Here is a 56291-nt window from a genome sequence, read left to right as displayed (position 1 = left end):
GGGCCGGTGTAGAGGTCGACGAGCATGTCGAGGACGGCGCGGGTGCGGAGGGCGCCGGTGCGGGGGAGGGCGTCGGCGCGCTCGCGCAGCGTGCGCAGCCATTCGTCGGCGACGTGCTCGATGGCGGCGGTGAACAGGTCCTCGCGGGTGGGGAAGTGGTGCTGGGCGGCGCCGCGCGTGACGCCGGCGCGCTCGGCGACGACGGAGACGGTGCTGCCGGCCCAGCCGTGTTCGGCGAGGCAGGAGACTGCGGCTTCGAGGAGGCGACGGCGGGTGGCGCGGCTGCGGTCCTGCTGCGGGGCGCGGGGGGTCACGCGTGGCGTCACAGGGCCCATGGCGGGTCCCGGCGTTCGAGGAGGGCCCGGATGGCGGTGGCGGCTTCGGGGGAGGCGAAGAGGCGGGCGGACTGCTCGACGGCCGCGTCGGTGTCGCGTGCGAAGGCCCGCAGCACGGCGGCCGTGGTGAGCCGCTTGGACTCGGCCAGGCCCTGCGGTGACGCGGCGCGCAGGCCGTCCAGGATGCCGGGCAGGGCCGTGTCGGGGGCGGTGACCAGGCCGATCCGGACGGCCTCGGCGGGGCCGAACCTCTCGCCGGTGAGGTAGTAGCGGGCGGCGGCTCGCGGGTCGAGGCGGGGGAGTACGGGCAGCGAGATGACGGCGGGTGCCAGGCCGAGGCGGGACTCGGTGAAGGCGAAGGTGGCCTCGGGCCCGGCGACGGTGATGTCGCAGGCGGCCAGCAGGCCGAGGCCTCCGGCCCGTACGTGGCCGGTGGTGTGGGCGATGACGGGTTTCGGCAACTCGACGATGCCGCGCAGCAGTTCCGCGAGTCGCCGGGCGGCGGCGGGCGAGGGGGGATCCTTGAGGTCCGCTCCGGCGCAGAAGGTGCCGCCGGTGTGGGTGAGGAGCACCGCGCGTGCCTCCGGTGCCTTCGCGGCCCGGGCCAGTTCGTCGGACAGCTCGGCGACGAGCTGCGCGGAGAGGGCGTTGCGGTTGTGCGGTGAGTCCAGGGTGAGGGTGGTGATGCCCCGGTCGTGCGTGGTCGGTACGAGTGTCATCGATCTCCTCGGCCTCGGGCCCCTTCGGGCCCCTTCGGGCCCCTTCGGGCCTCTCGGGCCTCGTCGGGCCTTCTTGGGTCTGTCAGTACGACTTGGGCAGGCCCAGCGAGTGGTGCGAGACGAAGTTGAGGATCATCTCGCGGCTCACCGGGGCGATCCGGCCGACCCGGGACGCGGTGAGCAGCGACGCGAGCCCGTACTCGGTGGTAAGCCCGTTGCCGCCGAGCGTGTGCACCGCCTGGTCGACGGCCTTGGCCCCGGCCTCGGCGGCCGCGTACTTGGCCATGTTGGCGGCTTCGCCTGCGGCCATGTCATCCCCGGAGTCGTAGAGGAAGGCCGCCTTGCGCAGCATCAACCGGGCGAGTTCGAGCTCGATGTGCGCCTGGGCGAGGGGATGGGCGATGGCCTGGTGGGAGCCGATGGGGGCCTGCCAGACCTGGCGTGTGCGGGCGTAGCCGACGGCGGTGGACAGGGCGTAGCGGCCCATGCCGATGGAGAAGGCGGCGGTCATGACGCGTTCGGGATTGAGCCCGGCGAAGAGCTGCAGCAGCCCGGCGTCCTCGTCGCCGACGAGGGCGTCGGCGGGGAGCCGGACGTCGTCGAGGAAGAGCTGGAACTGCTTCTCGGGCGCGGCGAGTTCCATGTCGATCCGCCGGTACTCGAAGCCGGGGGTGTCGCGGGGGACGATGAACAGGCAGGGCTTGAGCTTGCCGGTGCGCGCGTCCTCGGTGCGGCCGACGATGAGCGTGGCGTCGCAGACGTCCACGCCCGAGATGAAGACCTTGCGGCCGGTGAGCAGCCAGTCCGAGCCGTCCCGGCGGGCGACGGTGGTGAGCCGGTGGGAGTTGGAGCCCGCCTCGGGCTCGGTGATCCCGAATGCCATGCGGGCGGTGCCGTCGGAGAGGCCGGGCAGCCAGCGCTGCTTCTGCTCCGGCGTGCCGAAGCGGGCGATCACCGTGCCGCAGATGGCGGGGGAGACGACCATGAGCAGCAGCGGGCACCCGGCCGTCCCCAATTCCTCCAGCACGATGGACAGTTCGGTGAGCCCGCCGCCCCCTCCGCCGTACGACTCCGGCAGGTTCACGCCGAGGTAGCCCAGCGCGCCCGCCTCCTGCCAGAGCTTCTCGGCGTCATAGCCCCGCCCGTGGCGGCGGCCCAGCTCGCCGACCGCCTCGCGCAGGGCCCGGCGCTCCTCGGTCTCCAGCAGAGCGTTCTCCAAGCCGGCGGTCATGACGGCACCTCTTCCTCGACGACTTCGACGACTTCTACGTCTTCCTGTACGACTACGACGGCCAGTACGGCGCCGACCTCCACCTGTTGGCCGACCTCGGCATGCAGCGCGGCGAGCACCCCGGCCGCGGGCGCGGCCACCCGGTGCTCCATCTTCATCGCCTCCAGCCACAGCAGCGGCTGCCCCGCCTCCACCCGGTCCCCGGCCTTGGCGAACCCCAGCCGCACCACGGTGCCGGGCATCGGCGCCAGCAGCGACCCCGGCTCCGTACGCGTCTGGGGCGCCGGGAAGCGGGGCAGCACGGTGAGCGCCACCGCCCCGAGCGGGGAGTCGACGTGCACCCGGTCGCCGTACGTCGCCACCTCGAACGCCCGCCGTACGCCCGCCACTTCGAGCACCACCGCGTCCGGGGCCGCCCGCAGCAGACCCACGTCAGGGTGCCCCTCGGCCACGAGCCCGGCACGCGTCAGGCGGTAGCGGACCTCGTGCACGGCCCCGTCCGGCTCGGCGCGGTAGCTCTTGTTCTGCGGCTGGGACGGGACATTGCGCCAGCCGCCGAGCGGATGCCGGTCGGCGGCACCGGCGAGGGCGGCGGCGAGGGCGGCCAGACGTACGGCGTCCGGTTCGGCCGGCACCGGAACGATGCGCTCAAGGAACGCGGTGGAGAGCCGGCCGGCGGCGAAGTCCGGGTGCCGCAGGACCTGCACCAGCAGGTCGCGGTTGGTCACCGGGCCGTGGACATGGGCCCGTTCCAGCCCCCGGGCCAGCAGGCGCAGGGCCTCGGCGCGGGTGGGCGCGTGGGCGATCACCTTGGCGAGCATCGGGTCGTAGTGCGGGCCGACGGTGTCGCCGTCCCCGTACGCGGCGTCGACGCGGAGCTCCGGGCCCACCCGCAGCCGGTGCAGCACCCCCGTCTGCGGCTGCCAGTCCCGCGCGGGATCCTCGGCGTACAGGCGGGCCTCGACCGCGTGGCCGCCGGGCGCGGGCGGCTCGGGCGCCAGCCGCTCGCCCTCCGCGACCCGGATCTGGAGGGCGACCAGGTCGAGGCCGAAGACGCACTCGGTGACCGGATGCTCCACCTGCAGCCGGGTGTTCATCTCCAGGAAGTACGGCCGCCCGTCCGGGGCGACCAGGAACTCGACCGTGCCCGCGCCCGTGTAGCCGATCGCCCGTGAGGCGGCCTCCGCGGCCTCGTGGAGCGTGCGCCGCAGGTCGTCGCCGATGCCGGGGGCCGGGGTCTCCTCGATGACCTTCTGGTGGCGGCGCTGGACGGAGCAGTCGCGCTCGCCGAGGATCCAGACCGTGCCGTGGGCGTCGGCGAGCACCTGCACCTCGATGTGCCGGCCGTCCTCCACATACGGCTCCAGGAACACCTCGCCGTCCCCGAAGGCCGACGCGGCCTCCGCGCGCGCCGCGGCGAGTGCCTCCTCCAGGGCGGCCGCGTCGCGGACGACGCGCATGCCGCGCCCGCCGCCGCCCGCCGCCGCCTTGACCAGCACGGGGAACTCGCCGGGAGCGGCCTCCAGCACCGGCACCCCGGCCGCCGCCATCAGCCCCTTGGCGCGCGTCTTGGACCCCATGGCCTCGATGGCCTCCGCCGCCGGCCCGATCCAGGTCAGCCCGGCGGCGGTCACGGCGCGCGCGAAGTCCGCGTTCTCGGACAGGAAGCCGTAGCCGGGGTGGACGGCGTCCGCGCCCGCCGTGACGGCGGCCTTCACGATCAGGCCGGCACGCAGATACGTGTCGGCGGGCGCGCTGCCCGGCCCCGGCAGGCGTACCCCCGTATCGGCCTCCCGTACGTGCGCCGCCTCGGCGTCGGCCTCGGAGAAGACGGCGACCGTGGCGATGCCCAGCGCGCGGCAGGTACGGAAGACGCGGCGCGCGATCTCACCACGGTTGGCCACGAGCACAGCAGAGATCACCGAAGGTCCCCTCACATCACATCTCACAACTCACATCCGGAAGACGCCGAAGCCGCCCCGCGCGCCCTCGACCGGGGCGCTGTGGACGGCCGACAGGCACAGGCCGAGCACGGTGCGGGTGTCGCGCGGGTCGATGACCCCGTCGTCGTACAGCCGCCCCGAAAGGAACATCGGCAGCGACTCGGACTCGATCTGCTGCTCGACCATCGCGCGCAGCGCGGCGTCCGCCTCCTCGTCGTACGCCTGCCCCCGCGCCTCCGCCGACTGCCGGGCGACGATCGACAGCACACCGGCGAGCTGCGCCGGACCCATGACGGCCGACTTGGCGCTGGGCCAGGCGAACAGGAAGCGCGGCTCGAAGGCGCGGCCGCACATGCCGTAGTGCCCGGCACCGTAACTCGCGCCCATCAGGACGGAGATGTGCGGGACGCGGGAGTTGGAGACCGCGTTGACCATCATCGCGCCGTGCTTGATGATCCCGGCCTGCTCGTATTCCCTGCCGACCATGTAGCCGGTGGTGTTGTGCAGGAACAGCAGTGGGATGTCGCGCTGGTTGGCGAGCTGGATGAACTGGGCGGCCTTCTGCGACTCGGCGCTGAAGAGCACCCCCTGCGCATTGGCCAGGATGCCGACCGGATAGCCGTGCACCTGCGCCCATCCGGTGGCCAGGCTCGGCCCGTACAGCGGCTTGAACTCGTCGAAGTCCGAGCCGTCGGCGATCCGCGCGATGACCTCGCGCGGGTCGAAGGGGGTCCTGAGGTCCTCCGGGACGATGCCGAGCAGTCCGTCCTCGTCCAGCAGCGGCGGATCGTACGAGGCCGCGGGCGCCGGGCCCTGCTTGGTCCACCTCAGCCGGGCGACGACGCGGCGGGCGAGGCGGAGCGCGTCCGGCTCGTCGAGGGCGAAGTAGTCGGCGAGGCCGGAGATCCGGGCGTGCATGTCGGCGCCGCCGAGCGACTCGTCGTCGGACTCCTCGCCGGTGGCCATCTTCACCAGCGGCGGACCGCCCAGGAAGACCTTGGAGCGCTCCTTGACCATGATGACGTGGTCGGACATCCCCGGTACGTACGCCCCGCCCGCCGTCGAATTGCCGAACACGACGGCGACGGTGGGGATTCCGGCCGCCGACAGCCGGGTGAGATCCCGGAAGAGCGCGCCGCCCGGGATGAAGATCTCCTTCTGGCTCGGCAGATCCGCGCCGCCGGACTCCACGAGATTGACGACGGGCAGGCGGTTGGCGAAGGCGATCTCGTTCGCGCGCAGCGCCTTCTTCAGCGTCCACGGATTGCTGGCGCCGCCGCGCACGGTCGGGTCATTGGCCGTGATCACGCACTCCGTGCCCTCGATCACCCCGATGCCGGTGACCATCGAGGCGCCGACCGGGTAGGCGCTGCCCCAGGCCGCGAGCGGCGACAGCTCCAGGAACGGGGTGTCCGGGTCGACCAGCAGCTCGATCCGCTCCCGGGCGAGCAGCTTGCCGCGCGCCCGGTGGCGTTCCACGTACTTCGGGCCGCCTCCGGCGATGGCCTTGGCGTGCTCGGCGTCGATCTCGGCCAGGCGGGCCAGCATCGAATCCCGGTTCGCTCCGCCCAGCGGATCGATCGGTACGTAGGTCGGATGATTGGCCACGGGCGACAGTCTTCTTCCCCGCCCGGCAGAAAACAAGCACGTGTGCATGTTTTAGTGGGACGCAGCTCTGCGGCCAGGGTCTGCCGGGTGGCGGCCTCACGGGCGATACCCCGAGGGCCCACACGAGACGGTGATACTTGTCGTGGTCGTAGCCCCGGTCATTTCATTAGGGGTTCCAAGTCCCGTTCCTGACCTGCCGTTCCACCCGGACGGCCACCAGGAGGCTCGCGAAGGCCGGAAACGCCCCGTACCACGCCGCTCCGCCGGTATCGGCCGCCCAGGTCCCTGCCGCCATCGCGACGATCGCAGCGGTGGGCAGAGCCCAGCGGGCGACGAGGTGCCTCGGAGGAACCGCTCGTCCGGCTCGTCCGTTCCGTGCTGCCTGTCCTGCCATCGGTCATCGCCCCTTCGGTCGGCGTGTTCCCGCCTACCGGTCAGGACAGCATGGGAGCGCAGGGCGCGGCAGATCACTCACCCAGTGCACAGGTGCGTTCACCCGGCGCACGAGAGCACGCGCCGTGGTTCACGCGGGCGGCGACTTCTCGCCGGCACCGGCGAGTCCTGGCAGTTGCGCGCAGACCTTCTTCAACTCGGTGACGACGTCGCGGATGAAGGGAGTGCGTTGCTTGAGCGTCGTCACGCACACGTCGTGGGTGAGCGGGACGTGGTTGTGCATGATCGGTACCCACTTGAAGTACTGACCGCCCGTGCCGCCGAACTCGTACCCCTCCTTGAAGACCAGTGCCACGTCGGAGGGGACGACGACGACCCGGTCGTCGTGCCCGTGCGCGAGCCGGTCGGCGCGCATGCGCAGGATGTGCGTGGCGGTCTCGTATGACTCCGCGGCTATCTGGAGCGCACCCAGTCCGTGGTCGATGACCGCCTGTTCGAGCAGCTTGCGCGAGCGCAGTTCCAGCGGTGGGGCCATCAGGCGGTAGTGCGGGAGTTCGGTCAGCGGCATGAAGTCGCCCGCGTACGACTGGTCCACCTTGGCCTCCAGCCGGGCCGAGTAGAGCACGTCCGACTGCAGATCAGGGAAGTCCGACGAAGCGGGATGGCCGACGACCAACTGGTACACGCCGTGCCGCAGCGGCACCAGCGCGTGCTGCACGAACGCCGCGTCCCCGCGGTGCCGTTGCCGCAGCGGGAACGTCTCCAACTCCGCGCCGTCCTTGCGCATGACGCTTTCCAGGCGCGCCACATAGTGCAGATGGTGGGGGAGGTGTGCGAGAACCGGGACCGGGGATCGTGTGCTGCTCCGCTCGCTCCGGACCTGTTCGTAGACCGCCAGGACGGTCTCCGCGTGTCGCAGGCACAGGGTGCCGGTCTCCGTGAGCCGGGACGTCCTGCCCCGTCCCTCGAACAACGGCCCTGCGGCGTACCACCCTTCGAGCTTCTGAATCACGTCGCCGATCGCCTGCGAGGTCAGCTTCTCGTTGTGGACCTCCTCCAGCCGACGACGCGCCTCCTCGTGGGTGCCGACTTTCGCCCGGGTGAAAAAGACCGTGTACTCCCACTCGCCGGGCGCGCCGTCACGTATCTGCTCTCTCCCCGCCATGGATCCCAAGGTAAGCGAGATTTGGCTCCCAAGCGCTGGTTTCGTTCGCACCTGGGAGTTCTCCGCCACCGAAAGCCGGGCTTTCATTCCCCAGGAAAGACGCTGCTTCACAGGCCGTCATGCCTGGTCAGAGGGGAGTACAAACAAAGGATCGGGTTCGCAGCCATGCGACGGCTGCGAACCCGGGTTCCAGCACCCTGCGCCCATGACTGGAGACGAAGTGCTGCCTTCCGAAGGTACTGCCAATGAACGGTGGGGACCAGCGGTCCCCTGTATCCGGTACGACCCGGCCACCGGCCGGATCCTGCTGGACCTGCCCCGGCCCAACATGCTGACCGCCGTGTTCTTCGCCAACCTGGCCAATCTGGCGAACGCGGTGCTGCGCTACTACCACCTCAGCACAGCGCCCGCCGCTCGCTGGGTCTACGCGGCCTGCGTACTGCTGGCCCTGATGGCCGGTCAGCTCGCCAGGGGCATGTCGAGGAACGACGACGAGGAGAGCGCTGCCGCCCCGTCCGAGCGCGGGAACGCCGCGAGGAGCCAGCGGACCGACCCCCTCTCCCGGCTGTTCAGCGTCCTGCTCGGCACCGGCACCTCAGTGGTGAACATCGTCAACGGCACCGCGCCGTCGGCCCTGTTGGTCGCCACCGGTGTCATGTGCTCCTTGAGCCTGTACAGCGAGACGGTGGGCTGGGGAGACGGTGCGCGGATCGTGATACCCGTCAAGCGGCGCGGCGGCCAGCTCAACTACAAGCCCCTCCCGTTGCCCAGTGCTCACAGCGGTGTGCTGTTCTTCGGCATGGCGGCCCTGCTCCACGGGGTGCTGGGCCACTTCGGGCTGAGCCTCAGCCCGGCCGCGCCGTGGGCGTATTTCGGATGCGCCGCCCTGGCACTGCTCGCCGGCGAGTTCATCAAGGCGCCGGTGGACGACGACCGCGCCCGCGCGGACAAGCAGACGACCAGGACCCGGATCCCCCGGGGGATCAGCGCCTTCATCGGCACCGGTGCGACGGCCATGAACGTGGGCAATGGCACCACACCCGCCGTCGCGCTCGGCGTCGCGCTCGCGCTGACCTTCATGAGCGTCACCGGCGAGGTGCTGTTCCAGCTTCTCCAGCACGACCGCCCCCAAGTCCCCGCCGTCTCCCCCTCGCCCTCCCTGCGCAAGCAGGGAACCGGCCTTGCCTGAGCCCTGACAGGCCCACCCACCAAGGAGCCGTACGATGATCAAGTCCCCCAACCTGCCGGGCTATCTCGACTACCGCCCGGACGGCCGGTACCTGCGCGTCTGGTGCGCGTGGTGCGTGGAGTGGCATTGCTGCCGGGCCGGTGATCTGCGTCCCGCGCACATCACTCACACCGTGGGCCAGTGCTACGCCCCCGACAGCCCCTACCGGGCGGGCTACGGCATCACCGTCAGCCTGGCGCCGTTCGACGCCGTCGTGCGCAGCGTACGGGAGGCCACGGCGGCCGACCGCAAGGCCATCGTGGCGGGCCGGATCGACCCGGCGATCGCCGCACTGCGCGCGCAGCGTCCCCGGGAAGAGCTGATGCTCTGACCCCCCTGAGTGGAGGGGGTCAGAGCATCAGCTCAGATCGGGCATCAGGACGCGGCGCGTGCCGCCCGGCGGGCCAGCAGCGCCTCGCGCCGCTCGTCGAACTTGACCGCCTGCGCGTTGAGTTCGCCCATGAAGAAGCCCAGCTCCTCCTGTGCCTTTGTCCCGTCCGGGCCCAGCCCGGTGAACTCCAGCACCTTCAGGTGGCGCAGCACCGGCATCAGCACGTCGTCGTGGTGGATCCGCAGGTTGTAGATCCCGCCGATCGCGATCCGCGCCGCCGACCGCTCGAAGCCCGGCATACCGTGACCCGGCATGCGGAAGCCGACGACCACATCGCGGATGGCCTGCATCGCCTGGTTGGGGGCGAGCTCCAGGGCCGCTCCCAGCAGGTTGCGGTAGAAGACCATGTGCAGGTTCTCGTCGGTGGCGATCCGCGCCAGCATCCGGTCGCAGATCGGGTCGCCCGACTCCTTGCCCGTGTTGCGGTGCGAGATGCGCGTCGCCAGCTCCTGGAAGGCGACGTACGCCACCGAGTGCAGCATGCTGTGCGAGTTGTCGGACTCGAAGCCCTCCGACATGTGCGTCATCCGGAACCGCTCCAGCTCCACCGGGTCCACGGCGCGGGTGGTCAGCAGGTAGTCGCGCATGGCGATGGCGTGCCGGCCCTCCTCCGCCGTCCAGCGGTGCACCCAGGTGCCCCAGGCGCCGTCGCGGCCGAACATGGTCGCGATCTCGTGGTGGTAGCTGGGCAGGTTGTCCTCGGTCAGCAGGTTGACGATCAGCGATATCCGGCCGATCTCCGTGACCTTCGACTGCTCCGGTGACCAGGCCTCGCCGCCCATGACGCCGTCGAAGTTACGTCCGTCGCTCCACGGTACGTACTCGTGCGGCATCCATTCCTTCGCGACGCCGATGTGCCGGTTCAGCTCCTTCTCGACAACCTCTTCGAGGGCGTACAGAAGCTTCGTGTCACTCCATGTGTCCGACTCGGTGCGCTGGGACGGGGTGATGGTCACGTTGTGCTCGCTCCTGACGACTAGCTGACACGCACCTACGGATGCGTAGGTTACGCCACCGTAGGTTAAGACGACTCGAAAAGGCAACCGTCGGCCACCCGGCTACGCGTAAAGCTCGCGAAGCCGGACGGACAGGCACGTTACGCACCCCTCCAGCTTCTCGAACTCGCTGATGTCCACAACGACCGGCTCGTACCCAAGGTCCCCGAAAAGCGCCGCGCTTTTCGGGGCGCTCGCGGCCAGGAGCAACCGCCCGCCCCCGAGCAGCACCACATGCGCCCCCGCCTCCTCCGGCACCGGCAGGAAGCGGGGGAAGGCCGCCGGGTCATCCACCAGCGGCGGAAAGCCGATGACGGTTCCGTCCGGCAGCGCCGTGACCGCCGATTTCAGATGCAGCACCTTGCTGACCGGAACGGCCACGACCGTTGCCCCCAGCGGCTCGAAAGCGGAGCGCAGCTGCCGTACGCCCTCCGCGTTCGTGCGCCCGCCACGGCCGACGTACACCGTGTCGCCGACCTTCAGGATGTCGCCGCCTTCGAGCGTGCCGGGCTCGCGCACCCGGTTGACGGACAGGCCGAGGGCCGTGACGGCGGCCTCCGCGCCCGCCGTCTCGCCCAGGCGCGGATCCGCACCGGGGCGGGCGATGAGGGCGACATTGCGGAAGACGACCATCGTGTCCTCGACGAAGACGCCGTCGGGGCAGTCGTCGGCCGGAGCGACCTCGACCGTCTCCCAGCCGTCGGCGCGCAGCACGGCCACGTAGGCCTCCCACTGCCGCAGGGCGAGATCGAAGTCGACCGGGGAGCGGTCGATGTGGGTGACGAGCCCCTCGGACAGGCGCGGGCTGGGGCGGCGGACCAGGGCTTTGCGGCTGGACATGGGACTGAACATGGGACTGGGCATGGGAAGAGTCACTCCCGACGGCGACGGTAGGATCGGCGCTCTGATGAGTAGCGCCACGCTTGTTGCCAAGGATCTTGCCGCAGGACACGGGGACCGTGTCCTCTTCGCCGGCCTCGACATCGTCGTCGCCCCCGGCGACGTCATCGGCCTCGTCGGCCCCAACGGAGCGGGCAAGTCCACGCTGCTGCGCCTGCTGGCCGGCCTGGACACCCCGGAGGAGGGCCTGCTGCGGCTCAGCCCGCCCACCGCCGCCGTCGGCCATCTCCCTCAGGAGCCCGAGCGCCGCGACGGCGAGACCGTGCGGGCCTTCCTCGCCCGGCGTACCGGAGTGGACGCCGCCCAGCAGGCCCTCGACGCCGCCACCCAGGGCCTGATGGACGAGACCCCCGGCGCCGACGACGCGTACGCCGAGAGCCTGGAGCGCTGGCTCGCCCTCGGCGGCGCCGACCTGGACGAGCGCGCCGAGGAGGTCGCCGCCTCGCTCGGCCTGACCATCGGCCTCGACCAGCCGATGACCGCCCTGTCCGGCGGCCAGGCGGCCCGCGCGGGCCTGGCCTCGCTGCTGCTCAGCCGTTACGACGTCTTCCTCCTGGACGAGCCGACCAACGACCTCGACCTGGACGGCCTGGAGCGCCTCGAAGCCTTCGTCAAGGGCCTCAAGGCCGGCACGGTCGTCGTCAGCCACGACCGCGAGTTCCTGACCCGGACCGTCACCAAGGTCGTCGAACTCGACCTCGCGCAGCAGCAGGTGAACATCTACGGCGGTGGCTACGCCGCCTACCTGGAGGAGCGCGAGGTGGCCCGCCGCCACGCGCGCGAGGAGTACGACGAGTACGCCGACACCCGCGCCTCCCTCGAATCCCGCGCGCGCATGCAGCGCGGCTGGATGGAACACGGCGTGCGCAACGCGCGCCGCAAGGCCACAGACAACGACAAGTTGAGCCGCAAGACCCGCGCCGAATCCACCGAGAAGCAGGCCTCCAAGGCCCGCCAGACCCAGCGGATGATCGAACGCCTCGATGTCGTCGAGGAACCCCGCAAGGAGTGGGAGCTGCGCATGGAGATCGCCGCCGCGCCCCGCTCGGGCGCGGTCGTGGCCACTCTGCACGGCGCCGAGGTCAGGCGCGGCGACTTCCGCCTGGGCCCGGTCGACCTCCAGATCGACTGGGCCGACCGGGTCGCCATCACCGGCGCCAACGGCTCCGGCAAGTCCACCCTCCTCGCCGCCCTCCTCGGCCGCGCCGAGCTGACGGCCGGCAGCGCGACGCTCGGCCCCGGCGTCGTCGTCGGCGAGGTGGACCAGGCCCGCAAGCTGTTCTACGGCGGCGAGGCACTCCTCGACGCCTTCGGGGCCGAGGTCCCGGACGTCCCGCCCGCCGACGTACGCACCCTGCTCGCCAAGTTCGGCCTCAAGGCCGTCCACGTCCTGCGCCCCGCCGCCACCCTCTCGCCCGGCGAGCGCACCCGCGCCGCCCTGGCGCTCCTCCAGGCGCGCGGCGTCAACCTGCTGGTCCTGGACGAGCCGACCAACCACCTCGACCTGCCCGCCATCGAGCAGCTGGAGTCCGCACTCGCGACCTACAACGGCACGCTGCTGCTCGTCACCCACGACCGGCGCATGCTGGACGCGGTGGAGACCACCCGCCGCCTCGTGGTGGACGGCGGGCGGGTCAGCGAGAGCCGGGCCTAGGCCAGGGCCTAGGACAGGGTGCCGGCCCCGGAGCGTGACAGCTCGTCGGCGAGGTGGCGCACGACGGCCATGTCGCTGAAGGGGAACAGCTCCTCGCCGATGACCTGGTGCGGCTCGCTGCCCCTGCCGGCGACGAGGACAACGTCGTCCGGGCCCGCGGCGGCCAGCGCGAAGCGGATGGCCTCGCTGCGGTCGGCGATGCGCTCGTACGGGGTGCCGCTCAGGGCGACGCCCGGGGTGATCTCGTCCAGGATCGCGTCGGGGTCCTCGGTGCGCGGGTTGTCGGAGGTGAGGACGCACAGGTCGGATAGCCGTCCGGCGATCTCTCCCATGGCGGCGCGCTTGGTGGTGTCGCGGTCCCCGCCGCAGCCGAAGACGGTGATGACCCGGGCGGTCGCGAAGCCGCCGATGGCGGTCAGGACCTTCTCCAGCGAGTCCGGCGAGTGGGCGTAGTCCACGATCACCGAGGTGCCGAGCGCGGTGGTGTGGCCCTCGAACCTGCCCGGGACCGGCGGCATCAGCCGCAGGGCCGCGATGACCGCGCCCAGGTCGTGGCCCAGGGTGTGGCAGGCGGCGATCGTGGCGAGGGCGTTGGACACCGAGAACCGCCCGGGGACGGGGATGGCAGCCGGGTACGCACGCCCCCGGTGGTGCACGGTGAAGCGGCTGCCGGTGGCGTCCCCGCGCAGGTCGCCCGCCCGGTAGTCCGCCTCGGTGTCCAGGGCGTATGTGGTGACTGCCCCCGGCATCAGCGCCTGGATCGTGGCGCTCACCGGGTCGTCGGCGTTGACGACGGCGCGGCGGCACAGGCCCTGGAAGAGCCGGAGCTTGGCGTTGCGGTAGCTCTCCATCGTGCCGTGGTCGTCGAGGTGGTCCTGGGTCAGGTTGGTGAAGACCCCGACGTCGATGTGGGCATCGTCGACCCGGTGGGTCAGCAGCGCCATCGAGGTGGCCTCCAGGACGACGCCGGCCGCCCCGCGGTCCCGCATGTACCCCAGCAGGTACTGGAGATCCGGCGATTCCGGCGTGGTCAGGACCGAGGGCGGCATCGGCACCATCTCGTCGCCGATGCGGCTGCCGGAGGTGCCGATGACCCCGAACCGCGCGCCCTCGGCGATCCGTAGGACCGACTCGACCATGTACGACACCGACGTCTTCCCGTTGGTGCCGGTGACCGCCATCACGTCCATGGCGCGGCCCGGCTCGCCGTAGTAGCGGGCCGCGATCGCCGAGGCCGTCACCCGCACATCCGGTACGCGCACGACGCAGACCTCGCCGTCCGGTACGCGTACGTCGTCCGCGCCCTCCACCAGGACCGCCGCCGCTCCGAAATCCACGGCGCGCTGGATGGCCTCGGGGCCGCCCTCACGATGGCCGGGCACGGCGATGTAGAGCGCGCCTGGGATCATCCGGTGGGCGTCGAAGTGCATTCCCGCGCTGATCCGGGTACTGGTGTCGCCCTGGAGAACCTGGTGGGCGTGCCCGTCCAGAAGTTCGGTGAGATTCAAAGCTGTCCCCTCGAAGGCGGCACTCCGGTACGCCGATGAGGGCAGGCCGGAAGGCCGCGGTGATGACCATGGACCTGGCTGGCTGTCCGGTACCTGGAGGCAGGCACCCGACTGTCGGGGATCGCGCATGACGTACAGAAATCCGAGCGCGGCAGAATTCGGCTCGGCGGCTCGATGCGCTGCGAGTCTACGCCCGTCGACCCATGTCACCCCACGGTCCGGCGTGGCCGGAGTAGAGTGGTGGTTGCTGAGAGCACTTCGTACGCTGGCTGCCATGCCGGCGTCGTTCTTGGGGTTCGACGACGCCGGGCGCGTGCGAACGGGCCCGGGGACAGGTGCACGCCATGGGCGTGATCACAGAGCCGACGGTCACCGACCGCGCGGCCTCCCCCACAGCGACGAAGCGCGATTCCTCACAACGCCTGCTCGCCCGCGATGCCCGCCGTATGTGACATGCCGTCGCAGTCGCTCACCCCACCGCGGAAACCGCAGAACGCAGAATGAGAGTCACCATGAATCAGGATCGATCGCTGCCCGCCCCCGGCCTCGCCGAGGTCCGCGTCACCACCGCGTCCCCGGACGTGGCGCAACTGATCGCGCAGGCGTTGCGCAGCTGGTTCTCCAGCACGGAGCAGCGCAGTTACCCGGCCGGCGAGAGCGGCAGCGGCACCCGGCTCGTCCTCACCGTGGACACCACCGCCGTCCCCGAGGCACCGACCTCCTTCCAGCCCTGGCTGGTCTCCGCCGGCGGGAGCGGCTCTTGACCGGCGCCCTGCCCACGAGACTGGAGCTGCTGCCCGTCGGCACCGGCCCGCACCGCCTGGACGGCGCCTGGTGGCCCCGTTCCCACTCCCTCGTCAACGAGCTGCCCGGCCTGCTGGCCGCGCTGGAGGAACGCTGGCCCCGTATCACCAGAGTCACGGTCAGCCGCTCCATGTGGCGCACCGGCCCCGGCCTGCTGCACCTCGGCGACCACACGGTGCACATCACCCGCTCCGACGTCGCCCACAGCCCCAGCGCCATCTGCCTGCTCTCGTACGGTGTCGGCCGCTGCGACCTGCTGGTCGTCGCGCCGGGCGCGTCCGCAGAGGAGGGCGAGCGCCTCATGTCGGCGGGGCCGGCCCCGGCTCTGACGGCTCAGGTCGCGAGCCGGTAGGGCGGATCGCGGCCCGCCGTGGGAAGATCGGCCCGGCCGACGGGGTTGAGGCGGAGGACACCCCGTCGATTGAGGAGTTACAAATCGTGAGCCTGTACGAGATCCCCCTGCGCACCCTCGCCGGCGAGCCCGCGTCCCTCGGCGACTACGAGGGCCAGGCCCTGCTGATCGTGAACGTCGCGTCCAAGTGCGGCCTCACCCCGCAGTACGAGGGCCTGGAGCGGCTCCAGAAGCGCTACGCGGACCGGAACTTCAGCGTGCTCGGCTTCCCCAGCAACCAGTTCGCCGGGCAGGAGCCGGGCTCGGCCGAGGAGATCGCGACCTTCTGCTCCGCCACGTACGGCGTGAGCTTCCCGCTCTTCGAGAAGACCGACGTGAACGGCGACGACCGCCACCCGCTCTACGCGGCGCTGACCGAGACCCCGGACGCGGACGGCGAGGCGGGCCCGGTCACCTGGAACTTCGAGAAGTTCCTGATCTCCCCGCAGGGCGAGGTCGTCGGCCGCTTCCGCCCCCGCACCGAGCCGGAGTCCGACGAGGTCGTCTCCGCCGTCGAAGCGAACCTCCCGCGTTGACCCTCGCTCCGCGCACGCGCGTCGCCGTGGCGTGCGCCGCCGTGCTGGCCTGCGTGGCCGGCACGGCGGGCGCGTCGTCGCAGCCCGATTCGCCGCTGCCGTCCAGGATGGCCAGTACCGGAGGCGGTTTGCAGCTGATCACGGTCGAGGCCGCCACGACCGGCTCCACCACGGGCACCCTCACCTGGTGGGAGCGCCGTTACGGCCGCTGGATCCGGGTCGGATTCGCCCCGGCCCGCCTCGGCGCCCACGGCCTCGTCGAGGGGACGACCCGTCACCAGGGCACTTCCACCACCCCTACCGGGCTGTACAACCTCCCCTTCGCCTTCGGTATCAGCCCCGCCCCGGCCGGCGCGGCCTACGCGTACAAGCGCGTCACGCGCAAGTCCTGGTGGTGCGAGGACAACGCCTCCGCCTCCTACAACCGCTGGGTCAACGGCCTCCCACGCGACTGCGCCCCCGCCGAGTCCGAGCACCTCGCCGACTACCCCACGCAGTACGCGCGGGCGATGGTCATCGGCTTCAACTACACCGCCCCTGTGCGCAAGCGCGGCGCCGGGATCTTCCTCCACGTCAACGGACGCGGCTCCACCGCCGGTTGCGTCTCCGTCCCGGCCGACGCCATGCGCCGGATCCTGGCCTGGGCCGACCCGGCCCTGCATCCGCACATCGCAATCGGCACGAAGAGCGGGCCGACGGCCATCACGCGATACTGAGCCCGAGCGCTGAGCCCGAGCGCTGAGCCCGAGCGCTGAGCCCGAGCGGCGCGGCCCAGTACCCTGGTGGCAGCCGCCGGCCGAAGGCGTCCCGCCGGTCACCGCCCCACGTCGCAACGCCCCACATCGCACCGCCCCGAGGATGCCCCCTTGCCTCTGCGTTCCCTGCCCGCCTGGCTCGCCCACCCCCTGCGCTGGCAGCGCGCGCCCGTGCCGTGGGGCGCGGTGGTACGCGGAGCGCTCGCGGCGGGGCCGTTGCTGGCGGCCGGGATCGCGCTGGGCAATCCCGCGGCGGGCGTACTGGCGGGACTCGGGGCGATGCTGGCGGGGATCAACGACCGGCCGGGCACCCGGAGAACCGGCATCGTGCACGTCGGGCTGCCCGCGCTCGCGGGGGCGGCGGGGCTGCTGGCCGGGTCGGCGTACGCGGCGGTGGCGGGCGGCTGGTGGGCGCTGCCGGCGCTGTTCGTGGCGGGGCTGGTATCGGGCGCGGTGAGCGTGGGCGGACCGGTGAGCTCGGCGGCGGGCGTGCAGGGGCTGGTCACCACCATCATCGGCATGGGCATGCCGCTGCCGGGCGAACCGTGGTTCAAGGCCCTGTGCTTCCTCGGCGGCGCCGCCTGGCTGCTCGTGCTGCGGCTCGTGCTGCGCCCGCCGCGCCCGGTCGGCGGCTCGCTGGACGGTGAACGCGAGGCGCTCGCCGTGGTCTTCGAGGCCCTCTCCGACGCCCTGGCGGCGGTCGGCGGACCCGGCGGCGTACCGGCGCGCCGACGGCTCACGGCGGCCATGGACCGGGCCGACGAGGCGCTGCGCCTGCACCGCCTCCTGCGCCACAAGGTCACCGACGAGGAACTGCTGCTCACCGAGCGGTACGCCGCCGCCACCGCGCTGTGCGAGGCGGGCGTCGCGCTGCTGTGGGAGGACCGGCCGCTGCCGCCCCGCGTGGCCGAGGGCCCGCGCCGCCTCGCCGAGGCCATGCGCACCGGCACCCCGCCCGGCGCGCTGTCCGCGCCCGAGTCGAGCACGGCCGCCCGGGCGGCCTTCGACCGCGCGCTGCTGGACGCGGCCGTGGCCTTCGCGCGCAGCGAGCCCGAGGTGTCCAGCCCGGCCGAGGTGATGTCGGTGGCGCCGCCGACCGTGCGGCGGAGGATGCTCAGCGTCGGCGGGCGGCGCTACGCGGCCCGGGTCGCGGTCTGCGTCACTGCGAGCGCGGCCGTGGCGCTGGCCCTGCGCGCCGACCACTGGTACTGGCTCCCGGCGACGGCGGCGTTCCTGGTCAAGCCCGACCTCGGGCCGCTGTTCTCCCGCGTGGTGAACCGCTTCGCCGGAACGGCGCTGGGCGTCCTGGTCTTCGCCGTCCCCGCCGCGCTGTTCGGCGGCGACTGGTGGCTCCCGGTGCTGGCGGGCCTCGCGGGGGCACTGGTGCCGATGTCGGTGGCCAGCCGGAACTACGCCCTGCAGACCGCCGTCGTCACCGCCCTGGTGCTGTCCTTCGTCTGGGCCGGCGGCGACACCCAGGCGGCCGGCAGCCGGGTCACCGACACCGCCATCGCCTGCGCCATCGTGCTCCTCGTAGGACACCTGCCGCTGCTGACCAATCCCGCCGCCCGGGTCGGCCACCGCCTGGCCGCCGCGCTGCGCCATACCGAGGACTACCTCTCCCACGTCCTGAACTCGCCCCCCGGTGAGCGCGCCGAGGAGCGGATGGCGCTGCGCAGGGCCGCCTACCGGGCGCTCGGCGAGGCGCGCGCGGCCGCCGAGACCGTGGCGGCCGAGCTGCCCGCGCAGCGCGCCCGGATCGCGGACTGGGCCCCGCTGGTGTCGGCGGCGGAGCGGATCGTGGACGCGGCGACCGCAGGCGCGGTACGGATGGAGCACGGCGCGCCCCGCCCCTCCGAGCGTGAGGCGCGCGAGGTGACAGAGGCGATCGCCGCCATCGCGGACGCGCTGGACGGACGCGCCACCGACCCCCCGCCGGAGCTGACGGCCACCCCGGAGTGCGAGACGCTCGCCGACGTCGTCGCCGAGCTGCACCGTATCCGGAAAGTAACCAGGTACTGACTGCGCCGTTTGTCAAGAGGGCGCCGCTGTGACGGGGCAAAGCATCGCGATCACAGTGCCGGTGGAGTTATCGTCGGCCCCAAGCCGTGAAAGTTTTTCGTTTGCGGGAGGACTGAGATACGTGGCCGTGTTCCTGCTCGGAGTGGGCGCCGCCTGCTGCCTGGGGTTCGGCTTCGTACTGCAGCAGCGCGCCGCTCAGCGGGCCCCGCTGTCGGACTTCCTGTCCTTCCGGCTGCTGCTGGACCTCATCCGCATGCCGGAATGGCTGCTCGGCATATTTCTGATGATCTCCGGCATGGTGCTCAGCGCGCTGGCGCTCACCAAGGGTGAGGTATCTCTCGTCGAGCCGCTCACCACCACCAGCCTGCTCTTCGCGATGCTCCTCTCGCGCCACCTCACCGGCCAGCCGCTGGGCCGCCAGGGCTGGTCCGGCGTGCTGCTCCTGGCGGCCGGCGTGACCGCCTTCATCGTCGCCGGCCAGCCCTCGGGCGGCGGCGCGCAGGCCGGGGCGCTGCGGCACTGGCTGGTCGTCGGGATCGTCGTCGGCCTGGCGGTCCTGCTGGTCGGGGCCGCGAAACGGCTGACGCCGTCCCCCGAGGCCACCGTCCTGGCGCTGGCGGCGGGCCTGCTCTACGGGCTCCAGGACGCCCTCACCCGTACCACCGGCCGGTTCGTGTCGGACGAGGGCATCGCAGCGCTCACCCTGCACTGGCAGCCCTACGCCATCGCCGCGATCGGCCTCACCGGCCTGGTCCTGGTCCAGAGCGCCTTCGAGACGGCACCGCTGCGCATGTCGCTGCCCGCCCTGACCGCCGCCCAGCCGCTGGCCGGCATAGCCTGCGCGGTCGGCTTCCTCGGCGACCAGTTGCGGGTCACCCCGGGCGCACTGGCCTGGGAGGCGGCCGGGCTCGCGGCGATCACCATCGGTATCGTGCTGCTCGGCCGCCATCCGGCGCTGCCCTGCTCTCAGGACACGTCGAGGCGGGCCACCGTCAAGGAGCCCGAGGTCGGCGACGCGCCGGCCAAAGCCGTCCGGTAGTCCGGCGTGGCGGGGGCGTACGCCCACGTCAGGTCGCCGTCCTTGAGCACGGCTATCTCACCGGCGATCCGGGACTTGACGACCTTGTCGGGGGTCAGGAACTTCCCCGTGTAGTCGATCAGCCGCAGATGCGTACCGGTGAAGGTCCCGGTGCAGGTGCCGGCCGCGCACTTGGCGTTCGACAGGCTCTCCCACGACACCAGCAGCTTGGTCTTCCCGTACGGTGCGATGTGCACGTTGACGTGCTCGGTCCCGGCGGCGCTGGTGAGGTAGACCGGCTTGCCCGACACCGTCGTCTTGTTCTTCAGGAACGCGACCGCGACCTGGTGGGTCTTCCACTTCGGTGTGACGGTCCAGCCCCGGCCACTGCTGTCCTCCGGGTTCTTCTTCGCGGAGACCGCCCCGCGCGACGCGAAGGCCGTCGCGTAGCGCCCGGCGGCGGACTTCACGATCTCGCCGGTGCGGCCGGCGTACGTACCGCCGCAGTAGCCCGCCCAGCACTGCTCGCGCTGGACGACCGGCGCCACGTCGGGCGCGCCGATGCCGGTGGAGACGAACAGACCCGAGCGCCAGTCGTCGTGGCACAGCGAGGTGAAGGCCCCGGTCTTCTCCGGGTACAGGGCGATGCCCTCGTTGTGGCTGCAGCCCCAGTCCCAGCCGCCGCTGAGCTTCGCACCGCTCGCGCTGATGTACGCCAGCTTGTCGCCGTAGTGGCCGTCGGCGAAGCCGCCCGCGCCGTGGACGACGAAGTACGCGCCGAACTTGGTGCCGTTCCACTTCAGCTGGCCGTCCAGGCCCGGCGAGGTGTCGTGCGAGGCGGTGCCGGTGAGCTTCTTGGTGAAGGCGCGGGCGCCGTTCTTGTAGCGGATCAGCGCGGCGGCGGTGTCGCCCCACTTGTTGCTGTCGGCGACGCGGGTGAGCAGCGCGAAGCCGTCGTTGAGGGAGACCAGGCCGCCGACCTCCTTGGTGCCCGCGACGACGGTGTCGGTGCCCTTGCGCTTGCCCGCGGCGGTGAGGGTGGTGACGTGGATGCCGTCGGCGGCGGGCCAGGCGACCCGGGTCGTGCCGTTGGGGGCGACGGCGGTGTCGACGCGGGTCCATTCCTTGACGTTGTTGTAGCCCGCCGACAGGTAGGACAGCTTCTTCGGCAGCGCGACCGAGGTCAGGGACAGCCGGGCGGCCAGCGACGCCGAGGCGGCGGCCTTCGCGCTCGCCTTGGCGCTGGGGGAGGCCGAAGTGGCGGCGGCGGAGGCCGAGGTGGTGGCCTTGGCAGTGTCGTCGCGCTCCGTCGCGCTCGGGCTGCCGGAAGCCGTCGTCGCCGCGGCTGCCGCCGCGTCCGTGGTCTTCGTGCCGTCGCTGCCGTTGTCCGCGGTCAGCGCCGAAGCCGTTCCGTACACCGCCAGGGCGAGCGCGGTGGTCCCGGCGGCCGCGAGGATCAGGCGCGGCTTGGCGCGACCCGCGCGGCGGTGTCCGGTGGTGGTTCTCGTACGTCTCATGCCACCGGGTCGCCGCCGCGCCGCAAAAGGTTGCCCGAGATTTTCGGTTATCTGTCATACCTCCTGTCCGTCTCCCAGTCGTGCCCACCCAAAAGGGGCGGGCCGGGCCTGAGGAGAAGGTGACGGAATGGGCAGGGACGCACGGCGACCCTCCGCCGCGACGGTCGAAGCGGCACGCGCGGGCCGGCGGGATGCGATGGACACGCTGCTCGCCGAAAGCCTGCCACTGGTCCACAACGTGGTCGGCCGGGCCCTGCACGGTCGCGCCGACGCCGACGAGACGGTCGAGGAGGCCATGCTGCACATCGAGCACGGCCTCGACACCCTGCACGACCCGGCCGCCTTCCATGGCTGGCTGGCCGCCATCGCGATGCGGCAGGTACGCGACCGCTGGCGGGCCCGCCAGGACCTTCCGCTTTTCGCCCTGGCCGACGAGGCCGGCTCCGACTTCGTCGACCTGACCATCCTGTGCCTGGGCCTGTCCGGCCAGCGGGCCGAACTCGCCCGGGCCACCCGCTGGCTGGAGCCCGAGGACCGCGACGTGCTCTCCCTGTGGTGGCTGGAGACCACCGGCGAGCTCACCCGCACCGAACTCGCCGCCGCCTGCGGCCTCACCTCGCAGCACGCCACCGTACGCGTCCAGCGCATGAAGGCCCGCCTCGACGCCGCCCGCAGCGTCGTGCGGGCGCTGTCCGCCGTGCCGGGCTGCCCGCTCCTGATGGACCTGGTCCGCCACTGGGACCGGCAGCCCGCCCCCCACTGGCGCAAGCGCGTGGCCCGGCACACCCGCGAGTGCCCGCTCTGCGAGCGGCAGTGGCACGACATGCGGTCCGTCGAGGGACTGCTGGTCGGCCTCGGCCTGGTGCCGCCGCCCGCCGAGTTCACAGAGCGTTTCAGCCTGCGCCGACGCCCCCAGCTGTCGCCACAGCCCTGACCACCGTCGCGATCGGCGGCCAGCCCCACTGGCCGTCGCGCGCGACCAGGAAGTGCCGCCGGGTCCCCACCAGGGGGTCCAGCGGCCGGAACACCACGTCGTCGCGGTGCCGCTCCACCCCCGACTCGGCCAGCAGTGCCACCCCGAGCCCGGCCCCGGCCAGCAGATTCACCAGATGCAGACTGTCGACCCGGTGCACGATCCGCGGGGTGAAACCGGCCAGCGCGCACACCCGCCGCACCAGCTCGTCGTCGTCGCTGCCCCGGGAGTTGGTGATCCACCCGGCCTCCGCGAGCCGCCCCAGCTCCGGCAGCGCCACGATGCGGCCGGGCCCGGGATCGTGCGGATGGCCGGCCGGAAGCGTCAGCAGCATCGACAGCTCGGCGAGCTGCCGCACGCTCAGCCCGGCGGGCACCGCCCTCGGCACCAGGCTGTAGTCGTAGATCAGGGCGAGGTCGATGTCCCCGGCGAGCATCAGCTCCAGGGTCTGCTCGGGCTCGTGCTCGTACAGGTGCACCTCCAGAGCCGGGTGCTCCTGCCGCAGCCGTACGAGGGCCGGCACGACCAGCGGCTCGACGGTGCTCGCGATGCTGGCCAGCCGCACCCGCCCGGCGGGCCCGTGGGCGCCCGCGCCGCCGAGCTCGCTGCGGGCCTCCTCCACCCGGGCCAGGATGCCGACGGCGTGCTCCACCAGCCGCTCCCCGGCCGGGGTCAGCCGCACCCGGCGGCCGACCGGGGCGAGCAGCCGGGCCCCGACCTCCTGTTCCAGGACGGCGAGGTGCTTGGAGACCGCCGAGGTCCCGTAGCCGGTGCGCTCGGCGACGGCGGACATCGTGCCGAGCCTGCTGAGCTCGACGAGCAGACGGAGCCGGCCAAGGTCGGGGAGGGGATCAATCATCCACCAATAGTAAACATTGCATCCACCAATGACCCGTGGACAGAAACAGAGGCCGGGCGATCCAATGGCCAGGTGACCCTCCCGACCCCTCGCATTCCCGGCGCGGTGCTCGTCCTCGCCGCCATGGCCGTGCTCCACACCGGCAGCGCCCTGTCCACCGAGCTCTTCGACGACATCGGTGTCGGTGGCACCACCTGGCTCCGCGTCACCTTCGCCGCGCTCCTGCTGCTCGCCTGCACCGGCCGCTCCCTCTGGCGGGCCCTGCGCGAGGCCCCGCGCCGGGACCTCGTCGCGGCGGTCCTGCTCGGCGCGGTCAGCGGCGCCATGATGCTCCTGTACGCGGAGGCCGCCGACCGCATCCCGCTGGGCACCGCCACCGCGCTGGAATTCCTCGGCCCCCTCGCTGTGGCCGTCGCCGCGCTCAGCCGCCGCCGGGAACTGGTGTGGCTGCTCCTCGCCGTCGGCGGCGTCCTGTGCCTCACCTCACCCTGGCAGGGTGGGGCCGACCTCGCCGGCGTGCTCTTCGGCCTCGCCTCGGGCGCCTGCTGGGCCCTCTACGTCATCGGCACCCAGCATGTCGGCAGCCGCTTCAGGGCCCAGCACGGGCTCGCGCTGTCCCTCACCGTCGCCGCCGTCGTCACCGCGCCCTTCGGCGCGCCCGGGGTCCTGTCCGGCGCTCCGGACTGGCGTGCCGTCGCGGCTGTGGCCGGTATCGCCGTCCTGATGCCCCTGGTCCCCTTCCTCCTGGAGATGCTCGCCCTCCAGCGGATCGGCAGGACCGCCTACGGCACACTCGCGGGCCTCGAACCCGCGGTCAGCCTGCTCGCCGCGATGGTCCTTCTCGCCCAGACCCCGACCGCCCTGCAGGCCGCGGGCACCGTGCTCGTCGTCATCGCCGGCATCGGCGCCGCCCGCGGTCAGAACCGGACGGCCACCGACACCGGGCTCGAGGTCACCCCACGTCCGTCGAGTACGCCGTCGTGTCCAACTGCGCCTTCCCCGTGAAGACTTCGGTGCCCGCCTCGACACTGCTCAGGTAGTCCGTCGTCGCGACCAGCTTGCGCCGGACCAGCGCCTGCAGGAAGTCGTCCAGGTTGAGATTGGCGGACGTCGTGTTGCCCACCCGTACGAACGAGTACACATTCCAGCCGATATCGCCGACGTACAGGTCCCAGTAGGCCCCGGCCAGCTTCACCCGCTCCTTCTTCGTCCCCAGCGGCCCGGCCCCGCCGTCCTTGTTCAGCCAGACCATCACCTCGTGCTTCGGCGTGCTCTGCCAGTCCGTGTTCGCGGTGTCGTGCAGCCACAGGTCGTACGCCACGTTGTAGACGCTGTCCGTGGACTCCTTCACCTTGAAGGACCACTTGCTCTTCACCGGCGTCTTCGCCGACAGCTTCACCGGCAGCCCGGTGTCCTGCGACTTCCAGCCCCAGTGCCAGCCCAGCACGCTGCTCGCGTACGACTTCACGGAACTGCTCGCGCCCGACCACTGGTAGTTCGTGCCCCAGCCGATCGTGTCGCCCGACTGGTACGAGTCCCACACGCAGGACCAGCCCTTGCCGCTGTCCGCGCCCCACGTGTTGTTGTTGATCCAGTACTTGCCCATCGTGACCGACTCGTACGCGGCGCATCCCCCTGCCGCCTGGGCCTTGTTGGACGACGAGTCGATCGCGTACACCGTCCCCCCGCCCAGCGCCGCCAGGGCGACGGCGGCCGCCGTAAAACGCTTTCGGGTGAACCGGTGACGTCCGGTCGCTGCCATTGCTGAGGCCTCTCGCGTCGATGACTTACGCCCCCATGTCGTCACCGCGTCCCAAAAGGTTGCTTCCCGCGTCAGCCAACCAGCCGCCACGCCGCCTCGACGCCCAGGAACCGCCCGAGGTCGGCGACCTCGGCGTCGATCCCGGCCTCGATCCGGGCCAGGGTGGCATCGGGGAACGACGGCCCGGGCAGTGGCTCGACCCGCACCTCCAGACGCCTGCCCGCGCCCGTGCCGCCGGCCCATTCGTGCCGCCAGGTACCCGCCACCTCGCCGTCGGCCAGGACGCAGGGCATCAGCAGCCCGCCGCCGGTCGCGATCCGCGAGGCGATCTGCGGGGCGAGCAGTAGATCGCGGTCGCGGTAGCCGAGGAGGTAGGGGTCGAAGTGCCCGGTGAGCCGTACGGATCCGGCCAGTCGGGCCGGCGGCCGCTGCCAGGAGGCCACGAGCAACGGCCCGCCGGGGCCGCCGACTTCGGCGAGGCGGCCGTCCGCCCGGGCGGAGCGGATGCCCCGGCGGGCCTGCCCGAGCGGAAGCCCGGACCAGCGGGCGAAGTCGGCCTCGCCGACCGGCCCGTACGACGCCGCATGCCGCACGGCCAGCTCGGCCAGAGCCTCGTCACCGGCCGGGCCGGGCCCGGCGGCGGGGACCCCGGCGAGCCATTCCTCCCGCAGGACGTACGTCGCCTTGTCGCCGGCGGCCTCCGGGCCCCGGCAGACGATGCCCAGCGCGGCCGCGTAGAGCAGCAGATGCGCGGGTGCCTGGCTGCGCGGATCGAGGCCGACCCCGAACTCGCCCAGCCGGAGCACCAGTTCGTCCCGGAGTATCGGCGGGCGTCCCGCCAGCGACTTCTCCAGGGCGGGAAGGGCACGGGCCAGCAGCTCGTCGTCGAGCCCGAGCTGCCGCCGGCGCCCGCGCTGGGAGTCGGCGACCCGGGGCCCGAGCAGGGCGTTCATCCAGCGGACGTCCTCGGCCACCACGGCGTGCAGGGTGCCGCGCATCAGCCAGGTCCGTACGACGGCCCGCCGATCGGCCCCGCACGCGGCGTCCAGGTCGGCGGCGGTGAGCCCGGTGCTGCGGGCCCGCAGCTGCAGGCGGCACGCCTTGGCGTCCTGGGCCTGCAGTCCCGCCGCCCGCCGGACCGCCCCGACGGCCTCGTGGGCGGCGGCCCCGGGACCGGCCAGGCCCTGGGCGTGCATGCGCCATGCGCGGATGCCGGCCGCGCTGAGAGTCTCCACGACCGTCATCCTGCCGCACCCGCAAGCGTTGGCTCAGCCCTTGCCGAAGTGCTCCAGCGGGAAGCCGCCGCCCGCGAGGACGGTCTGCGTGAAGCCGCCCGCGAGGGCGGTCAGCCGCTCGACACCCGCCGCGCCGAGGTGTTCGTACGGGGCGCGGTCGAGGCGGTCCGTGATGTCCTCGATCTCACGGCGCAGGGCGGTCCCGTCGGGGGTGAGCTCCCCGGAGCCGTCGAGCAGGCCGCGCTCGCGCAGGCGGTCCTGGGCGGCGGACCACTGCTCGGCGCTCCAGCCGCGGCTGAGCCGGAAGAAGCGCGGGGTGAAGCCCTTGCCGGTGGCGCAGTGGCTGACAATGGCCTCCAGGCCGTCCAGCCCGGCGGCGGCCAGTGCCGCGAGGTGGCCGTCGCCGCGGTGCTCGCGCAGCAGGGTCGCGGCGTGGAAGAGGACGAGGTGCGGCCGCTCGGGCACGGCGAGGTCGGCGTTGGCGGCGTAGAGGGGCCGGGCCTCGCGGCCGCAGGCCTCGGTGGCGCGCAGGGCGAGCGCGGCGGCCTCGGCGAGCTCGGGGGAGGCGATGACGTCCGGGCCGAGCAGCCGGGTCAGGGTGGCGTCGGCCGCGCGCAGCCGGGCGTCGAGCACGGCTGCGGGGCTCGCGATCGCCCAGGCGGCGGGGACCATCCGGGACACCAGCGCGTGGCTGAAGTTGTAGAAGGTCGCGGTGACCACGCCCGCGCCGACCGCGCCCAGTGGCGCGGCCCGTCCGGCGAAGTAGGCCATGGAACCGCGGTCGAGGCCGAGAGCGGCCAGCTCGTCGTCGTACTCCGGTGCGAAGTAGAGGGCGGAGTGCAGCGCGTTGACGGCGCTTTGGCAGCGGCGGCCGGCGCGCGGCTCCAGGGCGGAAGCGGTCATGCGGGCCAGGTTACCGACCGGTAAGCATGTTGTCACCGCATCGTCCACCCGAACCGTGGATCCCGCCCCTCCAGGAATGCCGCCACGCCCTCCGCCGTGTCGCCGCTGAGCTTCGCCTGCCGGGCCCAGTGCTCGGTCCGCGCCTCGGTCGTGGCGGCGTCCAGTGCGGCGAACTCCTTGGCGGCGGCCTGGGTGAGCAGCGACCGCGCGGCCAGCACCGCCGTGAACTCCTCCACGCGCTTGCGCAGCGCGTCGCCGTCCGGCAGCACCTCGTCCACCAGCCCCACCCGCAAGGCCCGCTCGTCGCCGATCAGCTCGGCGGAGAACAGCAGGTGCTTCGCCGCCGCGGGGCCCACCAGAGCGACCAGCCGCCGGGTGGAGGAGGCCGCGTAGACGATGCCGAGCCTGGCCGGGGTGACCCCGAACCTAGCCCCCTCGGCCGCGAAGCGCAGGTCGCAGGCCGCGGCGAGCTGGCAGCCGCCGCCCACGCAGAAGCCGCGGATGGCGGCGAGCGTGGGCTTGGGGAAGGCCGCGAGTGCCTCCTCGGCCTCCACGGCGGCGCTCTGGATGAGCGCGGAACCCGTCGCCGGGTCCGTCATGCCGGCGATATCGGCGCCGGCGCAGAAGGTGTCGCCGTCGCCGGTGAGGACCAGGGCCCGAACGCCGGGGTCGGCGGCGAGGCCGTCGAGCAGGCCGGGAAGGGCGCGCCACATGTCCAGGGACATGATGTTGCGCTTGGCCGGATTGCTGATCGTGATCGTGGCGGTCGTACCGGCCACATCCAGCAGCATGGGCATGACCGGATCCTATCGGGCGGTCATACCGCGACGATCACACGGTGACGATCACCCTGAAAGGGGTATATCTCGCATAACCGATGCGAGGAGGCCGGCATGGCCGCGCTCAAGGGACGCAGCAAGCACCCGAAGCCCCCCGAGGCCGGGATCAGCCGCAGTTTCGGCTGGGTGGCCGCACTCGGCGCGATCCTGGTCATCGGCGGCCTGGTCGGCCTGGTGTACACGGCGTTCGCGACCCTGACCACCATGATCCTCTTCGGCTGGCTGCTGCTCATCGGCGGTATCGTCGGCCTGGCGCAGGCGGTCCAGAACCGCACCACCAACTTCTTCTGGCTGGCGCTGGTCGTCGCGGCGCTCAACATCGCCGCCGGCATCGTCGTCATCAAGCTGCCGGAGGTCGCGGCCGCCACGCTGACCATGTTCGCCGCGCTGCTCTTCCTCACCGGCGGGATCTTCCGGCTCTTCGGCGCGCTGGTGGTGCGTGGCCCGCAGATGGTCTGGACGCTGCTGCAGGGCGTACTGGGCATCCTGCTGGCGATCCTGGTGCTGGGGGACTGGCCGCACAGCAGCCTCTACGTCATCGGTACCTTCGTCTCCCTCGCGCTGCTCTTCGACGGGCTCGGGCTGCTGGCCGCCGGGATCGGCGGTCGGCGGGCCGTGGGGCTGGTCACCGAGGCCCGTACGGGAGCGGAAATGTCCGATCCGGGGGATCACGGGCGATCGCTGAAGTGACAGGGTCATTCGATTTCACTCGGATGTGATCAAAGCCAGTCGAAATTTGCGGATTTCCGGTGAGGTCACCGGACTCCCGCCCTCCGCTGCGGACACTCAACCTGTGAGGCGGATCCCGCTCACCGTTGCACCGCCCGATCAGCGGTGCAACGGTGAGCGGGGACTGCGGGGACATCGCGCGAAATGCGAGGGTGAATGCCGCCATGGAGGTCCGCGGGAGCGTCCCGCCCGAACCGGTGCCGGCAACGGCCCCGGCCATCCCGACCCAGACCCCGCGCCCGTACGAGGGCGCTTGGCGCTTCACCGCACCGGCGGTGGACTCCTCGGTGCCGCAGGCCCGGCACGCCGTACGGGATCTGATCGCGGACCGGCAGATCCCGGCCGACGACGAGCTGCTGCACGGCCTGCTGCTCATCGTGTCCGAGCTGGTCACCAACGCCGTACGGCACGCGGCCCTGCTCTCCCCGGAGATCACCGTCGAGCTGGCCACCGGCGCCGACTGGGTGCGGGTGGCCGTCGAGGACAACCACCCCTACCGTCCCAAGGCCCTGCAGGCCGACAGCACCGACACCGGCGGCCGCGGGCTGCTGCTGGTCAAGGCGATCACCGCCGAGGCCGGCGGGATGTGCGACGTCGAGCACACCGAGTCCGGCGGCAAGGTGGTCTGGGCCGCGCTCCCGTTGCCGGCGAGCGCAGCCCCGTAAGCCCATGGGGTCTGTCCGGACTACCAGCCCGCGTCCGCCGTCAGTTCGCGGATCGCGGGCATGGCCGCCTCCAGCACCGTCGGGAACCAGGCCGAGAACGGCCCGGTCTCCTGCAGCTCCTCAAGATCGACCGGCGTGACGAAGGCGGTCTCCCCGATCTCGCCCGGATCGGGGCGCAGCTGCTCCCGCACCAGACCCACGAACAGGTGGTTGTACTCCTGCTCCACCAGCCCCGACGCCGGGTCCGGGTGGTTGTAACGGACCGTGCCCCCCTCGCGCAGCAGCGCGGGCGGCGCGCCCAGCTCCTCCGCCGTACGGCGGGCGGCCGCGACGAACGGCGGCTCGCCGGGGTAGGGGTGGCCGCAGCAGGTGTTGGACCACACGCCGGGGGAGTGGTACTTGCCCAGTGCCCGGCGCTGCAGCAGAAGTCTGCCCTCGTCGTCGAAGAGGAAGACCGAGAACGCGCGATGCAGCTGCCCCGGTGCCTGATGCGCCGACAGCTTCTCGGCCGTCCCGATCGTCCGGCCGGCCTCGTCGACCAGTTCGAGGAGAATCGGGGCGGCGGAACCATTGGCGGAGGGGCCCGAGGGGATGCCGGGCCGATCGGTGGCGGGACTGGTTGGCATGGCCATCCTTTGCATCGACGACAAGCCCTCAGTCTGCCTCACGCGCAGGTGGGTGCGGTGGTTGCACCGCGCGCCTGACCTGAACGAGGGGTCAGTGGCACAGCCGTGCCTCATGCTCCGCGTGACCTGCCGGTTCCAGCTGGAATGTGCAGTGCTCCACGTCGAAATGGTCCCCCAGGCACCCCTGCAGATCGTGCAGCATCTTCTCGTGCCCGACCGAGTCCAGCGCCTCCTGCCGCACCACGACATGCGCCGACAGCACCGGCATCCCGGAGGTGATCGTCCACACATGCAGGTCGTGCAGATCCTCCACCCCCGGCAGCGCCAGGATGTGCTCGCGAACCTCCGCCATGTCCACGTCCTTCGGCGCCGCCTCCAGCAGTACGTCCACGGCCTCCCGCAGCAGCTTCCACGTACGCGGCACGATCATCAGCCCGATCAGGATCGACGCCACCGGGTCGGCCTGCTGCCACCCCGTCGTCATGATCACCACCGCCGCCACGACCACCGCGAGTGAGCCGAGGGCGTCCGCCATGACCTCCAGGAAGGCGCCGCGGACGTTGAGGCTCTCGCGCTGGCCGCGCATCAGCAGCGCCAGGGACACGGAGTTCGCGGCCATGCCGATCAGGCCGAAGACGACGGTGAGTCCGCCCTGCACCTCGGCCGGGGAGATCAGCCGGCTCACCGCTTCGTAGAAGATGTACGCCCCGACGCCGAACAGCAGCACCGCGTTGAGCACCGCCGAGAGGATCTCGGCCCGTGCGAAGCCGAAGGTGCGGCGCTCGCTGGGCGGGCGGTTCGCGAAGTGGATCGCCACGAGCGACATCGCGATCCCGGCCGCGTCCGTCGCCATGTGGCCCGCGTCCGCGAGCAGTGCGAGCGAGCCGGTGACGGCGCTGCCGACGACCTCTGTCGCCAGCACCAGCAGGGTGATCCCCAGGGCGATGCGCAATGGCCCCCGGTGCGCGGCGGCGGCCGTGCCGCCGGGTGCGTGCGAGTGCCCGTGCGAGTGCCCGCTCCCGTGCGAGTGCCCTGCCCCCATGCCGTCGGCCCCTTCCGGTCCGGGTCCGGGCGGACGCTCGGACCCGACCAAGTGAAGCTCCGTTGCCCGAGGTAAGCAACTCAGCACTGAAGACCGTTGTCATGTGCGGTGACCTGCGGCGATGGGCCGGGGCCCCTAGCTGCGCCGGGCCTCCGGGTGGTGCAGGAGCCAGCCCTGCCACGCGGAGTCGACCATGTCGCGGGGGTCGCGGGTCGCGGACCAGCCGAGTTCCTTGCGGATGAGGTCGCAGGAGGCGACGACCCGGGCGGGGTCGCCGGGGCGGCGGGGGGTGACGACGGGGGCCACTCCGGTGTGACCGGTGACGTCGAGGATGAGGTCGATGAACTCGCGGACGGAGACGCCCTCGCCGCGGCCGATGTTCACGGTCAGGTCGCCCGAGACGGACGGGTCCGAGAGGCGCCGCGCGACGGCGAGGTGGGCGTCGGCCAGATCCTCGACGTGGATGTAGTCGCGGATGCACGTGCCGTCGGGCGTCGGGTAGTCGTCACCGAAGATCTGCGGGGCCTCGCCCCGCGTGAGGCGGTCGAAGACGAGCGGGACGATGTTGAACACCCCGGTGTCGGCCAGCTCCGGGGCGGCCGCGCCCGCGACGTTGAGGTAGCGCAGGCAGGCGGTGGAGATGCCGTGGGCCCGGCCGGCGGCCCGCACGAGCCACTCGCCGGCGAGCTTGGTCTCGCCGTAGGGGCTCATCGGCAGGCAGGGGGTGTCCTCGGTGACGAGGGGGACGTCCGGGAGACCGTAGACGGCGGCGGAGGAGGAGAAGAGGAAGCGGCGGATACCGGCGGCCGCGACGGCCTCCAGGAGCGTGCCGAGGCCGCCGAGGTTCTCGCGGTAGTAGTGGAGCGGCCGCTCGACGGATTCGCCGACCTGCTTGCGCGCCGCGAGGTGGACGACCCCGGTCACGCCGTGATCGGCGATGACCCGGTCCAGGGCCGCGCGGTCGAGTGTGGATCCGGTCACCATGGGCACGTGAGAGGGGATGCGCTCCGGGACGCCGGCCGAGCCGTCGTCGTAGACCACCACGCGATCACCGGCCCGGGTCATCGCCTGCACCACGTGAGCTCCGATGTATCCGGCCCCGCCTGTGATCAGCCACGTCATGCGGCCAACCCTATCGGCGGCGGGAGACGGTGTTGGGCCGGGGGCGTTTGGCCGGGGCGGCGCGATCCACCATGATGATCACCGGCGCCCGCGCGACCATGAAGAGAACGGGCGGTGAACGGAAGATCTCCGGAATCCGATAGCCTCTCCGCTCATGCCGCCCGACCGTGTACGTGGCGCGAAGTCATCGTGAATCCAGGGAGTGAGTCCGTCTGTCGACCGCCATCCTCACCGGTCAGCCGGTCGCGGCGTCGCCGATCGAGCGCGATCTGCGCGCCCTCGGCTTCGACGTCCTCGCGGCGGACGGCCCCGGCGCCGTCGCGGCGCAGCTCGCCGCCCTCCCCGCCGGGGAGCGCGTCGCGGTCGTCGACCCGCGCTTCGTGGGCCATGTCCACTCCCTGCGCCTGGCCCTGACGGACCCGCGCTTCGACGCCGCCGCCGTCCCCGGCGCCGTGGCGGTCCAGGCCGCCGCGCGGCCCGCGCTGGCCCGGGCGGTGGCCGACCTGCCGGACGCCAGGGCGGACGAACTCACGGCGCGTCTGGACGCCGACGGCGTCGCTGTCCACCGCCCCGAGCTGGGCGTCCTGGTGGCCGCCGTGCCGACCGGCGAGGCGGAGCGCGAGAAGGCCGCCGCTGCGGTGGCGGAGGTCGACGACGAGGCGGTGCGGCTGCGCAGCGCCGTGAAGTCCCGGGACGGCTTCTTCACCACGCACTTCGTCAGCCCCTACTCCCGCTACCTCGCCCGCTGGTGCGCCCGCCGCGGCATGACCCCCAACCAGGTCACGACCGCCTCCCTGCTGGTCGCCCTGATCGCCGCCGCCTGCGCCGCCACCGGCACCCGCCCCGGCTACATCGCAGCTGGCGTGCTGCTCATCGCGTCCTTCGTCCTGGACTGCACCGACGGCCAGCTGGCCCGCTACTCCCTCCAGTACTCCACGCTCGGCGCATGGCTGGACGCGACCTTCGACCGGGCCAAGGAGTACGCGTACTACGCGGGCCTGGCGCTCGGCGCGGCCCGCAGCGGCGACGACGTCTGGGCCCTCGCGCTCGGCGCCATGGTGCTGCAGACCTGCCGCCATGTCGTCGACTTCGCCTTCAACGAGGCCAACCACGACGCGACGGCCAACACTTCTCCCACCGCCGCCCTCTCCGACAAGCTGGACAGCGTCGGCTGGACCGTGTGGGTCCGCCGGATGATCGTGCTGCCGATCGGCGAACGCTGGGCCCTCATAGCGGTGCTCACCGCCGCCACCACCCCCCGCATCACCTTCGTCGTGCTGATCGCCGGCTGCGCCTTCGCGGCCTGCTACACCACCGCAGGGCGCGTACTGCGCTCCCTGACCCGCAAGGCGAACCGCACCGACCGCGCTGCCCAGGCCCTCGCCGAGCTGGCCGACTCCGGGCCGCTCGCGGAGGGCGTCGCCGCCGCCACCAAGAGCCTCGCCCGCCGCCTGCCGGGCTTCACGGCCCCCGCCGTCGCGATACTCGGCGCGGCCGCAGTCGTGGCCACCTCGGCCTTCGCCCCCGTCGGCAGCTGGTGGCCGGCCCTCGCGGCCGTGGTCTACGCGGCAACCTCCGGCCTGGCCGTCGCCCGGCCCCTGAAGGGCCCACTGGACTGGCTGGTCCCGCCGGTCTTCCGCGCCGGGGAGTACACGACCATCCTGGTACTGGCGGCCGTCTCCGGGGTGAACGGTGCATTGCCCGCCGCTTTCGGCCTGGTGGCCGCCGTCGCCTACCATCACTACGACACGGTGTACCGCATCCGTGGCGGGACCGGGGCGCCCCCGAGGGCCCTGGTGCGCGCGATCGGCGGACACGAGGGCCGGACGCTGCTGGTCACCGTCGCGTGCGCGGCGTCGGCCGGCGAACACGGCCTCACGGTCGCGCTGACGGCACTCGCCGTGGTGCTGGCCCTCGTGGTGCTCATCGAGAGCATCCGCTTCTGGGTGTCCTCACAGGCACCCGCGGTACATGACGAAACTGGAGAACCCGCATGATCGGCCTCGTGCTCGCGGCCGGCGCCGGACGGCGTCTGCGTCCCTACACCGACACCCTGCCCAAGGCCCTGGTGCCGGTCGACGGCGAGAGAACCGTCCTTGACCTCACGCTCGCCAACTTCGCCGAGGTCGGCCTGACCGACGCCGCCATCGTCGTGGGCTACCGCAAGGAGGCGGTGTACGAGCGCCAGGCAGCCCTGGAGGCCAAGTACGGCGTCAAGCTCCACCTCGTCGAGAACGACAAGGCCGAGGAGTGGAACAACGCCTACTCCCTCTGGTGCGCCCGTGACGTCATCAAGGAAGGCGTCATCCTCGCCAACGGCGACACCGTGCACCCGGTCTCCGTAGAGAAGACCCTGCTCGCCGCCCAGGGCAACGGGCAGCGGATCATCCTCGCCCTCGACACGGTCAAGCGCCTCGCCGACGAGGAGATGAAGGTCGTCGCCGACCCCGCCACCGGCGTCCGGCGGATCACCAAGCTCATGGAGCCCTCCGAGGCCACCGGCGAGTACATCGGCGTCACCCTGATCGAGCCCGCCGCGGCCGCCGATCTGGCCGACGCGCTGAAGGCCACGTACGAGCGCGACCCGCAGCTGTACTACGAGGACGGCTACCAGGAGCTCGTCAACCGTGGCTTCCAGGTCGACGTCGCGCCCATCGGCGAGCTGACCTGGGTCGAGATCGACAACCACGACGACCTCAGCCGGGCCAGGGAGATCGCGTGCCAGTACTGACCAGGCTCATCCCCTCCCCGGTCGTCGTCGACATCCGCAGCGGCGCGCTGGACGACCTGACGGAGATCCTCGCCGACCAGCGCATCTCCAGCTCCGGCCGGCTGGCGGTCGCCATCAGTGCCGGCTCCGGCCGCGCCCTGCGCGACCGGCTGGCCGGCGCCCTGCCCGGCGCCGACTGGTACGAGGTCGCCGGCGGCACCATCGACGGCGCCGTCAAGCTGGCCGACCAGATGCGCGGCAAGCGCTACGACGCCGTGGTAGGCCTCGGCGGCGGCAAGATCATCGACGTCGCCAAGTACGCCGCCGCCCGGGTCGGCCTGCCGATCGTGGCAGTGGCGACCAACCTCGCGCACGACGGCCTCTGCTCGCCCGTGTCCACCCTGGACAACGACAACGGACGCGGCTCCTACGGCGTACCCGGCCCGATAGGAGTGGTCATCGACCTGGACGTGATCCGGGAGGCCCCGGTCCGCTATGTGCGCTCCGGCATCGGCGACATCATCTCCAACATCTCCGCCGTCGCGGACTGGGAGCTGTCCAACCGTGTGAACGGCGAGCAGATCGACGGACTCGCCGCCGCCATGGCCCGCTCGGCCGGCGAGTCGGTGCTGCGCCACCCCGGCGGCGTGGGCGACGACGCCTTCCTGACCGTCCTGGCCGAGGCACTGGTGCTGTCCGGCATCGCGATCTCGATCAGCGGGGACACCCGCCCGTCCTCCGGCGCCTGCCACGAGATCAGCCACGCCTTCGACCTCCTGCACCCCAAGCGCGCCGCCGCCCACGGCGAGCAGGTCGGGATCGGTGCCGCCTTCGCGATGTTCCTGCGCGGCGCCACGGAGGACGCCGGCCTCTTCGCCGACGTACTGCGCCGCCACGGGCTGCCCGTCACACCCGGCGAAATCGGCTTCTCCGACGAAGAGTTCGTCAAGGCCGTCCAATACGCACCACAAACCCGTCCAGGCCGCTACACGATCCTGGAACACCTTGAGCTCACCACCGACCAGATCAGGGACGCATACGCCGACTATGTCAAGACCATCAGTAGCTGAGCTGCGCCCGATCGTTCACCCGGGCGGCATCAAGGACCGGCGGAACGGCGAGCACTGGGCCGGGCGCATGTACATGCGTGAGATCTCGCTGCGCTGCACCCGCTTCCTCATCAACTCGCCGCTCAGCGCCAACCAGTACACCGGTCTGATGATCGTCGCCGGTGTGGCGGCCGGCGCGGCGCTGCTGATCCCCGGACTCGCCGGGGCGGTGCTCGGCGCGCTGCTGATCCAGCTGTACCTGCTGCTGGACTGCGTGGACGGCGAGCTGGCCCGCTACCGCAAGCAGACCTCGATCACCGGCGTCTACCTGGACCGGGTGGGCCACTACCTGTCCGAGGCGGCACTGCTGGTCGGCCTCGGCGTGCGCGCGGCGGACATCTTCCACCGGGACGGCGGCACCACCCAGTGGGGCTGGGCCTTCCTCGGTACGCTCGCCGCGCTCGGCGCGATCCTGATCAAGGCCGAGACCGACCTGGTGGACGTGGCCCGCTCCCGCAGCGGCCTGCCCGCCGTCGAGGACTCGGCGTCCGCGCCGCGCTCGTCCGGCCTGGCGCTGGCCCGCAGGGCCGCCGCCGCGCTGAAGTTCCACCGCCTGGTGGGCGGCGTCGAGGCCTCGCTGGTGATCCTGGCCGCCGGGATCGCCGACACGATCCACGGCGACCTGCTGTTCACCCGGATCGCCGTCACCGCGCTCGCCGCCATAGCGGTGCTGCAGACCGTGCTGCACCTGGTGAGCATCCTGGCGTCGAGCAGGCTGCGGTGAGCGGGCCGTCGGGGTCCCGGCTGAGGCTCGGGGCGGTGATCATCACCATGGGCACCCGCCCCCAGGAGCTCCAGGATCTGCTGGACTCGGTCGCGAAGCAGCACGGGCCCGCGATCGAGATAGCAGTGGTCGGCAACGGCTCCCCGCTGCCCGAGCTGCCGGACGGTGTGCGCGCGGTGGAGCTGCCCGAGAACCTGGGCATCCCCGGCGGCCGCAACGTCGGCATAGAGGCCTTCGGCCCCGGCGGCTCCGACGTCGACGTCCTGCTGTTCCTGGACGACGACGGGCTGCTGCCCAACGCGGACACCGGCGAGCTGGTCCGCGAGGCCTTCGCCGCCGACCCGCAGCTGGGCATCATCAGCTTCCGGATCGCCGACCCGGAGACCGGCACCACCCAGCGCCGGCACGTGCCGCGGCTGCGCGCGGCCGACCCGATGCGCTCCTCGCGCGTCACCACCTTCCTCGGCGGCGCGAGCGCGGTCCGCACCAAGGTGATCGAGCAGGTCGGCGGCCTCCCCGCGGAGTTCTTCTACGCCCACGAGGAGACCGACCTGGCCTGGCGGGCGCTCGACGCCGGCTGGCTGATCGACTACCGCTCGGACATGGTCCTGTACCACCCGCTGACCGCCCCCAGCCGGCACGCGGTCTACCACCGCATGGTGGCCCGCAACCGGGTGTGGCTGGCCCGCCGGAACCTGCCCTGGCCCCTGGTCCCGGCCTACCTCGGCAGCTGGCTGCTGCTGACCCTGCTGCGCCGCCCCTCGGGCCCAGCCCTCAAGGCCTGGTTCGGCGGTTTCCGGGAGGGCCTGACCACTGAGTGCGGGCCCCGCCGGCCCATGAAGTGGCGTACGGTGTGGCGCCTCACCCGATTGGGACGACCCCCGATCATCTGACAAGCTCGATCAGAGAGCACGGCGCGCACCGGGCCAACGGCCCCGGTCACGTCACCCAGAGGATGAAAGTGTCAACTGTGAGTGAGACAACCCACGACGGCGCGGTAGCCGTCGGCGCCCCTCCGGCGCACTCGGCCTCCGGCGGACTGCCGCCGGCCGAGCTGGCGGCCAAGTACGGCCTCGCCGTGAGCGGGGCCCGCCCCCGCCTGGGCGAGTACGTACGGCAGCTGTGGGCGCGGCGGCACTTCATCTCCGCCTTCGCCCGGGCCAAGGTGCACGCGCAGTACACGACGGCCAGGCTCGGCCAGCTGTGGCAGGTCATGACCCCGCTGCTCAACGCGGCGGTCTACTACCTCATCTTCGGCCTCCTGCTCGGCACCGACCGGGGCATCGACAACTTCATCGCCTTCCTGGTCACCGGCATCTTCATCTTCACCTTCACCCAGTCCTCGGTGCTCGCCGGCACCAAGGCGATCTCCGGCAACCTGGGGCTCGTGCGGGCGCTGCACTTCCCCAGGGCGTCGATGCCGATCGCCATGACCCTGGTCCAGCTTCAGCAGCTGCTGATGTCGATGCTGGTGCTCCTCGCCATCATCCTGATGACCGGCGAGGTCCCGGCGCTGTCCTGGCTGCTCGCCGTCCCCGCGCTGCTGCTGCAGAGCGTCTTCAACGCGGGCCTGGCCATGATCGTGGCCCGCCTGGGCAGCAAGATGACCGACCTCTCGCAGCTGATGCCGTTCATCCTGCGCACCTGGATGTACATGTCCGGTGTCATGTACAGCATCAGCCACGTCACCGCCGGCGCCCCGTACATCGTCAAGGTGCTGCTCGATGTGAACCCGGCGGCCGTCTACATCGACCTGATGCGCTTCGCCCTCATCGACAGCTTCACCGCCGCCCAGCTGCCCTCGCATGTCTGGCCCCTGGCCGTGATCTGGGCGGTCGTCGCGGGTGTCGGAGGATTCGTGTACTTCTGGAAGGCAGAGGAGCAGTACGGCCGTGGCTGAGTCGACGAACACCGGGAACACCGGCGAGAAGATCCCCACCGTCATCGCGGACGACGTGCACATCGTCTACCGCGTCCACGGCGCCGGAACCAGCAAGGGCAGCGCGGTCTCCGCCCTCTCCCGCATCGTCACCCGCAAGGACAACCCCAACGTCCGCAAGGTGCACGCGGTGCGCGGAGTCAGCTTCACCGCCTACCGCGGTGAGGCCATCGGCCTCATCGGCTCCAACGGCTCCGGCAAGTCGACCCTGCTGCGGGCCATCGCGGGCCTGCTGCCGCCCGAGAGCGGCAAGGTCTACACCGAGGGCCAGCCCTCGCTGCTCGGCGTCAACGCCGCCCTGATGAACGACCTCACCGGCGAGCGCAACGTCATCCTCGGCGGCCTCGCGATGGGCATGACCCAGGACGAGATCCGCGAGCGCTACCAGGACATCGTCGACTTCTCCGGTATCAACGACAAGGGCGACTTCATCTCGCTCCCCATGCGGACGTACTCCTCCGGCATGGCGGCGCGGCTGCGCTTCTCCATCGCCGCCGCCAAGACCCACGACGTCCTGATGATCGACGAGGCCCTCGCCACCGGCGACGGCCGCTTCCGCAAGCGCTCCGAAGCGAGGATCCGCGAGCTGCGCAAGGAGGCCGGCACGGTCTTCCTCGTCAGCCACAGCAACAGCTCCATCCGGGACACCTGCGACCGCGTCCTGTGGCTGGAGAAGGGCGAGCTGCGCATGGACGGCCTCACGGAGGACGTCCTCGCCGCGTACGAGGAGTTCACTTCTAAATAGAGGCGATTTCGCCTCCGCTGCGCTCAGCCACTGTCGACAGTCGATCGTGCTCGGTCGTTCGTTCCTCACGACCTGCGCGCGTTCTCCTTTTCGACAGCGGCCGCTCCGCTTTGGCTCAATCGCCTGGGTCGGCCGAAGGTTGCGGGGTGACCGTCGGCCGACGGGACCCATAAGGGGCGCGGGGAACTGCGCGACCAGCCCACCACGGGCCGAAGGTTGGGCACCGGACTTCGCGCGGAGCGCTTAGCCGTTGACACCGGTGTAGTGCCGCAGGCTCCAGTTCCACAGGTAGCGGGACGCGACGTACGCCGCGAGCGCGATCAGGGGCGCGGCCGCGGCGACCGCGCCGGGGACGCCGAGTCCCGTGGTGTGGCCGGTCAGAACGGCGGCGGGGAAGTAGGCGATGAAGGCCAGCGGCAGCAGGAACGTGAAGGCGCCGCTGATCACCCCGGGCAGGATCTTCAGCGGGTAGTTGCCGAAGGTGGCCAGCAGTTCCTCGGTCCAGATGCTCCAGGCCTGGGCGGCGGGGAAGCGCAGGTGGAGGCTGGAGAGCGCGGTGAAGATCGCGGCCTCCATGAGCATCCCGCCCAGCAGCCCGGCGATGACATAGCCGATCCGGGGCAGTGTCCAGTCCAGGTCGATGCTCCACACCGCGCCGGTGAACATGGACACGCCCACCAGCAGGTCGCCGATCGCGTTGGTGGGGAAGTACGCGAGCTGCACCTGCCGGTGGACCGGCATCGGCCGCAGCAGGAAGCCGTCGACCAGCCCCTCCTGGACGAACTGGGAGAGGAAGTAGACGCGGCCGAAGCACAGCACGAACAGCCCGTGGCTGAGCATCCGCATCGCCGCGATCAGAAGCACCGCGTCGCTGGGCCAGCCGCCCATCCCGGGGAAGCGGCCGAGCAGCACCGTGGCGAAGACGATGATCGACACCTGCCAGACGATGCCGATGCCGACGTTCATCAGGAACTCGGCGCGGTACTCCAGCCGGGCCCGGAAGGTCAGGGCGATGATCCGCCGGGCCACCCGCCAGGCGGCGAAGAACCTGTTCACGGAATCCATGCGGTCACCCTCCCTGGGAGACGACGCGGGCCGCGGCCCTGCGCCACAGCAGCCGGGTGAGCAGGGCGAGCAGCAGCACCCAGACGGCCTGGACGGCGAGTTGCGCGGGCAGGTCGGACAGCGGGATGCGGCCGATGTAGAGCGACAGCGGGACATTGAGGGTGGACTGGAACGGCAGGACCGCGCTCATCGCCACGAACCAGCCGGGGAAGAACCACAGCGGGGCATAGGCGCCGGAGAGCAGATTCTGCGCGAACAGCAGGATCAGCAACGCCGAGTTGTTCTGGATCGTCCAGAAGCAGAGCAGATCGATCAGCAGCGTCAGGTAGTACAGGACGATCTGGCCCAGCAGCAGGCTCACCGCGAAGGCGGCCCCCGCACCGGCCGAGGCGGGCGGCTCCAGTACGCCGGTGAGGCGGCAGAGCACGTACGCGGCGCCGGCCCAGGCGAATCCGTACGCCTGGTCGCCGAGCGCGCGGTAGAGGTAGTAGCGCTGCGGCGGGACCGGGCGCAGGAACCAGTAGACGATCGTGCCGTACTGGATGTGCTGGATCATCATGTCGCGGCCGGCGGCCCTGTCCAGGCCGCGGATGCGGACGGCCAGGGCGGCGAGCACCGCGTAGCTGACGGCCTGTTCCTTCACCAGGCCGGCGCTGCTGTGGGTGTTGGCGTACAGCGCCCGCCACAGGCAGGTGACCAGGAAGACCTGCAGGCCCAGGCGTACGGCGGTGGCGGCGATCCGGCCGGGGGCGAGGACCTCGGCGAGCGGGGTGATCCGCGCGGTCCGCCAGGCGCGGGGGAGAGGGGCTTCGGCGGCGGTGGCGGTCATGCTACCTCTCGCAGATAGGCGGTGCGCATGACGTCTTCCAGGTCGCTCTCCTCGACGGCGATGTCCGCGACGTCGTAGCACTCGATGATCCGCTTGAGCGCCTGGTGCGGCGTGAGCCCGCTCCCGCGCTCAGGACCGAAGACCAGCCGGGGGCCCTCCTCGTGCAGGATCCGCAGCCCCTCGGGGCACGCCACGCGGTTCTCCCCGACGACGGTGGCGTGGACCCGCCAGCCGCCGCCGAAGCGCTGCCGGATCTCGTCCAGCGTGCCGTCGAGCACGATCCGGCCGTGGTTGATCAGGACGACGCGCTCGGCGAGCCGCTCGACCTCCGTCATGTCGTGGGTGGTGAGCAGCACGGTGCGGCCGCGCTCCTCGACCTGGTGGCGCAGGAAGCGCCGGACCTGCTCCTTGACGACGACGTCCATGCCGATGGTCGGCTCGTCGAGGAAGACCACCGGCGGGTCGTGCAGCAGGGCGGCGGCCAGGTCGCAGCGCACCCGCTGGCCCAGCGAGAGATGGCGGATCCGGGTGTCCCAGAACGAGGACAGCTCCAGCAGGTCGTCGAACTCCCGTAGTCGCTCGGCGTGTTCGGCCTCGCCGACGCCGTAGATGTCACGCAGGATCGTGAAGGACTCGCGGGCCGGCAGGTCCCACCACAGCTGTGAGCGCTGGCCGAAGACCGCCCCGATGTTACGGGCGTTGCGCTCCCGCTCGCGGTAGGGCACGGTGCCGACGACCGAGGCCTCCCCGGAGGTGGGGGTGAGGATGCCGGTGAGCATCTTGATGGTGGTCGACTTCCCGGCCCCGTTCGGGCCGAGCAGTGCGACGAGTTCGCCGGTGGCGACGGTGAAGGACACGTCCTCGACCGCGGTCTTGGACACCCGTTGGGGTGCGACCAGCGAGCGCAGTGTGCCGCGCAGGCCCGGTTGGCGTTTCGTGGTGCTGAAGGTCTTGGTCAGCCCTCGGGCTTCGATGGCGGCACGCATGCGGTCGAGCCTGGCGTGCCGCGAGGGGGCCCGGCAAGCGATTTCTCCGACCGTCTCACTGGCTGTCGCCCGGCGTTTCGTCCGGTCACTTCAGCCCGTTGTCGAGGGCGAATCGTCCGACCGCCCCGTCGCCGGTGCCGACGAGCACGACGGAGCCGGTCTTCCCCGTGCCGTTGAGGCCGAGCTGCAGCGCGGCGTTGGTCTTGCACACCGCGACGACATAGCCAGAGCGCTTGTAGACCTTGAGCAGCCACATCTGGTCCTGGTCGCCGATGGCACACGGGCGTTGGAGGATGGCGGCGTCCTTCGTCCGGTTGCCGTCGATGTCCAGGCACAGGCTGCTGGCGGCGTTGCGCAGTTTGACCGCGTCGCCCTCGACATCGAGCACCAGCCACTGCTGTGCGGTGGAGGAGTCGCAGGCGGCCGGGGCCGGCTTGGTGCTCAGCAGGGCCGAGCCGCCGGCTATCTGGAGGCACTGCTTGGTCGCCGAGCTCCGGAGGGCGATCGTCGCGGCCCCGGTGGCGCTCGACGGGGTCTCGGTGGGGGAGGGGCTCGCGCTCGCCGACGACGGGGAGCCGGAACCGGACACGCTCCGCGAGGCGGTGGTGCGTACGCCCGGGGGCCCGGCGGCGCCGGACCCGCTGTCGGTGGTCAGGGACGGCACGATGGCGGCGGCCACCCCTGCGGCGGCCGCCGTCGCCAGTACCGCCACCAGCGCCGTGGCGGCTGTCGGGAACCGCCGCTTGGGCGGCCGTCGCCGCTCCGCGTCCGGAACGACCACGGGCAGCAGCGTGCGGGTGCGGGCGCGCTCGGCCAGATAGGCCTCATGGCCCCACAGCAGCAGCCGGCCGGCCAGCGCGATCCGGCGGGCCGGGCTGGGCCGGGTGATCAGCATCAGGTCGCCGTAGCCGGTGGAGCAGGCCGGGCAGACCGCGAGATGGACCTCCAGGTCCTCGCTGGTGCGCTGGTTGGTGCCGCGCACGACGGCCCCGAGCATCCGGCTGTAGTGGTGGCACTCCGGGCTCGGGGCCCGGTCGGTCAGCTGCCGCAGATAGCTGTCGCGCAGCGAGTCCAGCGCCCCCTCCGCCTCGCCCCCGGCGTCCGGCTCCGCCTCGATCACCTGGTGCCAGACGGCGTACCGGGCCCGGTCCGTCAGGGCGTTGAACGCCTGGAGCACGTGCGAGGCCTCCTCGGCCGGCCGCATCGTCCCCGGCCCCCCGAAGACCGAGGCCAGCTCGCGGTACCAGAGCCGGAAGTCCGGGGCGAGGACCCGCGACGTGCCCTCCTCCTCCGCCCACGAGGCCGCCGTCCGGCGCACCTCGGCCAGCAGGAACGGCAGCCACGCGGTCTCCGGCCGCGCACCGTAGTAGATGCTCGCCGTGTCGGCGCGGGTCAATGCCTCCATGACCAGGTCGGCGGCCGCTTCCGGGTCCGGGCAGCACAGCCGCGCGTAGGCCTCCACCGCGGGCCGGTGCTGCTGGACGGCCGCATCGGCGTCGGCGTGGCTCATCGGACTTCCTCTCCCGGTGTGCGTGTGCGTGTGCTGTTCGGCTGTTCGGTCGCAAGAGGTTCATAACAGTCCGTTACTGACCGGTACCGCTTGAATACCGAGAGATTCACAGCTGATTCACACTACGTAGGGAGACTGCCGGGCGTTCACCGGGGTATTCGCCGGCGTCGCCCCCCGAATTCCGTTGCCCCGGGGGAAGATTCGTGTCCACTGTGGTGTTGGAGCGATCTGCGGAGATCATCCGTACCCCGGCGCACGCCGGTGTGCCTGTGCGCCGTAAGCTGGAGCGGTACTCAATCGCCGGTTCTCGGGTGATACGTCCGGAGACCTGTTCGGTCGATCGAACGAGCGGCGTGTCCGAAATCATGTGTTATGGCCAAGCGGTGTAGAACGGGGGATGTGACGGCAATGGCTGAGTGGACCCCTCAAAGACACGGTGCGTCCGCCGCCCGCGTGCCGGGAAGCACCCGGTGACGGCCGCCTCAGACGCGCAGTCGCGCGCCGTGCTCGACAAGGCCGCGCGCGAGAACTTCCCGGTCGCGCCGTTCTTCGTACCCCGCGCCTGGCGCGCCGACCTCATGGCCGTCTACGGCTTCGCCCGCCTCGTCGACGACATCGGCGACGGCGACCTCGCCAACGGCGGCCGCGACGACGCGCTGCGCCTCGGGCTGCCGGAGGACGCCGCCGACGACCGCCTCGCCATGCTCGACGCCTTCGAGGCCGACCTGCGGCGCGTCTTCGCCGACGGCCCCCAGGTCCCGCGCCATCCCCTGCTGGCGGCCCTGCGCCCCACCGTACGGCGCTGCGGGCTCACCCCCGCGCCCTTCCTCGGCCTGATCGAGGCCAACCGCCAGGACCAGAAGGTGCGCCGCTACGCCACGTACGACGACCTGCTGGCCTACTGCGAGCTGTCCGCCAACCCGGTCGGCCGGCTCGTGCTCGGCATCACCGGCACCGCGAGCCCGGAGCGGATCCGCCGCTCCGACGCTATCTGCACCGCACTGCAGATCGTCGAGCACCTCCAGGACGTGGCCGAGGACCTCGGCCGCGACCGTATCTATCTGCCCGCCGAGGACATGAAGCGCTTCGGCGTCTCCGAAACCGATCTCACCGCACCAACCGCAGGCGCACCGGTGCGCGCGCTGGTGGCTTACGAAGCAGAACGCGCCCGTGACCTGCTGAATGAAGGCACCCCCCTGGTGGGTAGCGTCCACGGCAGACTCAGACTGCTGCTCGCCGGCTTCGTGGGGGGAGGCCGAGCCGCCCTCGGGGCGGTGGCGGACGCGGGCTACGACGTGCTGCCCGGACCGCCCAGGGCCACCAGGTTCAGCCTGCTGCGTGAGGTGGGGTCGACATTGCGAAGAGAGGGGTGAGCCGTAAGTGAACGGCTCCGACCACACGTCCGGCGCGGTGCTCGCGGCCTACCGCTACTGCGAGACCGTCACCGGCCTTCAGGCCCGCAACTTCGCCTACGGCATCCGCCTTCTGCCGCTCGCCAAGCGGCAGGCCATGTCCGCTCTCTACGCCTTCTCCCGTCGCGTCGACGACATCGGCGACGGCGAACTCCCCCCTGCCGTCAAGCAGGAGCGGCTCGACGAGACCCGCGCGCTCCTCGGCCGGGTCCGCGCCGGCGAGGTCGCTGACGACGACACCGACCCGGTCGCCGTCGCCCTCGCCGACGCCGCCGAGCGCTTCCCGATCCCGCTCACCGGGCTCGACGAGCTCATCGACGGCGTCCAGATGGACCTGCGCGGCGACACCTACGAGACCTGGGACGACCTCGCCGCCTACTGCCGCTGCGTCGCCGGGGCCATCGGCCGGCTCTCCCTCGGCGTGTTCGGCACTGCGCGCGACGAGCCCGGGGCCGAGCGGGCCTCGGAGTACGCCGACACGCTCGGCCTGGCCCTCCAGCTCACCAACATCCTGCGCGATATTCGCGAGGACGCGGCCAACGGCCGTACCTATCTGCCCGCCAACGACCTGGCCAAGTTCGGCTGTTCGGCCGGCTTCCAGGAGGCGGTTCCGCCGCCCGGCGCCGACTTCACCGGCCTGATGGAGTTCGAAGTCCGGCGTGCCCGGGCGCTGTTCGCCACGGGCTACCGGCTGCTGCCGATGCTCGACCGGCGCAGCGGGGCCTGCGTCGCCGCGATGGCCGGGATCTACCGGCGGCTGCTGGAGCGGATCGCCGCGGACCCAGAGGCGGTGCTGCGCGGGCGCGTGTCGCTGCCGGGTCACGAGAAGGCCTACGTGGCCGCGCGCGGGCTCGCCGGCCTGGACTCCCGCCGCGTCGCCAGGGGGCGCGCGTGAGGCCCCCTTTTCTTGTGGGCTCGGTTCGCCTCAGCTGCGCTCAGCCACTGTCGACGGTCGATCGTGCTCGCCCGCTCGTTCCTCGCGGACTGCGCGCGTTCTCCCTTTCGACAGCGGCCGCTCCGCTTCGGCTCACTCGCCCCGTGGGCACCGCATCCGGGGCCGGGGCAACCAAGGGAGCGCGGGTTGCGTCATTGCAAAGTGGGGTTCCCCAGGCCAGAGGCCTGGGTAGGGAGGGCGCATGAGCGTGCACGAAACCGCAGGCCGTCCCCCGGGGGCGGCCGCTGTGGTCGTGGGGGGCGGGTTGGCAGGGACGACCGCTGCGCTTGCCCTCGCGGACGCGGGGCTGCGGGTGACGCTCCTTGAGGGCCGGCCGCGCCTGGGCGGGCTGGCGTTCTCCTTCAAGCGGGGCGAGCTGACGGTCGACAACGGCCAGCATGTCTTCCTGCGCTGCTGCGTCGCCTACCTCCGGTTCCTGGACCGGATCGGCGCCGCCGACCTGGTCACCCTGCAGGACCGGCTGGACGTGCCGGTGCTGGACGCCGACGGCCTGCGGCTCGGGCGGCTGCGCCGTGCCGCGCTGCCGGTGCCGCTGCATCTGGCGGCCAGCCTCGCCACGTATCCGCATCTGTCCCTGAAGGAGCGCGCCTCGGTCGGCCGGGCGGCGCTCGCGCTGCGCGGGCTGGACCCCCGGGATCCGGCGCTGGACGCGGTGGACTTCGGGAGCTGGCTGCGCGAGCGGGGCCAGTCGGCGCGTACGGTCGAGGCGCTGTGGGACCTGGTCGGCATCGCGACCCTCAACGCGAGCGCGGACGAGGCCTCGCTCGGGCTCGCGGCCATGGTCTTCAAGACCGGGCTGCTCTCCGACCCGGGGGCGGCCGACATCGGCTGGGCCGCCCGTCCGCTGGGCGAGCTGCACGACGAGCGGGCCCGCGCCGCGCTGGACAAGGCGGGCGTACGAACCGAGCTGCGGGCCCGTGTGACGCGCGTTGCGCGTGAGGACGGTGGGCTCTGGGAGGTCGAGGCCGAGACCGGCCCCGGCCGGGGGGAGCGGATCACCGCCGACGCGGTCGTACTGGCCGTGCCGCAGCGCGAGACGTACGACCTGCTCCCGGAGGGCGCCCTGGCGGACCCGGAGGCGTTGCTGGGCATCGGCACGGCGCCGATCCTCAACGTCCATGTCGTCTACGACCGCAAGGTCATGCGGCAGCCGTTCCTCGCGGCCATCGGCAGCCCGGTGCAGTGGGTCTTCGACCGCACCGAGCACTCCGGCATGGCCGCCGCCGACGGCCAGTACATCGCGCTGTCGCAGTCCGCCGCCGCGGACGAGATCGACCTGCCGGTCTCGGAGCTGCGCGAGCGCTATCTGCCCGAGCTGGAACGACTGCTCCCGGCCGCCCGCGGCGCGGCCGTACGGGACTTCTTCGTCACCCGGGAGCGGACGGCGACCTTCGCCCCCACCCCCGGCGTCGGCGCACTTCGCCCAGGTCCGCGCACCCGTGCGCCCGGCGTGTACGTGGCGGGCGCGTGGACCGCCACCGGCTGGCCCGCGACCATGGAAAGCGCGGTACGCAGCGGTTTGCAGGCCTCCCGCGCGGCTCTGACCGCGCTGGCCCATCCCTTCGACCCTCAACCCTTCGACATCGAAGGCCTGGAGCCGGCATGAGCACCAGCACCACCGGTAGTGAAATCAAAGGAGAGACAGTGACCGCTGCCAAGGAGCAGACGACCGCGGGCGTCGACAAGGCGAGCGTGACCGAACTGCTGGAGCGCGGCCGCACGATGTCCACGCCCGTGCTGCGCGCGGCCGTGGACCGACTGGCACCCCCGATGGACACCGTCGCCGCCTATCACTTCGGGTGGATCGACGCCGAGGGGAACCCGTCCGCGGGCGACGGCGGCAAGGCGGTGCGCCCCGCGCTCGCCCTGCTGTCCGCCGAGGTGGCGGGCGCCGGTCCCGAGACCGGCATCCCCGGCGCGGTCGCGGTGGAGCTGGTGCACAACTTCTCCCTTCTGCACGACGACCTGATGGACGGTGACGAGCAGCGCCGCCACCGCGACACCGTCTGGAAGGTGCACGGCCCCGCCCAGGCCATCCTGGTCGGCGACGCGCTGTTCGCCCTCGCCAACGAGATCCTGCTGGAGCAGGGCACCGCGGAGGCCGGCCGGGCCACCCGGCGGCTGACCACCGCGACCCGCAAACTGATCGACGGTCAGGCCCAGGACATCTCCTTCGAGCACCGCGAGACGGTCACCGTCGAGGAGTGCCTGGAGATGGAGGGCAACAAGACCGGCGCCCTGCTCGCCTGCTCCGCCTCCATCGGCGCCGTTCTCGGTGGCGCCTCCGAGGCCGACGCCGACGCCCTGGAGGAGTACGGCTACCACCTGGGCCTGTCCTTCCAGGCCATCGACGACCTGCTGGGCATCTGGGGGGACCCGGCGGCCACCGGCAAGGTGCCGTGGAGTGACCTGAAGCAGCGCAAGAAGTCACTCCCCGTGGTCGCGGCCCTTGCCGCCGGGGGTAAAGCCTCGAAGAAGCTCGGGAAGCTGCTCGCAGCGGATGCGAAGGCCGCGGATTCGGTGGACCGTAATGATATTGAGTCCTTCGACGAGGAAGAGTTCGCGGCGAGAGCCGCGTTGATCGAAGCGGCGGGCGGACGGGAGTGGACCTCCCAGGAAGCCCGTCGGCAGTACGCCACCGCTATCGCCGCGCTCGACAAAGTGGACATGCGGGATGAAGTTCGCCGTAAGCTCGTGGGCCTGGCGGATTTTGTGGTGGTTCGCGAGAAATAAAGAGTGAAAGCAGTGGAGCGCAGTACGTCGCCGGCCGTGAACGTGTAGCGGCCGACGGCAGCCCCAACACCGCAGAGACGTCAGCGACTGTGCAAAGGGGAAGCCATGACAGCGACGACCGACGGCAGTCCCGGGGCTGGTGCCCACGGGACACCATCGGCCAGCACGACAACTACTACGACGAGCGCGACGCCGAGCACGACGCCGAGCACGACGACGACCGGTAGTACGACCAGACAGACGGCGGAGCGCGCCGCCCGGCGCGCCGCCGACCATCTGCTGGCCCGTCAGCACCCGGACGGGTGGTGGAAGGGCGACCTGGAGACCAACGTCACCATGGACGCCGAGGATCTGCTGCTCCGTCAGTTCCTCGGCATCCAGGACGACCGGACCACCGCGGCCGCCGCCCGCTGGATCCGCTCGCAGCAGCGTGACGACGGCGCCTGGCCCACCTTCCACGGCGGGCCCGGTGACCTGTCGGCCACCGTGGAGGCCTATGTGGCCCTCAGGCTGGCCGGCGACACGCCCGAGGCGCCGTGGATGGCCTCGGCCTCGGCGTGGGTGCGCGAGCGGGGCGGCATCGCCCGCGCCAGGGTCTTCACCCGGATCTGGCTGGCACTGTTCGGCTGGTGGCGCTGGGAGGACCTGCCGGAGCTGCCGCCCGAGCTGATCTTCCTGCCCAAGTGGGTCCCGCTCAACATCTACTCCTTCGGCCAGTGGGCCCGGCAGACCATCGTGCCGCTCACCATCGTCGCCGCTCACCGCCCCGTACGCCCCGGTCCCTTCGCCCTCGACGAGCTGCACACCGACCCGCTCCTGCCCAACCCGCCGCGACCCAGGCCGCCGTTCAACAGCTGGGACGGCTTCTTCCAGCGGCTGGACCGGGCCCTGCACGGCTACCGCAGGATCCAGCTCAGGCCGCTGCGCCGGGCCGCGCTCAAGGCCGGCGCCCGCTGGATCATCGAGCGCCAGGAGGACGACGGCTGCTGGGGCGGCATCCAGCCCCCGGCGGTCTACTCGGTCATCGCCCTCAACCTGCTCGGCTACGCCCTCGACCACCCCGTGCTCAAGGCCGGCCTGGACTCCCTGGACCGGTTCGCCGTGTGGCCCGACGAGGACACCCGGATGATCGAGGCCTGTCAGTCCCCGGTCTGGGACACCTGTCTGGCCACCATCGCACTCGCCGACGCGGGCCTTCCCGCCGACCACCCGGCCCTGGTCAGGGCGGCCGGCTGGATGCTCGACGAACAGATCACCAAGACCGGCGACTGGGCCGTCCAGCGCCCCCAACTGCCGCCCGGCGGCTGGGCCTTCGAATTCCACAACGACAACTACCCGGACATCGACGACACCGCCGAGGTCGTCCTCGCCCTGCTGCGCGTCAACCACCCCGATCCGGCCCGGCTCCGGACGGCGGTGGAACGCGGGGTGCGCTGGAACATCGGCATGCAGTCCAAGAACGGCGCCTGGGGCGCCTTCGACGCCGACAACACCAGCACCTTCCCCAACCGGCTGCCCTTCTGCGACTTCGGCGAGGTCATCGACCCGCCCTCCGCCGATGTCACCGCCCATGTCGTCGAGATGCTGGCGGCGCTGGGCCTGGAGCACGACGAGCACACCCGGCGCGGCATCGACTGGCTGCTCGCCGAACAGGAGCCCAGCGGCGCCTGGTTCGGCCGCTGGGGCGTCAACTACATCTACGGCACCGGCTCGGTCGTCCCCGCGCTGACCGCCTGCGGGCTGCCCGGGAGCCACCCGGCGATCCGGCGGGCGGTGACCTGGCTGGAATCCGTACAGAACGAGGACGGCGGCTGGGGCGAGGACCTGCGCTCGTACTCCAGCGAGGAATGGATCGGCCGCGGCGCCTCCACCGCCTCGCAGACCGCCTGGGCGCTGCTGGCCCTGCTGGCGGCCGGCGAACGGGACGGGCAGGCCGTCGAACGCGGGGTGCGCTGGCTGGCCGAGACGCAGAAGGACGACGGGTCCTGGGACGAGCCGCAGTTCACCGGCACGGGCTTCCCCCGGGACTTCTCCATCAACTACCACCTCTACCGGATGGTCTTCCCGCTCACAGCCCTCGGGCGCTATGTGCACGGCGAGCCCTTCGGCGGGCCACGGAAGGGGGACTGATGGGCCAGTCCGGCCCACCGCTGCTCATCGTCTGCGCTCTGCGCTTCGAGCGGTTCGCGCTGAGAGCCGGCCGCCGTCACCTGGACGGCGCCGGCGGCGTCAGTGTGCTCCGTACGGGCATGGGAGCGCAGGCCGCGGAGCGCGCCGTCACCGACGCGCTGCGCGCCCCGGAACTGCGGGACGCCTCGGTCCTCACCACCGGCTTCTGCGCCGGGCTTGCGCCCGGAACACGGCCGGGCGACGTGGTGGTCGCGCAGGGATCCGAGGAGAGCGACAGCCTGGCCGCCGTGCTCAAGGCGGCCGGGCACACCGTGCGCATCGGCCTGCTCGCCCAGTCGGACCACGTCGTACGCGGGGCGGAGCGGGCAGCACTGAGCGCCACCGGTGCCATCGCCGTCGACATGGAATCGGCCGCGATGATGCGCGCCGCCCTCGCCCAGGGCGCGCGCCCCGTCGCGGCAGCTCGCGTAATCGTCGACACCCCTGAGTACGAACTGGTGCGTGTCGGCACGCTGCGCACCGGAATCACCGCATTCCGCGTGCTAAGGGATCTTCTTCCTGCCTTTCTCGAATGGCACCGCTCTAACGCGCTCCCCTGGAGGTGAGCTAGATGGCCATGCCGCTTCGTCAGACCATCCGGGTCGGGACCTATCTGATGGAACAAAAGCTTCGCAAGCGAGAGAAGTTCCCGCTCATCGTCGAGCTGGAGCCGCTTTTCGCCTGCAACCTCAAGTGCGAGGGCTGCGGAAAGATCCAGCATCCGGCGGGTGTGCTCAAGCAACGCATGCCCGTTGCCCAGGCCGTCGGCGCCGTGCTGGAGTCCGGCGCGCCCATGGTGTCCATCGCCGGCGGCGAGCCGCTGATGCACCCGCAGATCCACGAGATCGTGCGCCAGCTGGTGGCGAGGAGGAAGTACGTCTTCCTCTGCACCAATGCCATGCTGCTGCGCAAGAAGCTCGCCGACTTCAAGCCCTCGCCGTACTTCGCCTTCGCCGTCCACATCGACGGCCTGCGCGAGCGGCATGACGAGTCGGTCGCCAAGGAAGGCGTCTTCGACGAGGCCGTGGAGGCCATCAAGGAGGCCAAGCGGCGTGGCTTCCGGGTCACCACCAACTCGACGTTCTTCAACACCGACACCCCGCAGACCATCATCGAGGTGCTCAACTTCCTCAACGACGACCTCCAGGTCGACGAGATGATGATCTCCCCGGCGTACGCCTACGAGAAGGCGCCCGACCAGGAGCACTTCCTCGGCGTCGAGCAGACCCGCGAGCTGTTCAAGAAGGCCTTCGCGGGCGGCAACCGCAGGAAGTGGCGGCTGAACCACTCCCCGCTCTTCCTGGACTTCCTGGAGGGCAAGGCCGACTTCCCCTGCACCGCGTGGGCCATCCCCAACTACTCGCTCTTCGGCTGGCAGCGCCCCTGCTACCTGATGAGCGACGGGTACGTGACCACCTACAAGGAGCTCATCGACGAGACCGACTGGAGCAAGTACGGCCGCGGCAAGGACCCGCGCTGCGCCAACTGCATGGCGCACTGCGGCTACGAGCCGACCGCCGTCCTGGCCACCATGGGCTCCCTCAAGGAGTCCATCCGGGCCGTCCGAGAGACGGTCAACGGGAACCGGGCCGGCTAGCCATGGCCACCGTTGATCTGGGGCTCCCCGCAGTCCCCGTGACGCTCTCCCCCCGCCGCCGGTCCCGACAGATCCATGTCGGGCCGGTGGCGGTGGGCGGCGACGCCCCCGTCTCGGTGCAGTCGATGACGACCACACCGACGGCGGACGTGAACGCGACGCTGCAGCAGATCGCCGAGCTGACCGCCTCCGGCTGCCAGATCGTGCGGGTGGCCTGCCCGTCGCAGGACGACGCGGACGCGCTGCCGGCGATCGCGAAGAAGTCGCAGATCCCGGTGATCGCGGACATCCACTTCCAGCCGAAGTACGTCTTCGCCGCGATCGACGCGGGCTGCGCGGCGGTCCGGGTCAACCCCGGCAACATCCGGCAGTTCGACGACAAGGTCAAGGAGATCGCGAAGGCCGCCGCCGCGGCCGGCACCCCGATCCGGATCGGCGTCAACGCCGGCTCCCTGGACCGGCGGCTGCTGGAGAAGTACGGCAGGGCCACGCCCGAGGCGCTGGTGGAGTCCGCGCTGTGGGAGTGCTCGCTGTTCGAGGAGCACGGCTTCCGCGACATCAAGATCTCCGTCAAGCACAACGACCCGGTGGTGATGGTCAACGCCTACCGGCAGCTGGCCGCCCAGTGCGACTACCCGCTGCATCTCGGCGTCACCGAGGCGGGCCCGGCCTTCCAGGGCACGATCAAGTCGGCGGTGGCCTTCGGCGCGCTGCTGAGCGAGGGCATCGGCGACACGATCCGCGTCTCGCTGTCGGCCCCGCCGGCGCAGGAGGTCAAGGTGGGCCTGCAGATCCTGGAGTCCCTCAACCTCAGGCAGCGCGGCCTGGAGATCGTCTCCTGCCCGTCGTGCGGAAGGGCCCAGGTCGACGTCTACAAGCTCGCGGACCAGGTCACCGCCGGTCTGGAGGGCATGGAGGTGCCGCTGCGGGTCGCGGTGATGGGGTGTGTCGTGAACGGCCCCGGCGAGGCCCGTGAGGCGGATCTGGGCGTGGCCTCCGGCAACGGCAAGGGGCAGATCTTCGTCAAGGGCGAGGTCATCAAGACCGTGCCGGAATCGAAGATCGTCGAGACGCTCATCGAAGAGGCGATGAAGATCGCCGAGGAAATGGAGTCCGCGGGAGCCGCCTCCGGCGAGCCCCAGGTCAGCGTGAGCTGAAAATCCCGGCAGGGGGAACGAGGTCCGAACGTGTCGATGCTCGATAACATCCGAGGCCCGCGAGATCTGAAGGCGCTGCCCGAGGAAAGCCTGGCCGAACTCGCCGACGAAGTCCGCCAATTCCTCGTCCACGCGGTCGCCAGGACCGGCGGCCACCTGGGCCCCAACCTCGGCGTGGTCGAACTGACGATCGCGCTGCACCGGGTCTTCGACTCCCCGGCCGACCGCATCCTCTGGGACACCGGTCACCAGTCCTACGTACACAAGCTGCTGACCGGCCGTCAGGACTTCTCCAAGCTCCGCGGCAAGGGCGGCCTGTCCGGCTATCCCTCCCGCGCCGAGTCCGAGCACGACGTCATCGAGAACAGCCACGCCTCCACCGTCCTGGGCTGGGCCGACGGCCTCGCCAAGGCCAACCAGGTGCTGGGCCGCGCCGACCATGTCGTCGCCGTCATCGGCGACGGGGCGCTGACCGGAGGCATGGCCTGGGAGGCGCTCAACAACATCGCCGCCGCCAAGGACCGCCCCCTGATCATCGTCGTCAACGACAACGAACGCTCCTACGCCCCCACGATCGGCGGCCTCGCCAACCACCTGGCCACCCTCCGTACGACCGACGGCTACGAGCACTTCCTCGCCTGGGGAAAACAGCTGCTCCAGCACACCCCCGTCATAGGCAAGCCGCTCTACGAGTCCCTGCACGGCGCGAAGAAGGGCTTCAAGGACGCCTTCGCCCCGCAGGGCATGTTCGAGGACCTCGGCCTGAAGTACGTCGGCCCGATCGACGGCCATGACATCACCGCCGTGGAATCCGCCCTGCGGCGCGCCAAGCGTTTCAGCGGGCCCGTGCTCATCCACTGCCTCACGGAGAAGGGGCGCGGCTACGCCTTCGCCGAGCAGGACGAGGCCGACCGCTTCCACGCGGTCGGCGCGATGGACCCGCTGACGTGCGAGCCGCTCACCCCGTCCAACGGGCCCAAGTGGACCGCCGTCTTCGGCGACGAGATGCTCAAGCTCGGGGCCGAGCGCAGGGATGTCGTCGCCATCACGGCGGCGATGCTCCAGCCGGTCGGGCTCGACAAGTTCGCCAGGGCCTTCCCCGACCGGGTCTACGACGTCGGCATCGCCGAGCAGCACGCCGCGACCTCGGCGGCAGGCCTGGCCACCGGCGGGCTGCATCCCGTGGTCGCGGTCTACGCGACCTTCCTGAACCGGGCCTTCGACCAGGTCCTGATGGATGTCGCCCTGCACAAGTGCGGCGTCACCTTCGTCCTGGACCGGGCAGGTGTCACCGGCGACGACGGGGCCTCCCACAACGGCATGTGGGACATGTCCATCCTCCAGGTCGTCCCCGGCCTGCGGATCGCCGCCCCGCGCGACGCGGACGCGCTGCGCGCCCAGCTGCGCGAGGCGATCGCCGTCGACGACGCCCCCACCGTCATCCGCTTCCCAAAGGAGACCGTCGGCGACGCCCTCCCCGCCCTCGACCGCATCGGCGGCCTCGACGTCCTCGCCCGCGGCGACCGGCCCGATGTCCTCCTCGTCTCCGTCGGCGCCCTCGCCCCCGTCTGCCTCGCCGCCGCCGCGCTGCTGCGCGAACGCGGCACCGGCGTCACCGTCGTCGACCCCCGCTGGGTCAAGCCGCTCGACCCCGCGCTCGCGCCACTCGCGGCCGAGCACCGCCTCGTCGCCGTCGTCGAGGACAACGGCCGCGCCGGCGGCGTCGGCTCGGCCGTCGCCCAGGCCCTGCGCGACGCCGAGGTCGACGTCCCCGTACGGGATTTCGGCATCCCGCAGCGGTTCCTGGCTCACGCCAAGCGCGGCGAGATCCTCGCCGACATCGGGCTCACGCCCTCCGAGATCGCGGCGCGCCTCAGCGCGACGCTCGCCCGGGCTGATTTTTCAGCCCGTCCGGCGATTGAGGACACGCCCGAAGGGCGTTCGGGGTCCAGGGGCGGAGCCCATGGTTTCGGGAAGGGGCGGGGTGGGGGAGAGCCCACCGGCCACGGACCCACAGACGCCAACGAACCGTAGCCACCCACCGCGCCGGGGCGCGAGCGGCGCCCACGGTCCGACGGCCGGAGGCCGGCGCAGCGGACCGAAGCCAGCGAAGCGCCCGCGAGGGACGCAGAAAGAGTAGGTGCCCATGACAGCGGCGGAGCCGAAGCCGTTTGACCTCGCCACGCTGCTGGCCGAGCGCGGCGCCGAGCGCTACGACCTGCACACGAAGTACCTGAACCACCAGCTGCCCCGCATGCTGCACACCATCGGCTTCGACAAGGTCTACGAGCGCGCCGAGGGCGCCTACTTCTGGGACAGCGAGGGCGCCGACTACCTCGACATGCTCGCCGGATTCGGGGTGATGGGCCTGGGCCGGCACCACCCGGTCGTACGGAAGGCGCTGCACGACGTCCTGGACGCGGGACTGGCCGACCTGACCCGGTTCGACTGCCAGCCGCTGCCGGGTCTGCTGGCGGAGAAGCTGCTGACGTACACCCCGCACCTGGACCGGGTGTTCTTCGGGAACAGCGGTACGGAAGCCGTGGAGACGGCCCTGAAGTTCGCCCGTTACGCGACCGGGAAGCCCCGCGTCCTGTACTGCTCGCACGCCTTCCACGGCCTGACCACCGGCTCGCTGTCGGTCAACGGCGAGGACGGCTTCCGCGACGGCTTCAGCCCGCTCCTGCCCGACACCGCCGTCGAGCTGGGCGATCTGGAGGCCCTGGAACGGGAGTTGAAGCGCGGCGATGTCGCGGCGCTGATCGTGGAGCCGATCCAGGGGA

General features: G+C 71.7%; 53 protein-coding genes (2 of these 53 cut by a window edge). 30 read left to right on the top strand and 23 right to left on the bottom strand.

What is annotated here, in order from left to right; all coding sequences use genetic code 11:
• From OG607_RS05800 to OG607_RS05775, 6 genes are all read right to left on the bottom strand, one after another.
• On the bottom strand, positions 1-335 hold the 5' portion of the coding sequence (locus tag OG607_RS05800; RefSeq protein WP_405719640.1) for a TetR/AcrR family transcriptional regulator. Its footprint begins 295 nt before the window's first position; the window shows 335 of its 630 coding nt (coding positions 1-335); the start codon lies at positions 333-335; its stop codon lies off the left edge, out of view.
• Positions 323-1054 (bottom strand): enoyl-CoA hydratase family protein, encoded by a 732-nt coding sequence (locus tag OG607_RS05795; RefSeq protein WP_405719638.1) that lies wholly within the window; start codon positions 1052-1054, stop codon positions 323-325. Before OG607_RS05795 ends, OG607_RS05800 begins: the two co-directional genes overlap by 13 nt.
• Before the next feature lie 82 nt (positions 1055-1136).
• Complete coding sequence (locus OG607_RS05790) at positions 1137-2285, bottom strand: acyl-CoA dehydrogenase family protein (protein WP_405719636.1); 1149 nt, start codon at positions 2283-2285, stop codon at positions 1137-1139.
• The gene (locus tag OG607_RS05785) at positions 2282-4207 is read right to left on the bottom strand and encodes a biotin carboxylase N-terminal domain-containing protein (protein ID WP_405719634.1); all 1926 of its coding nucleotides are present in this window, start codon (positions 4205-4207) and stop codon (positions 2282-2284) included. Before OG607_RS05785 ends, OG607_RS05790 begins: the two co-directional genes overlap by 4 nt.
• A gap of 30 nt (positions 4208-4237) precedes the next feature.
• The gene (locus OG607_RS05780) at positions 4238-5776 is read right to left on the bottom strand and encodes an acyl-CoA carboxylase subunit beta (protein WP_405736581.1); all 1539 of its coding nucleotides are present in this window, start codon (positions 5774-5776) and stop codon (positions 4238-4240) included.
• A 583-nt stretch (positions 5777-6359) separates the two neighbouring features.
• Positions 6360-7394, bottom strand: coding sequence for a hypothetical protein (locus OG607_RS05775; RefSeq protein ID WP_405719632.1), 1035 nt, complete (start codon positions 7392-7394; stop codon positions 6360-6362).
• A 205-nt stretch (positions 7395-7599) separates the two neighbouring features.
• Here OG607_RS05775 and OG607_RS05770 point away from each other — a divergent pair, with 205 nt between their 5' ends.
• Entirely contained in the window at positions 7600-8583 is a 984-nt protein-coding gene (locus tag OG607_RS05770; protein WP_405719630.1) for a hypothetical protein, read from the top strand.
• A gap of 34 nt (positions 8584-8617) precedes the next feature.
• Positions 8618-8953 carry a hypothetical protein gene (locus OG607_RS05765; protein WP_405719628.1) on the top strand — a complete coding sequence of 112 codons (336 nt, stop codon included), beginning with the start codon at positions 8618-8620 and terminating at the stop codon, positions 8951-8953.
• Between the two features lie 44 nt (positions 8954-8997).
• On the opposite strand, the gene OG607_RS05760 is transcribed toward OG607_RS05765, so the two are convergent.
• Positions 8998-9969 (bottom strand): acyl-ACP desaturase, encoded by a 972-nt coding sequence (locus OG607_RS05760; protein ID WP_405719626.1) that lies wholly within the window; start codon positions 9967-9969, stop codon positions 8998-9000.
• A gap of 102 nt (positions 9970-10071) precedes the next feature.
• Positions 10072-10848, bottom strand: coding sequence for a dimethylargininase (gene ddaH, locus OG607_RS05755; RefSeq protein WP_405719624.1), 777 nt, complete (start codon positions 10846-10848; stop codon positions 10072-10074).
• A 67-nt stretch (positions 10849-10915) separates the two neighbouring features.
• Here ddaH and OG607_RS05750 point away from each other — a divergent pair, with 67 nt between their 5' ends.
• The gene (locus OG607_RS05750; RefSeq protein ID WP_405719622.1) at positions 10916-12562 is read left to right on the top strand and encodes an ABC-F family ATP-binding cassette domain-containing protein; all 1647 of its coding nucleotides are present in this window, start codon (positions 10916-10918) and stop codon (positions 12560-12562) included.
• Positions 12563-12570: 8 nt separating this feature from the next.
• Here OG607_RS05750 and OG607_RS05745 read toward each other — a convergent pair whose 3' ends face one another.
• Entirely contained in the window at positions 12571-14070 is a 1500-nt protein-coding gene (locus OG607_RS05745) for a UDP-N-acetylmuramoyl-L-alanyl-D-glutamate--2,6-diaminopimelate ligase (protein WP_405719620.1), read from the bottom strand.
• A 512-nt stretch (positions 14071-14582) separates the two neighbouring features.
• Between OG607_RS05745 and OG607_RS05740 the strand changes: the two genes are divergently transcribed.
• The 6 genes from OG607_RS05740 (at position 14583) to OG607_RS05715 (ending at position 19617) form a co-directional block, all read left to right on the top strand.
• A complete protein-coding gene (locus OG607_RS05740; protein WP_405719618.1) occupies positions 14583-14834 on the top strand; it encodes a hypothetical protein in 252 nt (83 codons plus the stop codon).
• The gene (locus tag OG607_RS05735) at positions 14831-15226 is read left to right on the top strand and encodes a DUF5994 family protein (protein WP_405719616.1); all 396 of its coding nucleotides are present in this window, start codon (positions 14831-14833) and stop codon (positions 15224-15226) included. Before OG607_RS05740 ends, OG607_RS05735 begins: the two co-directional genes overlap by 4 nt.
• An 86-nt stretch (positions 15227-15312) precedes the next feature.
• Positions 15313-15801: a glutathione peroxidase gene (locus OG607_RS05730; RefSeq protein WP_405719614.1), complete on the top strand. Its 489-nt coding sequence runs from the start codon at positions 15313-15315 to the stop codon at positions 15799-15801.
• A complete protein-coding gene (locus OG607_RS05725; RefSeq protein ID WP_405719612.1) occupies positions 15798-16517 on the top strand; it encodes a L,D-transpeptidase family protein in 720 nt (239 codons plus the stop codon). The genes OG607_RS05730 and OG607_RS05725 overlap by 4 nt, the downstream gene beginning before the upstream one ends.
• Positions 16518-16667: 150 nt before the next feature.
• Positions 16668-18578 (top strand): FUSC family protein, encoded by a 1911-nt coding sequence (locus OG607_RS05720; protein ID WP_405719610.1) that lies wholly within the window; start codon positions 16668-16670, stop codon positions 18576-18578.
• Between the two features lie 121 nt (positions 18579-18699).
• Positions 18700-19617: a DMT family transporter gene (locus OG607_RS05715; RefSeq protein ID WP_405719608.1), complete on the top strand. Its 918-nt coding sequence runs from the start codon at positions 18700-18702 to the stop codon at positions 19615-19617.
• Here the strand turns inward: OG607_RS05715 and OG607_RS05710 are convergent.
• The gene (locus OG607_RS05710; protein ID WP_405719606.1) at positions 19545-21113 is read right to left on the bottom strand and encodes a hypothetical protein; all 1569 of its coding nucleotides are present in this window, start codon (positions 21111-21113) and stop codon (positions 19545-19547) included. The genes OG607_RS05715 and OG607_RS05710 overlap by 73 nt on opposite strands.
• Positions 21114-21240: 127 nt before the next feature.
• Here OG607_RS05710 and OG607_RS05705 point away from each other — a divergent pair, with 127 nt between their 5' ends.
• The gene (locus OG607_RS05705; RefSeq protein ID WP_405719604.1) at positions 21241-22047 is read left to right on the top strand and encodes a sigma-70 family RNA polymerase sigma factor; all 807 of its coding nucleotides are present in this window, start codon (positions 21241-21243) and stop codon (positions 22045-22047) included.
• Here OG607_RS05705 and OG607_RS05700 read toward each other — a convergent pair.
• A complete protein-coding gene (locus OG607_RS05700; RefSeq protein ID WP_405719602.1) occupies positions 22007-22945 on the bottom strand; it encodes a LysR family transcriptional regulator in 939 nt (312 codons plus the stop codon). The two genes, OG607_RS05705 and OG607_RS05700, sit on opposite strands and share 41 nt — an antisense overlap.
• Positions 22946-23017: 72 nt before the next feature.
• Here OG607_RS05700 and OG607_RS05695 point away from each other — a divergent pair, with 72 nt between their 5' ends.
• Positions 23018-23950 (top strand): EamA family transporter, encoded by a 933-nt coding sequence (locus OG607_RS05695; RefSeq protein ID WP_405719600.1) that lies wholly within the window; start codon positions 23018-23020, stop codon positions 23948-23950.
• Here OG607_RS05695 and OG607_RS05690 read toward each other — a convergent pair.
• From OG607_RS05690 to OG607_RS05675, 4 genes are all read right to left on the bottom strand, one after another.
• Positions 23898-24707: a GH12 family glycosyl hydrolase domain-containing protein gene (locus OG607_RS05690; protein WP_405719598.1), complete on the bottom strand. Its 810-nt coding sequence runs from the start codon at positions 24705-24707 to the stop codon at positions 23898-23900. The two genes, OG607_RS05695 and OG607_RS05690, sit on opposite strands and share 53 nt — an antisense overlap.
• Before the next feature lie 71 nt (positions 24708-24778).
• On the bottom strand, positions 24779-25942 hold the full coding sequence (locus OG607_RS05685; RefSeq protein WP_405719596.1) for a winged helix DNA-binding domain-containing protein: 1164 nt from the start codon (positions 25940-25942) through the stop codon (positions 24779-24781).
• Positions 25943-25975: 33 nt separating this feature from the next.
• Entirely contained in the window at positions 25976-26845 is an 870-nt protein-coding gene (locus OG607_RS05680) for an SCO6745 family protein (RefSeq protein WP_405719595.1), read from the bottom strand.
• A 32-nt stretch (positions 26846-26877) separates the two neighbouring features.
• Positions 26878-27642, bottom strand: a complete 765-nt coding sequence (locus OG607_RS05675; protein WP_405719593.1) for an enoyl-CoA hydratase/isomerase family protein — start codon at positions 27640-27642, stop codon at positions 26878-26880.
• Positions 27643-27738: 96 nt separating this feature from the next.
• Here OG607_RS05675 and OG607_RS05670 point away from each other — a divergent pair, with 96 nt between their 5' ends.
• Together OG607_RS05670 and OG607_RS05665 are read left to right on the top strand one after the other, a co-directional pair.
• Positions 27739-28374: an HdeD family acid-resistance protein gene (locus tag OG607_RS05670; protein WP_405719591.1), complete on the top strand. Its 636-nt coding sequence runs from the start codon at positions 27739-27741 to the stop codon at positions 28372-28374.
• A 203-nt stretch (positions 28375-28577) separates the two neighbouring features.
• Positions 28578-29078, top strand: coding sequence for an ATP-binding protein (locus tag OG607_RS05665; protein WP_405719589.1), 501 nt, complete (start codon positions 28578-28580; stop codon positions 29076-29078).
• Between the two features lie 20 nt (positions 29079-29098).
• Here the strand turns inward: OG607_RS05665 and idi are convergent, their stop codons facing one another.
• From idi to OG607_RS05645, 4 genes are all read right to left on the bottom strand, one after another.
• A complete protein-coding gene (idi, locus tag OG607_RS05660; RefSeq protein WP_405719587.1) occupies positions 29099-29704 on the bottom strand; it encodes an isopentenyl-diphosphate Delta-isomerase in 606 nt (201 codons plus the stop codon).
• 91 nt (positions 29705-29795) lie between these two features.
• A complete protein-coding gene (locus OG607_RS05655) occupies positions 29796-30746 on the bottom strand; it encodes a cation diffusion facilitator family transporter (RefSeq protein WP_405719585.1) in 951 nt (316 codons plus the stop codon).
• A gap of 135 nt (positions 30747-30881) precedes the next feature.
• On the bottom strand, positions 30882-31868 hold the full coding sequence (gene galE, locus OG607_RS05650) for a UDP-glucose 4-epimerase GalE (RefSeq protein ID WP_405719583.1): 987 nt from the start codon (positions 31866-31868) through the stop codon (positions 30882-30884).
• Between the two features lie 152 nt (positions 31869-32020).
• Positions 32021-32257 carry a hypothetical protein gene (locus OG607_RS05645; protein WP_405719581.1) on the bottom strand — a complete coding sequence of 79 codons (237 nt, stop codon included), beginning with the start codon at positions 32255-32257 and terminating at the stop codon, positions 32021-32023.
• On the opposite strand from OG607_RS05645, the gene OG607_RS05640 reads away from it, so the two are divergent.
• The 7 genes from OG607_RS05640 (at position 32249) to OG607_RS05610 (ending at position 39095) form a co-directional block, all read left to right on the top strand.
• Positions 32249-33865: a DUF5941 domain-containing protein gene (locus OG607_RS05640; RefSeq protein WP_405719579.1), complete on the top strand. Its 1617-nt coding sequence runs from the start codon at positions 32249-32251 to the stop codon at positions 33863-33865. The genes OG607_RS05645 and OG607_RS05640 overlap by 9 nt on opposite strands.
• On the top strand, positions 33862-34599 hold the full coding sequence (locus OG607_RS05635; RefSeq protein ID WP_405719577.1) for a sugar phosphate nucleotidyltransferase: 738 nt from the start codon (positions 33862-33864) through the stop codon (positions 34597-34599). Before OG607_RS05640 ends, OG607_RS05635 begins: the two co-directional genes overlap by 4 nt.
• Positions 34587-35648, top strand: coding sequence for an iron-containing alcohol dehydrogenase family protein (locus tag OG607_RS05630; protein ID WP_405719575.1), 1062 nt, complete (start codon positions 34587-34589; stop codon positions 35646-35648). Before OG607_RS05635 ends, OG607_RS05630 begins: the two co-directional genes overlap by 13 nt.
• Positions 35626-36411, top strand: coding sequence for a CDP-alcohol phosphatidyltransferase family protein (locus OG607_RS05625; protein ID WP_405719573.1), 786 nt, complete (start codon positions 35626-35628; stop codon positions 36409-36411). The genes OG607_RS05630 and OG607_RS05625 overlap by 23 nt, the downstream gene beginning before the upstream one ends.
• Before the next feature lie 47 nt (positions 36412-36458).
• A complete protein-coding gene (locus OG607_RS05620) occupies positions 36459-37304 on the top strand; it encodes a glycosyltransferase family 2 protein (RefSeq protein ID WP_405736578.1) in 846 nt (281 codons plus the stop codon).
• 77 nt (positions 37305-37381) lie between these two features.
• Positions 37382-38311, top strand: coding sequence for an ABC transporter permease (locus tag OG607_RS05615; protein ID WP_405719571.1), 930 nt, complete (start codon positions 37382-37384; stop codon positions 38309-38311).
• Positions 38304-39095: an ABC transporter ATP-binding protein gene (locus OG607_RS05610; RefSeq protein WP_405719569.1), complete on the top strand. Its 792-nt coding sequence runs from the start codon at positions 38304-38306 to the stop codon at positions 39093-39095. The genes OG607_RS05615 and OG607_RS05610 overlap by 8 nt, the downstream gene beginning before the upstream one ends.
• A 243-nt stretch (positions 39096-39338) precedes the next feature.
• Here OG607_RS05610 and OG607_RS05605 read toward each other — a convergent pair whose 3' ends face one another.
• From OG607_RS05605 to OG607_RS05590, 4 genes are all read right to left on the bottom strand, one after another.
• Positions 39339-40160, bottom strand: a complete 822-nt coding sequence (locus OG607_RS05605) for an ABC transporter permease (protein ID WP_405719567.1) — start codon at positions 40158-40160, stop codon at positions 39339-39341.
• A gap of 4 nt (positions 40161-40164) precedes the next feature.
• Positions 40165-40989 carry an ABC-2 family transporter protein gene (locus OG607_RS05600; protein WP_405719565.1) on the bottom strand — a complete coding sequence of 275 codons (825 nt, stop codon included), beginning with the start codon at positions 40987-40989 and terminating at the stop codon, positions 40165-40167.
• Entirely contained in the window at positions 40986-41975 is a 990-nt protein-coding gene (locus tag OG607_RS05595) for an ATP-binding cassette domain-containing protein (RefSeq protein ID WP_405719563.1), read from the bottom strand. The genes OG607_RS05600 and OG607_RS05595 overlap by 4 nt, the downstream gene beginning before the upstream one ends.
• Before the next feature lie 85 nt (positions 41976-42060).
• The gene (locus OG607_RS05590) at positions 42061-43485 is read right to left on the bottom strand and encodes an RICIN domain-containing protein (protein ID WP_405719561.1); all 1425 of its coding nucleotides are present in this window, start codon (positions 43483-43485) and stop codon (positions 42061-42063) included.
• A 503-nt stretch (positions 43486-43988) separates the two neighbouring features.
• Here OG607_RS05590 and hpnC point away from each other — a divergent pair.
• From hpnC to OG607_RS05540, 10 genes are all read left to right on the top strand, one after another.
• Positions 43989-44858: a squalene synthase HpnC gene (gene hpnC / locus OG607_RS05585; RefSeq protein WP_405736576.1), complete on the top strand. Its 870-nt coding sequence runs from the start codon at positions 43989-43991 to the stop codon at positions 44856-44858.
• Between the two features lie 7 nt (positions 44859-44865).
• Positions 44866-45792, top strand: coding sequence for a presqualene diphosphate synthase HpnD (gene hpnD, locus OG607_RS05580; RefSeq protein WP_405719559.1), 927 nt, complete (start codon positions 44866-44868; stop codon positions 45790-45792).
• Between the two features lie 241 nt (positions 45793-46033).
• Positions 46034-47458, top strand: a complete 1425-nt coding sequence (gene hpnE, locus OG607_RS05575; protein WP_405719557.1) for a hydroxysqualene dehydroxylase HpnE — start codon at positions 46034-46036, stop codon at positions 47456-47458.
• Complete coding sequence (locus tag OG607_RS05570) at positions 47455-48585, top strand: polyprenyl synthetase family protein (RefSeq protein WP_405719555.1); 1131 nt, start codon at positions 47455-47457, stop codon at positions 48583-48585. The genes hpnE and OG607_RS05570 overlap by 4 nt, the downstream gene beginning before the upstream one ends.
• Positions 48586-48690: 105 nt before the next feature.
• A complete protein-coding gene (gene shc / locus OG607_RS05565; protein WP_405719553.1) occupies positions 48691-50715 on the top strand; it encodes a squalene--hopene cyclase in 2025 nt (674 codons plus the stop codon).
• The gene (locus tag OG607_RS05560) at positions 50715-51320 is read left to right on the top strand and encodes a 1-hydroxy-2-methyl-2-butenyl 4-diphosphate reductase (RefSeq protein ID WP_405719551.1); all 606 of its coding nucleotides are present in this window, start codon (positions 50715-50717) and stop codon (positions 51318-51320) included. The genes shc and OG607_RS05560 overlap by 1 nt, the downstream gene beginning before the upstream one ends.
• 5 nt (positions 51321-51325) lie before the next feature.
• The gene (hpnH, locus tag OG607_RS05555; RefSeq protein WP_405719549.1) at positions 51326-52351 is read left to right on the top strand and encodes an adenosyl-hopene transferase HpnH; all 1026 of its coding nucleotides are present in this window, start codon (positions 51326-51328) and stop codon (positions 52349-52351) included.
• A 2-nt stretch (positions 52352-52353) separates the two neighbouring features.
• Complete coding sequence (gene ispG / locus OG607_RS05550; protein ID WP_405719547.1) at positions 52354-53508, top strand: flavodoxin-dependent (E)-4-hydroxy-3-methylbut-2-enyl-diphosphate synthase; 1155 nt, start codon at positions 52354-52356, stop codon at positions 53506-53508.
• Positions 53509-53538: 30 nt separating this feature from the next.
• Positions 53539-55542, top strand: coding sequence for a 1-deoxy-D-xylulose-5-phosphate synthase (gene dxs / locus OG607_RS05545; RefSeq protein ID WP_405719545.1), 2004 nt, complete (start codon positions 53539-53541; stop codon positions 55540-55542).
• A gap of 112 nt (positions 55543-55654) precedes the next feature.
• Positions 55655-56291 carry the beginning of an aspartate aminotransferase family protein gene (locus tag OG607_RS05540; RefSeq protein ID WP_405719543.1) on the top strand. It continues 761 nt past the right edge of the window, so 637 of the gene's 1398 nt are visible here — the first part of the coding sequence; it begins with the start codon at positions 55655-55657; the stop codon falls past the right edge of the window.

It is taken from the genome of Streptomyces sp. NBC_01537, from assembly GCF_045040445.1.
Lineage (GTDB): Bacteria > Actinomycetota > Actinomycetes > Streptomycetales > Streptomycetaceae > Actinacidiphila.
This window is presented reverse-complemented; position numbering and strand designations above follow the sequence as displayed.

Excerpts from the sequence above, each read along its gene's own strand:
- hpnH (WP_405719549.1), top strand. The coding sequence starts at position 51,326 with ATGGCCATGCCGCTTCGTCAGACCATCCGGGTCGGGACCTATCTGATG.
- OG607_RS05680 (WP_405719595.1), bottom strand. The coding sequence starts at position 26,845 with ATGACCGCTTCCGCCCTGGAGCCGCGCGCCGGCCGCCGCTGCCAAAGC.
- OG607_RS05595 (WP_405719563.1), bottom strand. The coding sequence starts at position 41,975 with ATGCGTGCCGCCATCGAAGCCCGAGGGCTGACCAAGACCTTCAGCACC.
- OG607_RS05635 (WP_405719577.1), top strand. The coding sequence starts at position 33,862 with ATGATCGGCCTCGTGCTCGCGGCCGGCGCCGGACGGCGTCTGCGTCCC.
- OG607_RS05670 (WP_405719591.1), top strand. The coding sequence starts at position 27,739 with ATGGCCGCGCTCAAGGGACGCAGCAAGCACCCGAAGCCCCCCGAGGCC.
- ispG (WP_405719547.1), top strand. The coding sequence starts at position 52,354 with ATGGCCACCGTTGATCTGGGGCTCCCCGCAGTCCCCGTGACGCTCTCC.
- OG607_RS05770 (WP_405719630.1), top strand. The coding sequence starts at position 7,600 with ATGACTGGAGACGAAGTGCTGCCTTCCGAAGGTACTGCCAATGAACGG.
- OG607_RS05710 (WP_405719606.1), bottom strand. The coding sequence starts at position 21,113 with ATGAGACGTACGAGAACCACCACCGGACACCGCCGCGCGGGTCGCGCC.
- OG607_RS05605 (WP_405719567.1), bottom strand. The coding sequence starts at position 40,160 with ATGGATTCCGTGAACAGGTTCTTCGCCGCCTGGCGGGTGGCCCGGCGG.
- OG607_RS05765 (WP_405719628.1), top strand. The coding sequence starts at position 8,618 with ATGATCAAGTCCCCCAACCTGCCGGGCTATCTCGACTACCGCCCGGAC.
- ddaH (WP_405719624.1), bottom strand. The coding sequence starts at position 10,848 with ATGTCCAGCCGCAAAGCCCTGGTCCGCCGCCCCAGCCCGCGCCTGTCC.
- OG607_RS05780 (WP_405736581.1), bottom strand. The coding sequence starts at position 5,776 with ATGCTGGCCCGCCTGGCCGAGATCGACGCCGAGCACGCCAAGGCCATC.
- hpnE (WP_405719557.1), top strand. The coding sequence starts at position 46,034 with ATGAGCGTGCACGAAACCGCAGGCCGTCCCCCGGGGGCGGCCGCTGTG.
- OG607_RS05740 (WP_405719618.1), top strand. The coding sequence starts at position 14,583 with ATGAATCAGGATCGATCGCTGCCCGCCCCCGGCCTCGCCGAGGTCCGC.
- idi (WP_405719587.1), bottom strand. The coding sequence starts at position 29,704 with ATGCCAACCAGTCCCGCCACCGATCGGCCCGGCATCCCCTCGGGCCCC.
- OG607_RS05750 (WP_405719622.1), top strand. The coding sequence starts at position 10,916 with ATGAGTAGCGCCACGCTTGTTGCCAAGGATCTTGCCGCAGGACACGGG.
- OG607_RS05790 (WP_405719636.1), bottom strand. The coding sequence starts at position 2,285 with ATGACCGCCGGCTTGGAGAACGCTCTGCTGGAGACCGAGGAGCGCCGG.
- OG607_RS05665 (WP_405719589.1), top strand. The coding sequence starts at position 28,578 with ATGGAGGTCCGCGGGAGCGTCCCGCCCGAACCGGTGCCGGCAACGGCC.
- OG607_RS05705 (WP_405719604.1), top strand. The coding sequence starts at position 21,241 with ATGGGCAGGGACGCACGGCGACCCTCCGCCGCGACGGTCGAAGCGGCA.
- shc (WP_405719553.1), top strand. The coding sequence starts at position 48,691 with ATGACAGCGACGACCGACGGCAGTCCCGGGGCTGGTGCCCACGGGACA.
- OG607_RS05795 (WP_405719638.1), bottom strand. The coding sequence starts at position 1,054 with ATGACACTCGTACCGACCACGCACGACCGGGGCATCACCACCCTCACC.
- OG607_RS05570 (WP_405719555.1), top strand. The coding sequence starts at position 47,455 with ATGAGCACCAGCACCACCGGTAGTGAAATCAAAGGAGAGACAGTGACC.
- OG607_RS05560 (WP_405719551.1), top strand. The coding sequence starts at position 50,715 with ATGGGCCAGTCCGGCCCACCGCTGCTCATCGTCTGCGCTCTGCGCTTC.
- OG607_RS05655 (WP_405719585.1), bottom strand. The coding sequence starts at position 30,746 with ATGGGGGCAGGGCACTCGCACGGGAGCGGGCACTCGCACGGGCACTCG.
- OG607_RS05775 (WP_405719632.1), bottom strand. The coding sequence starts at position 7,394 with ATGGCGGGGAGAGAGCAGATACGTGACGGCGCGCCCGGCGAGTGGGAG.
- OG607_RS05675 (WP_405719593.1), bottom strand. The coding sequence starts at position 27,642 with ATGCCCATGCTGCTGGATGTGGCCGGTACGACCGCCACGATCACGATC.
- OG607_RS05590 (WP_405719561.1), bottom strand. The coding sequence starts at position 43,485 with ATGAGCCACGCCGACGCCGATGCGGCCGTCCAGCAGCACCGGCCCGCG.
- OG607_RS05690 (WP_405719598.1), bottom strand. The coding sequence starts at position 24,707 with ATGGCAGCGACCGGACGTCACCGGTTCACCCGAAAGCGTTTTACGGCG.
- OG607_RS05645 (WP_405719581.1), bottom strand. The coding sequence starts at position 32,257 with ATGGCCCACGAAGCGCGGGTCGACGACCGCGACGCGCTCCCCGGCGGG.
- galE (WP_405719583.1), bottom strand. The coding sequence starts at position 31,868 with ATGACGTGGCTGATCACAGGCGGGGCCGGATACATCGGAGCTCACGTG.
- OG607_RS05700 (WP_405719602.1), bottom strand. The coding sequence starts at position 22,945 with ATGATTGATCCCCTCCCCGACCTTGGCCGGCTCCGTCTGCTCGTCGAG.
- OG607_RS05625 (WP_405719573.1), top strand. The coding sequence starts at position 35,626 with ATGTCAAGACCATCAGTAGCTGAGCTGCGCCCGATCGTTCACCCGGGC.
- OG607_RS05620 (WP_405736578.1), top strand. The coding sequence starts at position 36,459 with ATGGGCACCCGCCCCCAGGAGCTCCAGGATCTGCTGGACTCGGTCGCG.
- OG607_RS05600 (WP_405719565.1), bottom strand. The coding sequence starts at position 40,989 with ATGACCGCCACCGCCGCCGAAGCCCCTCTCCCCCGCGCCTGGCGGACC.